44 protein-coding genes and 2 pseudogenes (1 of these 46 running past the window's edge) are annotated in these 57,671 nt (G+C 59.7%); 31 read left to right on the top strand and 15 right to left on the bottom strand.

All coding sequences use genetic code 11. The features are described 5' to 3' along the window. Nucleotides 1-473 precede the first annotated feature (473 nt). Nucleotides 474-614 (bottom strand): hypothetical protein, encoded by a 141-nt coding sequence (locus HV770_RS39115; protein ID WP_246291462.1) that lies wholly within the window; start codon nt 612-614, stop codon nt 474-476. A gap of 1,053 nt (nt 615-1,667) precedes the next feature. Here HV770_RS39115 and HV770_RS34035 point away from each other — a divergent pair. After that, nucleotides 1,668-2,054: a hypothetical protein gene (locus tag HV770_RS34035; RefSeq protein ID WP_175165862.1), complete on the top strand. Its 387-nt coding sequence runs from the start codon at nt 1,668-1,670 to the stop codon at nt 2,052-2,054. Nucleotides 2,055-2,460: 406 nt separating this feature from the next. Here HV770_RS34035 and HV770_RS34040 read toward each other — a convergent pair whose 3' ends face one another. Further along, nucleotides 2,461-3,531, bottom strand: coding sequence for an AraC family transcriptional regulator (locus HV770_RS34040; RefSeq protein WP_175165863.1), 1,071 nt, complete (start codon nt 3,529-3,531; stop codon nt 2,461-2,463). Here HV770_RS34040 and HV770_RS34045 point away from each other — a divergent pair. The 7 genes from HV770_RS34045 (at nt 3,530) to HV770_RS34075 (ending at nt 20,864) form a co-directional block, all read left to right on the top strand. Then, nucleotides 3,530-3,799: an H-NS histone family protein gene (locus tag HV770_RS34045; protein WP_175165864.1), complete on the top strand. Its 270-nt coding sequence runs from the start codon at nt 3,530-3,532 to the stop codon at nt 3,797-3,799. The genes HV770_RS34040 and HV770_RS34045 overlap by 2 nt on opposite strands. A 180-nt stretch (nt 3,800-3,979) precedes the next feature. Beyond that, nucleotides 3,980-4,741, top strand: coding sequence for a transporter (locus HV770_RS34050; protein WP_246291469.1), 762 nt, complete (start codon nt 3,980-3,982; stop codon nt 4,739-4,741). 191 nt (nt 4,742-4,932) lie between these two features. Beyond that, on the top strand, nt 4,933-6,492 hold the full coding sequence (locus HV770_RS34055; RefSeq protein WP_175165865.1) for a DUF1254 domain-containing protein: 1,560 nt from the start codon (nt 4,933-4,935) through the stop codon (nt 6,490-6,492). 32 nt (nt 6,493-6,524) lie between these two features. Further along, complete coding sequence (locus HV770_RS34060; RefSeq protein ID WP_175165916.1) at nt 6,525-8,024, top strand: DUF1254 domain-containing protein; 1,500 nt, start codon at nt 6,525-6,527, stop codon at nt 8,022-8,024. 247 nt (nt 8,025-8,271) lie between these two features. Further along, on the top strand, nt 8,272-9,135 hold the full coding sequence (locus HV770_RS34065; protein ID WP_217468674.1) for a response regulator transcription factor: 864 nt from the start codon (nt 8,272-8,274) through the stop codon (nt 9,133-9,135). Between the two features lie 384 nt (nt 9,136-9,519). Further along, complete coding sequence (locus HV770_RS38295; RefSeq protein WP_217468675.1) at nt 9,520-19,095, top strand: YDG domain-containing protein; 9,576 nt, start codon at nt 9,520-9,522, stop codon at nt 19,093-19,095. Nucleotides 19,096-19,163: 68 nt separating this feature from the next. Further along, nucleotides 19,164-20,864, top strand: a complete 1,701-nt coding sequence (locus tag HV770_RS34075; RefSeq protein ID WP_175165867.1) for a ShlB/FhaC/HecB family hemolysin secretion/activation protein — start codon at nt 19,164-19,166, stop codon at nt 20,862-20,864. Between the two features lie 48 nt (nt 20,865-20,912). Here the strand turns inward: HV770_RS34075 and HV770_RS34080 are convergent, their stop codons facing one another. The 3 genes from HV770_RS34080 to HV770_RS34090 all read right to left on the bottom strand — a co-directional run bounded on the left by HV770_RS34080 (nt 20,913) and on the right by HV770_RS34090 (nt 22,818). Beyond that, entirely contained in the window at nt 20,913-21,431 is a 519-nt protein-coding gene (locus HV770_RS34080) for a hypothetical protein (RefSeq protein WP_175165868.1), read from the bottom strand. A gap of 117 nt (nt 21,432-21,548) precedes the next feature. Further along, complete coding sequence (locus HV770_RS34085) at nt 21,549-21,872, bottom strand: hypothetical protein (protein WP_425497537.1); 324 nt, start codon at nt 21,870-21,872, stop codon at nt 21,549-21,551. Between the two features lie 169 nt (nt 21,873-22,041). Continuing rightward, a complete protein-coding gene (locus HV770_RS34090) occupies nt 22,042-22,818 on the bottom strand; it encodes a DUF2092 domain-containing protein (protein WP_175165870.1) in 777 nt (258 codons plus the stop codon). Between the two features lie 307 nt (nt 22,819-23,125). Here HV770_RS34090 and HV770_RS34095 point away from each other — a divergent pair, with 307 nt between their 5' ends. Next, nucleotides 23,126-23,737 (top strand): response regulator transcription factor, encoded by a 612-nt coding sequence (locus HV770_RS34095; protein WP_175165871.1) that lies wholly within the window; start codon nt 23,126-23,128, stop codon nt 23,735-23,737. 106 nt (nt 23,738-23,843) lie between these two features. On the opposite strand, the gene HV770_RS34100 is transcribed toward HV770_RS34095, so the two are convergent. Further along, complete coding sequence (locus HV770_RS34100; RefSeq protein ID WP_175165872.1) at nt 23,844-24,608, bottom strand: bestrophin-like domain; 765 nt, start codon at nt 24,606-24,608, stop codon at nt 23,844-23,846. 841 nt (nt 24,609-25,449) lie between these two features. Between HV770_RS34100 and HV770_RS34105 the strand changes: the two genes are divergently transcribed. Together HV770_RS34105 and HV770_RS34110 are read left to right on the top strand one after the other, a co-directional pair. Then, nucleotides 25,450-26,037, top strand: coding sequence for a BPSL1445 family SYLF domain-containing lipoprotein (locus HV770_RS34105; RefSeq protein ID WP_175165873.1), 588 nt, complete (start codon nt 25,450-25,452; stop codon nt 26,035-26,037). A gap of 130 nt (nt 26,038-26,167) precedes the next feature. After that, nucleotides 26,168-26,368 carry a hypothetical protein gene (locus HV770_RS34110; protein ID WP_175165874.1) on the top strand — a complete coding sequence of 67 codons (201 nt, stop codon included), beginning with the start codon at nt 26,168-26,170 and terminating at the stop codon, nt 26,366-26,368. 616 nt (nt 26,369-26,984) lie between these two features. Here the strand turns inward: HV770_RS34110 and HV770_RS34115 are convergent. Continuing rightward, nucleotides 26,985-28,166: a BamA/TamA family outer membrane protein gene (locus tag HV770_RS34115; RefSeq protein WP_175165875.1), complete on the bottom strand. Its 1,182-nt coding sequence runs from the start codon at nt 28,164-28,166 to the stop codon at nt 26,985-26,987. A 454-nt stretch (nt 28,167-28,620) separates the two neighbouring features. Between HV770_RS34115 and HV770_RS34120 the strand changes: the two genes are divergently transcribed. Further along, a complete protein-coding gene (locus HV770_RS34120; RefSeq protein ID WP_175165876.1) occupies nt 28,621-29,439 on the top strand; it encodes a hypothetical protein in 819 nt (272 codons plus the stop codon). Nucleotides 29,440-29,956: 517 nt separating this feature from the next. Here the strand turns inward: HV770_RS34120 and HV770_RS34125 are convergent. Together HV770_RS34125 and HV770_RS34130 are read right to left on the bottom strand one after the other, a co-directional pair. Next, nucleotides 29,957-31,369, bottom strand: a complete 1,413-nt coding sequence (locus HV770_RS34125) for a DUF2252 domain-containing protein (RefSeq protein ID WP_175165877.1) — start codon at nt 31,367-31,369, stop codon at nt 29,957-29,959. A 109-nt stretch (nt 31,370-31,478) separates the two neighbouring features. After that, complete coding sequence (locus HV770_RS34130) at nt 31,479-31,868, bottom strand: hypothetical protein (protein ID WP_175165917.1); 390 nt, start codon at nt 31,866-31,868, stop codon at nt 31,479-31,481. A gap of 424 nt (nt 31,869-32,292) precedes the next feature. On the opposite strand from HV770_RS34130, the gene HV770_RS34135 reads away from it, so the two are divergent. Continuing rightward, the gene (locus HV770_RS34135) at nt 32,293-33,297 is read left to right on the top strand and encodes a hypothetical protein (protein WP_425497538.1); all 1,005 of its coding nucleotides are present in this window, start codon (nt 32,293-32,295) and stop codon (nt 33,295-33,297) included. Between the two features lie 134 nt (nt 33,298-33,431). Then, complete coding sequence (locus tag HV770_RS34140; RefSeq protein ID WP_175165878.1) at nt 33,432-34,517, top strand: transporter substrate-binding domain-containing protein; 1,086 nt, start codon at nt 33,432-33,434, stop codon at nt 34,515-34,517. Between the two features lie 246 nt (nt 34,518-34,763). On the opposite strand, the gene HV770_RS34145 is transcribed toward HV770_RS34140, so the two are convergent. Continuing rightward, nucleotides 34,764-35,165 carry a hypothetical protein gene (locus HV770_RS34145; RefSeq protein WP_175165879.1) on the bottom strand — a complete coding sequence of 134 codons (402 nt, stop codon included), beginning with the start codon at nt 35,163-35,165 and terminating at the stop codon, nt 34,764-34,766. A 532-nt stretch (nt 35,166-35,697) separates the two neighbouring features. Between HV770_RS34145 and aspT the strand changes: the two genes are divergently transcribed. Further along, complete coding sequence (gene aspT / locus HV770_RS34150) at nt 35,698-37,395, top strand: aspartate-alanine antiporter (RefSeq protein WP_175165880.1); 1,698 nt, start codon at nt 35,698-35,700, stop codon at nt 37,393-37,395. Between the two features lie 237 nt (nt 37,396-37,632). Here the strand turns inward: aspT and HV770_RS34155 are convergent, their stop codons facing one another. Together HV770_RS34155 and HV770_RS34160 are read right to left on the bottom strand one after the other, a co-directional pair. Continuing rightward, nucleotides 37,633-37,869 (bottom strand): hypothetical protein, encoded by a 237-nt coding sequence (locus HV770_RS34155; protein ID WP_175165881.1) that lies wholly within the window; start codon nt 37,867-37,869, stop codon nt 37,633-37,635. Between the two features lie 1,347 nt (nt 37,870-39,216). Beyond that, complete coding sequence (locus HV770_RS34160; RefSeq protein WP_217468676.1) at nt 39,217-39,546, bottom strand: helix-turn-helix domain-containing protein; 330 nt, start codon at nt 39,544-39,546, stop codon at nt 39,217-39,219. 89 nt (nt 39,547-39,635) lie between these two features. Between HV770_RS34160 and HV770_RS34165 the strand changes: the two genes are divergently transcribed. Beyond that, nucleotides 39,636-39,989 carry a gamma-glutamyltransferase gene (locus tag HV770_RS34165; protein ID WP_343048391.1) on the top strand — a complete coding sequence of 118 codons (354 nt, stop codon included), beginning with the start codon at nt 39,636-39,638 and terminating at the stop codon, nt 39,987-39,989. A 290-nt stretch (nt 39,990-40,279) separates the two neighbouring features. On the opposite strand, the gene HV770_RS34170 is transcribed toward HV770_RS34165, so the two are convergent. Then, the gene (locus HV770_RS34170; protein WP_175165883.1) at nt 40,280-40,567 is read right to left on the bottom strand and encodes a CppA family protein; all 288 of its coding nucleotides are present in this window, start codon (nt 40,565-40,567) and stop codon (nt 40,280-40,282) included. Between the two features lie 609 nt (nt 40,568-41,176). Between HV770_RS34170 and HV770_RS34175 the strand changes: the two are divergent. After that, nucleotides 41,177-42,227: pseudogene (locus HV770_RS34175) on the top strand (PDDEXK nuclease domain-containing protein). A gap of 329 nt (nt 42,228-42,556) precedes the next feature. Here the strand turns inward: HV770_RS34175 and HV770_RS34180 are convergent. Further along, entirely contained in the window at nt 42,557-42,784 is a 228-nt protein-coding gene (locus tag HV770_RS34180) for a hypothetical protein (protein ID WP_217468677.1), read from the bottom strand. A 970-nt stretch (nt 42,785-43,754) separates the two neighbouring features. Here HV770_RS34180 and HV770_RS34185 point away from each other — a divergent pair. The 6 genes from HV770_RS34185 to HV770_RS34210 all read left to right on the top strand — a co-directional run bounded on the left by HV770_RS34185 (nt 43,755) and on the right by HV770_RS34210 (nt 48,729). Next, the gene (locus HV770_RS34185) at nt 43,755-44,039 is read left to right on the top strand and encodes an HU family DNA-binding protein (protein WP_281366304.1); all 285 of its coding nucleotides are present in this window, start codon (nt 43,755-43,757) and stop codon (nt 44,037-44,039) included. 11 nt (nt 44,040-44,050) lie between these two features. Then, on the top strand, nt 44,051-44,281 hold the full coding sequence (locus HV770_RS34190; protein ID WP_175165887.1) for a DUF1016 N-terminal domain-containing protein: 231 nt from the start codon (nt 44,051-44,053) through the stop codon (nt 44,279-44,281). 4 nt (nt 44,282-44,285) lie between these two features. Beyond that, complete coding sequence (locus HV770_RS34195; protein WP_175165888.1) at nt 44,286-45,437, top strand: PDDEXK nuclease domain-containing protein; 1,152 nt, start codon at nt 44,286-44,288, stop codon at nt 45,435-45,437. A gap of 476 nt (nt 45,438-45,913) precedes the next feature. Next, the gene (locus HV770_RS34200) at nt 45,914-46,891 is read left to right on the top strand and encodes a PD-(D/E)XK nuclease domain-containing protein (RefSeq protein ID WP_175165889.1); all 978 of its coding nucleotides are present in this window, start codon (nt 45,914-45,916) and stop codon (nt 46,889-46,891) included. Next, nucleotides 46,884-48,059 (top strand): hypothetical protein, encoded by a 1,176-nt coding sequence (locus HV770_RS34205; RefSeq protein WP_175165890.1) that lies wholly within the window; start codon nt 46,884-46,886, stop codon nt 48,057-48,059. Before HV770_RS34200 ends, HV770_RS34205 begins: the two co-directional genes overlap by 8 nt. Further along, nucleotides 48,046-48,729: a hypothetical protein gene (locus HV770_RS34210; RefSeq protein WP_175165891.1), complete on the top strand. Its 684-nt coding sequence runs from the start codon at nt 48,046-48,048 to the stop codon at nt 48,727-48,729. Before HV770_RS34205 ends, HV770_RS34210 begins: the two co-directional genes overlap by 14 nt. 625 nt (nt 48,730-49,354) lie before the next feature. Here the strand turns inward: HV770_RS34210 and HV770_RS34215 are convergent. Then, entirely contained in the window at nt 49,355-49,564 is a 210-nt protein-coding gene (locus HV770_RS34215) for a hypothetical protein (RefSeq protein WP_175165892.1), read from the bottom strand. Nucleotides 49,565-49,597: 33 nt separating this feature from the next. Here HV770_RS34215 and HV770_RS34220 point away from each other — a divergent pair. From HV770_RS34220 to HV770_RS34255, 8 genes and pseudogenes are all read left to right on the top strand, one after another. Continuing rightward, a pseudogene (locus tag HV770_RS34220) lies at nt 49,598-49,894 on the top strand (altronate dehydratase); the annotation flags it as partial. A gap of 214 nt (nt 49,895-50,108) precedes the next feature. Then, the gene (locus HV770_RS34225; RefSeq protein ID WP_175165894.1) at nt 50,109-50,951 is read left to right on the top strand and encodes an HpcH/HpaI aldolase family protein; all 843 of its coding nucleotides are present in this window, start codon (nt 50,109-50,111) and stop codon (nt 50,949-50,951) included. A gap of 25 nt (nt 50,952-50,976) precedes the next feature. Next, nucleotides 50,977-51,966 (top strand): amidohydrolase family protein, encoded by a 990-nt coding sequence (locus HV770_RS34230; protein ID WP_175165895.1) that lies wholly within the window; start codon nt 50,977-50,979, stop codon nt 51,964-51,966. Between the two features lie 91 nt (nt 51,967-52,057). Beyond that, nucleotides 52,058-52,894: an ABC transporter ATP-binding protein gene (locus tag HV770_RS34235; RefSeq protein WP_175165896.1), complete on the top strand. Its 837-nt coding sequence runs from the start codon at nt 52,058-52,060 to the stop codon at nt 52,892-52,894. Continuing rightward, nucleotides 52,891-53,799: an ABC transporter permease gene (locus tag HV770_RS34240; RefSeq protein ID WP_175165897.1), complete on the top strand. Its 909-nt coding sequence runs from the start codon at nt 52,891-52,893 to the stop codon at nt 53,797-53,799. The genes HV770_RS34235 and HV770_RS34240 overlap by 4 nt, the downstream gene beginning before the upstream one ends. A gap of 50 nt (nt 53,800-53,849) precedes the next feature. Next, nucleotides 53,850-55,022, top strand: a complete 1,173-nt coding sequence (locus HV770_RS34245) for an ABC transporter substrate-binding protein (protein ID WP_175165898.1) — start codon at nt 53,850-53,852, stop codon at nt 55,020-55,022. 12 nt (nt 55,023-55,034) lie between these two features. Beyond that, nucleotides 55,035-55,988 (top strand): HpcH/HpaI aldolase/citrate lyase family protein, encoded by a 954-nt coding sequence (locus tag HV770_RS34250; protein ID WP_175165899.1) that lies wholly within the window; start codon nt 55,035-55,037, stop codon nt 55,986-55,988. Nucleotides 55,989-56,032: 44 nt separating this feature from the next. Continuing rightward, a protein-coding gene (locus tag HV770_RS34255) for an acetate--CoA ligase family protein (RefSeq protein ID WP_175165900.1) crosses the window boundary here: on the top strand, nt 56,033-57,671 show its 5' portion. Its footprint extends 581 nt past the window's final position; only the first 1,639 of its 2,220 coding nucleotides appear in the window; the start codon lies at nt 56,033-56,035; the stop codon falls past the right edge of the window.

The following is a 57,671-nucleotide window of genomic DNA, read 5'->3' on the forward strand; positions in this document are numbered from 1 at the left end:
GGGTCTATCAGCATGCGGTCTCCTGTGCGACAGCTCGTCCAGTAGCCGAACGAGTATGACCGCTTTCCAGGCGCTTATCGGCTTGCGTTAGATTGACTTCCCGCATAGGAAGCGAGCATTTGCGAGAGAGCGTCCGTCATCTCGCTGTCGTCGAGATGCAAGGGCCCGGATCGTTTAGCGCTGCATTGATCATCGTGGCGACCACGACCTGAAAGGCAACACGCAATTGCACCAGCGCCGTAAGCATCTGATTTGTACCGTTCCCCGCCTTGCGTAGAAGATGCAATCATCGGCTGCGACGGACACGAGTGACCGACTGTGTCGACAAACGTTGCGCGCGCCTTGATATCCTTCACCGATCGCCGAAAGAGAGACGCGTCCGCAGTAAGACCGTACCCGTCTATCAAAGGAATCTGGCCGTCGAAGTTTCGCGGTTGACGCATCCGATTTCGCGCGGGTCGAATCAGCCTTCGTCAACCAGCGCCGTTACGTGCGGCAGCAATCGCTTCATCACGAACTTTGGCAGCCGCCGCCTTCTGCCTGTTGTAGACCCTTTTCGCGGCAGCGACTTTCCTGTTGTATTCCTTGTTGGCTGCAGCAATCTGCATGCGCATTTTCACTATCTCATCGGGATGTGCGTTTGATGCTGCGTTCGCTGCCGGCTCCGATGCAGTTGCGCCCAGACCACAGGCGCGAACATATTGGCGCACAGACAAACCGTTGCGATGATTTTTTTCACAGACCCTCCAACAGGATTAAGTTCGCGGCAGACGCCATAGGTATCAAGGACTTTCCCGGCGTGCCGGAAGGCTAACGAGCGAGAAACACACATGACTCGTTCGCCAGACATGCCGACTTTAAATCAGGTTTGGTCAGTTGACTGGTTTCGCTCGCAGACTTTGTCGCGGCAGCGACCTATTAGCTGTCCAGTTAGAGAAGACGCTCGTCAATAAGCAACGTTTCAAACCACGATCTTTCGAAGTTATATGCGACGAAGTTTACGTGTTCAAGAACATTTCTTCACTACATGCGAATGGGATACAAAGGGATGTCGCACGTCGAAGCGGAACTGGAGAAGATTGGAGTTGTGACGCTGCAAGTTTGCACAATCCGAAAGCGCCGGGCCGCGACGAGGCTGGCAGTCAAAGCTGCCCGCAGGGGCAATCATTTGCACCAAGTACCTATTGACTCGCACTACCTCCGATAGCACACTGAGCTGTTAGCCGCACAGTGTCCCACGACAAATTTCGCGACCCGGATGGCTGGTCGGCCGGTGGCGATGCGTCGGCGGCGATCGTGAGGCTTGGTGCGACGCTTCGTTGACACGACTACGATCGTCAAGCCATTCGGTCAGCGAGACGCAGATCCAAACTCCGTGCTGCTCGGTATCTATTACCAGTCTGACGTTCCCGCGAGCCCCGACCCGGAAGCCCGGCCACCCTTGTGCCTGGGCAACGTCAGCGACAACGAGGTTACCCGCGAACTGATGCCAACTTGAAAATTGCGCGGCGCCATCGTCTCAGTTCGCAACTTCGGACGAGTCCCGTCCTCGTCTCTCTGACCGGCTCACCTTACACCGGTTCTCGAAGTTAGCCGCTCGACGACGGGGATATCGCCGCCGACCTCGCAAATTGAGAAAAGGTCGCCCGCGCAGATCGGAGGGAACTATGAATCTGCTTAGGCGTTCACGGGGTTATCACATCGTGGTAGAAGCATTGGTTGCTTTGTTCGTCTATTCGCCGACTTTGGCCAACGCGAGCGAGGACCCCAGCAATGCCAATGCGGAGGTGGCTGGCCAAAGAGCGCATTTTGCACGAGAATTTTGCAGCGTGCCGGCCGAGCAGATAGAGCAATATAAATTGGAGTTCAAGGGGCGTTCAGAGGCCAGTGACTTCGAATTATGGTGGGCACGAGGATGGCATAACGAAGTTAGCCAGGCAGTCCAACTTCGGGCCATGCGAGACAGTAACCCAAAAGAGTACGCATTGCGTGTCAAGGGTAGCTGTGCCCGTCTCAAATGGCAGGCGAAAAACGCGTTGCGTAGAACAAAATAGATTGCGACACCAGATTCGGCTTCCTCAACATATCGTCGTTGGATTGACAGGCATTTCCGTCAGCGATCTGAGCTCGCAGGTGACGGGATGCCAGTAGTTCACCCCAGCGTTGAATGGGACAAGCCGGCTCTATGGGACATCGGGCTGTGGCGCAAGCACCCGCGTACGGTTCAGGTCGCCGGGACGTTGCTGACAGTGAGCATTTTTTGCCCCATGTCCAACACGGCTGCAGCGCAAGCTGCAGCCGTGCCTGGTTTTACGGGATTGGACGTACAACGGCGCGCTAACGTCGTGCTTGCCATGCTGTCCTTTCCCGTCACAGCGGATCTCTCTGCAAGTACACTCGCACGACGCCTCCACTAACCCGATCGGGCCGACCGATTGACCGGTAGTCTAGCCCTAGTCTCTACGGTCGAGCGCGCCTCAGCGTTTCGCTCGGGAGCTCTCCGAACATGGTGCGGTAATGGTACGCAAATCGTGACAGGTGATGAAAGCCCCATTTCCTCGCCACATCGGTGACGGAGCAATCTTCAGTCGGCGTAAGCAGATCGCGTAGTGCACCGTTGAGGCGTATGTTCATGAACCATCGCCCGGGCGTCATGCCCACACTACGCCGGAAAATCAGCTGCAACGAGCGAAGGCTATAGCCGCTGCGTTCAGCCACCTGAACCAGCGCGAGGTCAGTCTCGTCGCTAGACATCGCAAGTCGCTCGCACGCCAGAATCAGGCGATGGTGACGGTCGGCCGTCGATGAGGTCGAGGCCGTGGTCGGAATTTGTGCATCGCACAGGGCGCTCGCGTATGCGTCCACCATGGCATCGGACATTTCTCGTGCGAGATCGGGCGCCATGCCGTCGGGTTCGAGGGAGCGGGCGAGCGACATTGCGTCGTCGACGAGAAGGGCAAGCGCAGCGCGTCCGCCCCGCTTCAACGGTACCGATGCAGCCGACCGCGTGGGTAATTTCAACGGACGGCCGCGGCGCACTGTCGCGACCTTTTGCAGGCGTCCTTCCGGGACATTGAAATTGATCCAGCGTGACGTGCCTGCTGCGTGATAAAGCAGTTCGGCACCACGAGGATAGATCTGTATCTCGTCCGCATGAATAGAGGCCGTGTTGACGCGGGTTATCTCAGCCCCGTCCGCCATCAGGCCAATGCAGACTGAATTGCGAGGCATGCATCCATTCGCTATCACAGGGAAGTCGTAGCACCCCGTTTCTATCACGATGTCGCCCAGCGTTAGGCGCTGGTGAACCATGTTTGCAAGTTTCGACGAGAGCAGGCGATGCTCGAAGCGACCGCCGGAAACCACATCAAATGCCTGGGACGGCCCGAAGCCGGAGTAAGTGTGACGCAGATAAGTTGAGTCAGTCTGCACGCAAAAATTCTCCGCAAGGATTTCGCTTTCTGGATAGCGGCCGTTTGAGCCGTAACCTATTGTAAGACTACAAACGGTCAAGTCGAGACGAGACTGCATGGCACCCACTTACCGCGAGGTCAAGGAGCACATCCGTGAACTGGAGCGCGAGGCGGAAATATTGCGCCGCGAGGAACTGCGGGAGGTTATTGCCGACATGCGCAGAGCGATCCGCAAATATGGGATCACGCCCGATCAGCTCTTTGGCCCTGATCTCTCCGATCTGGTGAGATATCGCGACCCTGAGACGGGCAAGACCTGGAATGGATTTGGTCGGCCGCCCAACTGGATCAGAGGCAAGGACCGTGCGGCATTTCGCGTCGATTAAAGCAGCACTCCAGTGCATCCCCTTGCACGCGTGATGACCGTGAAGCTCCGGCGCGAGTTCACCGAGAGGCGCGCGGCGAATCTGCTTGAAAACTGTGCGTAGAGCCCGATCAACACGAGGGAAAGACAGATGACTGGGAGTCGTTGGCTTGGGTGGATAGCAGGCAGTATTGGCGTGCTGATGCTGGCGTCGGCGCCTGTTTATGCTCAAAGTGATTCGGACTTAGCAAAGCAACTGAGTAATCCGGTTGCCGCATTGATCAGCGTACCGTTCCAGTTCAACTACGACGGCAACATCGGCCCGAACCGGGATGGCGACAAGTACCTGCTGAACTTCCAGCCGGTGATCCCGTTTCACCTGAACGAGAACTGGAACCTCATCTCCCGCACCATTGTGCCGGTCGTATCGCAAAGCAACATCGCGCCGGGCTCGGGATCGCAGACGGGGCTGGGTGATGTCGTCCAGAGCTTTTTCTTTTCGCCATCGAAGCCGACCGAAAACGGACTGATCTGGGGTGTGGGCCCCGCGTTGCTGTTACCGACCGATACCGACCGGCTGCTCGGCGCCGAAAAATGGGGTGCCGGGCCGACAGCCGTTCTGCTCTGGCAGGCTAACGGATGGACCTATGGCGCGCTTGCCAATCATATGTGGTCATTTGCCGGTAACGGCAACCGGTCCGGCGTCAGTTCAACCTTTTTGCAACCTTTTCTTAACTACACCACAAAGGACGCGTGGACGTTCGGTGTGAATACCGAATCGACCTACGACTGGAGCCGTCACCAGTGGTCAACGCCGATCAACGCGACCGTCACCAAGCTGCTCAAATTCGGAAAGCAACCGGTGAGCGTTGGTGGGGGGCTCCGTTACTGGGCAGCCAGTCCAGATTCCGGGCCTCACGGATGGGGCGCACGCCTTGTGGTGACACTGCTTTTCCCGAAATGACTCCAAGAAAGCGCGATGCGTTTTCCTGATTATCGAGAATAACGTACTCGCGAAACGTCCTGCCGATCAGGCAGCGCCCTGTTAGCTGGCATTCCACTCGACGAAGTCATGAATCAGGCAATCGAATGTGCGAGAACAACAGAAACCGACGCCCGATGGTACTGCGACGGCCTTAAATGACGAGGAACGAAATGAAGCTCCGTGCAAGGCAAGTGACTGTAGTGGCAGCCGTGACGATGGCCACGCTGGCTATATCCGCCCAAGGCAAAGCGGCCGCTGGAGCGGGGCCGAACGCGACGTTCGAGGTCCTTGCGCAGCAACCTTTTGAAAGCGGTTATCCAACGCCGCAGGCGATCCGCACGCTAGAAGACGAATTGTTCTTTCAACGCGCGGTGCAGGTGTACCACTGGGCATTGCCGGCCGTGAACATGTTCTCGATGAAAGAGGGTGCGGAAAAGAATTACGGATCGGGATACAACGTTGTCAGCATCTGGAAAGAGCGGCTCAATGCGAAAACCCTGATTACCACGCCGAACTCCGATGTCATTTATGGCATCGGTTTTCTGGATCTAGCCAAAGACGGTCCGATTGTGGTTGAGGCTGCTCCGGGGTTGCAGGCACTGGTCGACGATTTCTGGCATCGACCAATCCAGGGGCCGACCATCGACGGCCACACGTATTTTGCTGATATTGGGCTGCCCGGCCCGGATAAGGGTAAGGGCGGACGCTATCTGGTCGTGCCGCCTGGCTACAAGGGTACGGTGCCAAAGGGATATTACGTCTATCGGAGCGAAACCAACGGCGTCTTTCTGTTCCTGCGCGGTTTCTTCCAGAAACCCAGCGACCTTGCGCCGGCAGTCGGGAACATGGAGCGGATCAAGGTCTACCCACTGGGACAGGAAACGACGGCCAAACCGATGAAGTTTCCCGATGCATCCGGCGTTTCGGCGGATCTGCTACCGCCGTCAGATGGACGCTACTTTGACATCCTGAACCGGTTCATCCAGAGCGAGGTGGTCGATCCATCGGACCACTACATGCGAGGCATGGCGGCCGCCATCGGTATCGTCAAAGGGCAGCCGTTCAACCCGGACGAGCATCAACGAACGCTGCTCAATCTTGCGGCGCAAACGGCGTGGAAGATGGCGAAGGTGGTTGCTTACGACGAGTTTGAGAAGCAGCCCAAGGCCAAATGGTATCCCGATCGCCAGTGGTTGGCCCATGTCCGCAACGGCGGTGACGACTTCCGCAATTCGGTCGACAACTTTTATTTTCAGGTGAACGGCGAGCATTACACGGACCTCGATGCGCAGCTCCACATGTTCATCAACGCCTATTCCATAAGCCCCGGCATGATGACGTCCGTCCCCGGCGTGGGCGCCAAGTATCTGGAAGCGGTTAGGGACTCCAGGGGAGAGTTCCTCGTCGGTGGCTCGACGTACAGGCTAACCCTGCCTGCGAACGTGCCCGCCAAACTGTTCTGGTCGGTCACAGCCTACGACGCAACAACGGCGTCGGGACTGGACAACGGTCAGCCTTTCCCCTCGATCGGTTCTCGCGATGAGGTCAAGCCCAATGCTGACGGCTCGATCACGCTCTATTTCGGACCGACTGCTCCCGCAGGCAAGGAGTCGAACTGGGTCAAGACCGTGCCGGGCAAGGGCTGGTTCAGCCTGCTGCGCTTGTACGGGCCCGAGAAATCGTTCTTCGATCGGTCGTGGATTCCGGGCGACTTCGAGAAAACGCAATGAGCGACTCGCATACCTTCATCAGGGAGAACACCATGAAGCTCGGAATTCTAAGTCTCTTGATGGTGGCGAGCATGGCTGGCATAACCTCGGCGCGTGCGGCGGGTGACCGCGGCGTTCCGTTGGACAAGGCCACACTGCACGGAGATGAAAACATTCAGACATCAATCGGCGTCATCAGGTTACAGGACAGCTACTTTGACGATGACGCTTCCCGACGCCTGTACGACGAGATGGACTATCAGCGGGCCAGCCAGGCGTATATCTGGAGCATGCCACTGGTGAGCATGATCAGCTGGCGCGACAATGAAGGTAAGGCCTATGGCGTGACCAAAGACACCGACTTTGTCGTGCTGGAATCGCTCAGGGAAAAGCGGGGCATCGTCACTGGCAACCTGACGACGCCGTATATCTTCAACTTCATCAATCTCAAATCCGGACCTCTGGAGATCAAATACCCGCCAGGCAAAACCGCCGGCGGCGTGCTTGATTTCTGGCAGCGACCCTTGTTCGACCTAGGCTTGACCGGACCCGACAAGGGGCAAGGTGCGACGTATATCGTCGTCGGCCCCGAGGACGATCCAGCGAAATACAGGAAGGACGGTGTCTACGTCTATCAGAGCGCCACAAACAATATTTTTATCGGACTGCGCATCCTCGAATCGGACCCGGGCTACTTCGACAAATTCACTTCCGAGTATCAGATGGGCCGCGTTGGGCAACCGCTGGGCACGAGCCGGTTCATCAGAGGCAAGGATGTGGAATGGAGCGCCACCGCGCCGCGAGGCCTGCAATACTGGAAGCTGCTTTCCGACATCCTCAGCGATGAGCCTGTGCGCGAGGTCGACAAGGCATGGGTGGCGATGCTGCTGCCGCTAGGAATCGAGAAGGGTAAGCCCTTCCAACCGGATACGCGCCAGAAGGGCATTTTGCTCAAAGGTGCAGCGATGGGCGAACTGATGATCCGCAATCTGCAGGTCAACCCGCGCTTCGCGGAGGTGTACTGGCCCGACACGCATTGGTACAAGAGCTTCGACTTCCACACTGCGCAGGAAACGGCCGATCGCGTTGAACTCGATGAACGCGCAACCTGGTTCTATGAGGCAGTGACGAGCACCGAAGGCATGGTCAATCCGACGCCGGGCGCGGGTCAGGTGTACATGACAACGAAACGCGACAGTCAGGGCCGCATGTTGCGAGCCGACAGGAACTACCGGCTTCACGTTCCGAAGGACGTACCCGTGAAGCAGTTCTGGGCCCTGACGCTTTATAGCGAAAGCACGCGTCGCCCCTACGACAATGGCGGCACCGAGATTCGCAGTGTCAATCTCGACAGTCGAATGAAGGATCTCAAGTACAACCCGGACGGCAGTATCGATCTGTACATTGGGCCCAAGGCTCCGAAGGGATTCGAAACCAATCACATGAAGACTGTCGACCATGACGGCTGGTTCGTGTACTTCCGCCTGTATGCCCCGTCGCAACCATTCTTCGACAAGTCCTTTAAATTGCCCGATTTTGTACGTCTCGACTAGGCAACGAATGGGAGCGATAGCAGTCAAGCCGATCGTCGTAGAGCCGCACCTTCATCCGATGTCTGGTCAGGCGTGAGGGTGCGCTGTAGAAGCTGCATCAACAGTAAAGGTGCCACGGCGCGTCACAGGCGCCTTGTCTCCAGCGAAGTCGCTAGTACTGTATTCGCCTTTTAGATTTAACGACGGGGAGGGGCAAGAATAGGGCTCTTGAGTGGCCTCCCGTATCAACACGAATGAGGAGTCTGCCGTGAGAGAACTTGCCAGAGCGGTAATTCACGTGATCGACGATGACGCACCCCTGAGGAAAGTCTTGACCACGCTGCTGCGAAGCGCGGGCTATGAAGTGTGCGGCTATGTATCGGTAGGAGACTTCCTGGTTCGCGCGCCGCACACTGAGGAAGGCTGCATTCTTCTCAACGTTGTACCAGGCAGTCCAGGTGGTCTTGAGCGTCAGCAGACACAGTTGTGCGAATCTCAGTCCTTGCCGATCGTATTCATGAGCGCGTTTAATGACGTTCCCATAGCCGTGGCCGCGATGAAAGCTGGGGCAGCCGACTTTTTGCTTAAGCCGTTCGGCTCACACACCCTGTTGCGTGCCTTGGGTACCGCGCTTGGTTTGCGCGCAAGGCGACTGGCAGCCGGCGCACAGGCCATCGGCCTCAGTGAGCGCGAACAGATCGTCATGAACGGCATTCTGGAAGGGCTACGAAACAAGGAGATCGCACGCCAGTTGCGGTTGTCTGAACGCACCATCAAAAGCTGCCGCGCTGACCTGATGCGCAAATTCGGCGCGACGTCGCTCGCCGACCTGCTCCGGCGCGCGGCGCCAATCGTCGACGCGAACGCCCTGCCTGGCGCCTTCGGTGGGGTACGCGCGTTGGGTCCAGAGGCGGTCGTGAGCCGATCGGGTCTTCGACGTCTCTCAGCATGCGGGCACCATGATGTAGTCCAGTCGCAGCCAGTGTCCGGTTTGGGAACGAGTGAACAGTGGCATGAGCCTGTTGCTTCGCGCGCGGAAGCCGGTCATCGACCAATGGCAGATCGGCCGAACTCTGTTAGTAGCGCGATGCTGTGCGATGGCCCCCGGATCGACACGTATCCGTCCTGGTAGTACAGCAAGCTCACGCAATGCGCGGCGCAGTTACGACGGACGCTAGCCGGCCAGGCATTACGTAATGCGAGAGCACTGCCCCAAACCCTGACTGTGCTCATCTGCGGTGCCCCTTATGGTGAGCGCTAGGCCTTGATGCGGCTGATACACACTGCAAGGTCAGAACTTTGCCGAACGGGCAATGGAATTGCCCTCACTACCTATGGCGGATCTCGGGAAAACTACCAAAACTTACGAAGCGACATGACGGGCTGTGCGGCCAGGCCGCAACGTATGGGTCGGATCGGCACGACCTTGACAGCGTGGCGCCCGGCGACACGTTGTTCGTGCGGTAGTAACGCCGTGTCGACGTTGTTCGTTCTCCTGCTGATGATAGGTGCTGCCATGAACCACATCTACCGCTTGTGCTGGAACCAGTCTCTCAGGCAATGGGTCGTCGCATCGGAGCTTTCGAGACGGCATTCGGGTAGAGGCGCGTGCCGGATTCGGAAAGGTGTGCGACGCGCTGTGGCAATCGTCCTCGCAGGCGTGCCATTTCTATTGGTCGTCCCGGCATTTGGTGCGGGCGGACCCAGCGGCGGTCAGATCGTGTCGGGCGTTGGCTCGATCAGCCAGTCGGGCGCGGTCACCACGATTCGGCAGGGCAGTCCCACGCTGCAACTGAACTGGCAGAGCTTCAACGTCGGCGCGGGTCAATCGGTGAACTTTATCCAGCCCGGCAGCAATGCGCTTGCAGTCAACCGCATACTCGGCAGCACGCCTAGCGCCATCCTAGGTCGCCTCAGCGCCAACGGCCAGGTCTGGCTGATCAACCCCAACGGCGTGCTGTTCGGCCCGTCGGCGCAGGTGAATGTGGGCGGCATCGTGGCGTCCACGCTCGACATCGATCCGGGCAGCCTCGGCAGCAGCACGCGCCGGTTCAGCGGGAACGGCAAGGGCAGCGTCGTCAACCAGGGCATGATTACGGTGGCAGACGGTGGCTATGCCGTCCTGCTCGGCAACAAGCTCTCCAATCAGGGCTTGATTTCAGCGCGGCTCGGCACAATTGCGCTGGCGGGTGGCAGCGCCGCCACGCTGACGTTCGACGGCTCCCGGCTCGTGCACGTTCAGGTGGATGCCAGCACGCTGAACAACCTCGCGGAGAACCGGCAATTGCTGGTGGCCGATGGCGGCCAGGTCATCATGACGGCGGGCGCCAGGGATGCGCTGCTCGCGAGTGCAGTGAACAATACCGGCATGGTGCGCGCGCAGACCGTCGAAGACCGCCAGGGCAAGATTGTGCTGCTCGGCGGCATGGAGGCCGGGCAGGTCAATGTCGGCGGCACGCTGGATGCGAGCGCGCCGAAGGGCGGTAGCGGCGGATCGATCGAGACCTCGGCGGCGAAGTTCAACCTCGCACCCAATACGCATATCACGGCGGCCGCGCCGTTCGGGCGGGCCGGCACCTGGCTCGTCGATCCTACCGACCTGACCATCGACGCCAACGCGGCCAGCACGATTTCGAGCACGCTCAACGGCGGCACTAACGTCACAGAGCAGACGACGGTATCGGGGACGTCGGGTGCCGGCGTGCAGTCGCCCGGCGCGGGCGACATCACCGTCGCCTCATCGATTAGCTGGACCAATGCGGCGGCCACCCTGACGCTCGATGCGTACAACGCCATCAACGTGAACGCAGGCGTGAATGGCGCGGGCGGGGTAGTCATGCTTGCGCGCGGCGCGAACCTGTCGATCGGGGCGGGCGCGGCGATCACGGGGGGCACGGGCGTGACGCTGGCCACGAGCGGCAACTTCGTGAACAACGCGGGCAGCGCGGCCGTGAGCACGGGCACCTCGGCGCCGTGGCTGATCTACTCGACCAATCCGGCGAACGACACCGCCGGCGGGCTCGCGCCCTCGTACGTCCAGTACAACGCGCCGTACGGCACGAGCCCGGCGGCCTCTGGCAATGGCTTTCTCTACAGTCTCGCGCCCACGATCACGCTCACGGCTCTGACCGGCAGCGTGACCAAGGTCTATGACGGCACGGCCACGGCGAATCTGACAAGCGCGAACCTGCAGATGACCGGGCTCGTGAACGGCGACGTGATTGCGAGCGCAACGGGTTCCTATGCCACGTCCAACGCGGGCTCGAACATCACGGTCAACTCGCCCACGACGTTCGCGGGCGTCGTCATCAACACTGCGACCGGCATTCCCGTCTACGGCTACCAGGCGAAGGGCATGGCGTCGGCTAGCATCGGCACCATCACGCCGGCGCCGCTTACAGCCACCATCGTCAATGACCCGACCAAGGTGTACGACGGCACCACTTCGGCGCCGCTCACAGCCAGCAACTACGGCTTCACGGGCTTCGTGGCCGGACAGGGCGCGAGCGTGAACCAGGCCAGTTCCGTTTCGTACGCGAGCGCGAACGCCGGCACGGGCATCGCTGTCAACGCGACCTTCACGTCGACCAACTTCGTCGCGAACAGCGGCACGAACCTCGCGAACTACACGCTGCCGACCTCGGCGACGGGCACTGGCACCATCACGCCTGCGCCGCTCATCATCAGCGGGCTCGTTGCCAGCAACAAGGTCTACGACAGCACGCGCGCCGCTACGCTCAACACGAGCGGCGCATCGCTGTTCGGCGTCATCAGCACGGACAGCGGGCAGGTCTCGCTCGATTCGAGCGGCGCGGCCGGCAATTTCGTCACGCCCAACGTGGGGAACAACATCTCGGTGGTGCCCACGGGCTTCACGCTGACGGGCGCCAAGGCAGGCAACTATCAGATCTCGTTGCCGACCTACCTTGCCGCCAACATCACGCCGAAGTCCGTGACGATCACGGGCGTGACGGCGAACGACAAGGTGTACGACGCCACCACCACGGCGTCGCTCAACCTCGGCAGCGCCACGATCACGGGCCTCGTGCCGTCCGACGCAGGCAATGTCTCGCTTTCGACAGGCGGCGCTACCGGCACGTTCAGCCAGTCCGACGTGGGCAATAACCTGCCCGTTTCGGCCAATGGCTTCACGCTGGGAGGTTCGGCGGCCGGCAACTACTCGGTGACCGGGATCTCGGGGCTCACCGCGAACATCACGCCCGCGCCGCTCACGATTACTTTCGTGGGCTCGCCCACCAAGGTCTACGACGGCAGCGCCAATGCCACGCTGACCCAGGCGAACTACACGATCTCCGGGTTCGTGGGCGGGCAGGGCGCCACCATCGGACAAACGTCGGCTTCCTACGCAACGCCCAATGCGGGCACCGGTATCCCTGTCACGGCGGTGCTCAGGCCTTCGGATTTTGTGCCGGCGGCCGGCACGTCGATGTCGAACTACACTTTCTCGGCAAATGTGACCTCGGCGACGGGCATCATCACGCCACAGCCGGTGCAGGTCAGCATCATCAACAACCCGACCAAGACATACGACGGCAACGACGTTGCCTCGCTCGGCGCCAACAACTATCAGGTGAGCGGCGCGATCCCCGGCGAGTCCATCACCCTGAATCCGTATCCGACGTCCGGCACCTATGCGTCGTCCAACGTCGGTTACTGGGTGGTAACCACGAGCCTGCCGGCAGGCGACTTTCAGGCGGGTCCGAACACGCTGCTGTCCAACTACCTCTTGCCGGCTGCGGCGACAGGCATGGGGACGATCGTGAAGCGGCAGATCAACCCCAATACCTTGACGGCGGCGATCACGGACAACCCGTCGAAGACGTACGACGGCAACACGATCGCCACGATTCCGGCCGGCGATTTCACCTTCAGCGGATTCGTCGCCGGTCAGAGCGCGACGGTGAACCATACGATCACCGGGAACTACGCGACGAAGGACGTCGGGACGCAGCCGGTGACGGCAAGCCTCGCGCAGTCCGACCTCACGGCGGGGGCGGGCACCGACCTGAACAACTATTCGTTCCCGGTCGCGGCTTCGGGGATGGGCTCGATTCTGCCGGCCCAGCTCCTCGTCTCGATCATCGGCAATCCGACCAAGGTCTACAACGGCGACACGATCGCGCGCGTGAACGGCCCCAACTTGCTGATCAGCGGCTTCGTGAGCGGCGAGGGCGCCAGCATCACACCCACGGCGCAATTCAACTACGGCCAGGCGAACGCGGGCACGCGTATCATCAGCGGCTCGCTCGTGCCGGGGAACTATACGGCCAACAGCGGCACTCTGCTGAGCAACTATCTGTTGCCCGCCTCGGCGACGGGCCCCGGCACGATCACGCCGGCGCCGCTTTATATCATCAACGCCAACGCGACCAACAAGGTCTACGACACGACCACGGCCGACGCGCTCGACGTGAGCAGCGCGCAACTCGCGGGCGTGGTCTCGACCGACGCCGGCAACGTCACGCTCAACAAGTCCACGACCGGCACGTTTGCTTCGCCCAACGTGGGCAACAACATCGTCGTGACGGCCAGTGGCTTCAGCATCTCGGGCAGCGCGGCGGCCAACTATACGCTGCAGCCGCTCACCGGGCTCACCGCGAACATCACACCCGCGCAACTGCTCGTGAACGGCGCCGTGGCCAACAACAAGGTATACGACAGCACGACCGCTGCGACCATCAACAGCAGCAACGCGACGCTTTCGGGCGTGCTTGGCAACGACAACGTCGCGCTATCCTCGGGCGGCTCGACGGGCCAGTTCATCACGGCGAACGTGGGCAACAACCTGCAGGTCACGGCAAGCGGCTTTACCCTGAGTGGCGCGCAGGCAAGCAACTACACTGTGTCGCAGCCGTCGGGGCTGTTCGCCAACATCACGCCCGCGCCGCTCACGGTCATGATCACCGGTAACCCAATCAAGCAGTATGACGGCACGACGTCCGTGGCGCTGGGCGCGTCCGATTTCACCATCTCCGGCTTTGTCGGCAACCAGAGCGCCACGGTCACGCAGACCGCGTCGTCCGGCTACCACTCGCCCAATGTGGGCACCAACGTCGGCATTGGCGCGACGCTCGAGCCCTCGGACTACTCGGCGGCGCTTGGCACGAACCTCTCGAACTACGCGTTGCCGACCCAGGCCACCGGCACGCTTGGCGAGATCACGGCGAAGATCATCAACCTGACCGGCACGCGCGTCTACGATGCCACGACCAGCGCGGATGCGAGCCTGTTCTCGAGCGGCGGCGTGGTCAACGGCGTCAATGGCGAGACGCTGAGCCTGACTGGCTCCGGCGTGCTGAGCACCAGGAACGTGGGCAAGCAGCAGCCGTTTGCGAATTTCGGCACGCTGGCGCTCGGCAACGGCAGCAACGGCGGCCTTGCGAGCAACTACACGCTCGTGGGCGGCGTCGACTGGGTGACCATCACGCCCGCGATGCTCACGGTGCTCAACACGACCGCGGACAACAAGGTGTACGACGGCAACCGGAACGCAGCGTTGCACAATGCCCTGCTCAGCGGTGTGTTGGGCAGCGACACCGTCGCGCTCGGCAACGACACGAGCGGCCTGTTCGACACCAAGAACGTGGGCACTGACAAGCCGGTGTCCACCAGCATGACGATCTCGGGCACGGATGCCGGCAACTACACGCTGGTGCAGCCCACGGGCATTAAGGCGAACATCACGCCGCTTGGCGCGGTTATCACAGCCACCGGCATCGACAAGCAATACGACGGCACGACCACGGCGCAGGTCAATATGGGCAGCGCTGCCGTGGTGGCGGGCGACCAGGTGAGCTTCAGCGATACGGCGGCCAACTTCTCGCAGTCGGATGTGGGCAACAACCTCGCGGTGCACGTGAGCGGCATTGCCGCGAGCGGCGCCGACGCGGCCAACTACACGTTCTCCAACACGACGGCGGACACCACCGCCAACATCACGCAACGCGTGCTGAATCTGCAGGGCTCGCGTGTGTACGACACCACGACCAATGCCGCCGCGACACTGTTCGGCACCAACGGTACGCTCCAGGGGCAGAACGGCGAGACGCTGACACTCAGCGGGACCGGGCAACTGACAGACAAGAACGTGGGCAACCAGAAGCCGTTCGCGGCGAGCGGCCTGGCCGGCTACACACTGACCGGCGATGGCACGGCCAAGGCGAGCAACTACACGCTCGTGGGCGGCACCGATTGGGTCACCATTACGCCCGCGCAGTTGGACGTCCTAAACACGGTAGCCCAGAACAAGGTCTACGATGGCAGCACCAATGCAGTGTTGCAAGGTGCCACGCTCAACGGTGTGCTGGGTTCGGATGTCGTGGCTCTGGGTAACGATACCCAGGGTCAGTTCAACGACAAGAACGTAGGCGACGGCAAGCCGGTGACCGCCAATATGTCGATCTCGGGCACGGATGCCGGCAACTACACGCTGGTCCAGCCAACCGGTCTCGCCGCAAACATCACGCCGCTCGGCGTCACGGTAGAGGCGAGCGCCAGCAACAAGGTCTACGACGGCACAACGACGGCAACCGTGCAACTTGGCAGCGCGGGCATCGTGGCGGGCGACCAGGTGGCCTTCAGCAAGCAATCTGCCGATTTCGACACGAAGGACGTCGGCACAGGCAAGCTGGTGACGGTTCTGGGCATCACCGAGTCCGGCGCGGATGGCGGCAATTACACGTTCACGAATACGACCGCGACGACCACGGCCGACATCACGCCGTTCGTGCTGAACCTCACGGGCTCGCGCGTCTACGACGCGACCACGGGCGCGAACGCGAACGTGTTCACGCAAGGCGGCACGGTCGCCGGCGTCAATGGCGAGACGGTCGCGCTGACCGGTTCAGGCGTGCTGTCGGACAAGAACGTGGGCAACCAGAAGCCGTTTACGCTCGGCACGCTCGCGCTCGGTGACGGCACCAGTGGCGGCATCGCCAGCAACTATACGCTCGCGGGCGGCACTGACTGGCTCACGGTCACGCCCGCGCAACTCACGGTCAACGGCACCACGGTCAACACGAAGGTCTACGATGCCACGACGAACGCCACGCTGAGTGGCGCGACGCTCAGCGGTGTTCTTCTCAACGACGTCGTGGTACTCGGTAACAACACCATGGGCACGTTCTCGGACAAGAACGTGGGCACCGGCAAGTCCGTGGCGACCGCGCCGATGACCATCGGCGGCGCCGACGCTGGTAATTATGTGCTGACTCAGCCCACCGGTCTCACGGGCGATATCGTGCCGCGTCCGGTCGTTGTGGACGCAACCACGCCCAACAAGGTCTATGACGGTACGACTGCCGCCCCCGGGACTGCTGTTGCCACCACGGGCGTGCTGTCGGGTGACACGGTGAATTTCGGCTATAGCGGCGCGGCCTTCGCCTCGCCGAACGCGGGCGCCGCCGTTCCGGTATCGGTGACCGGCATCGCCGGGACCGGCGCGGACGCGGGCAACTACGTCTACAACACCACGGCGACCACCGCGGCGAATATCCTGCAGTACACGCTGAATCTCACCGGCACGCGCACCTACGACGGCACCACGAACGCCGCCGCAGCTCTCTTCGGGAGCAACGGCGTGCTCACAGGCACGAACGGCGAGACGCTCACGCTCACCGGCTCGGGCACGCTCTCCACGAAGAACGCGGGCAACCAGCAGCCATTCGCGCCCAACGGCCTCACCGGCTTCACGCTCACGGGCAACAACGGCGCGCTGGCCAGCAACTACACCTTCGTGGGCGGCACGGACTGGGTGACGATCAACCCGTTCGCGATCGGGATCACCGCAACGGCCGAGAACCGCTATTACAACAGCAACGCCACGGCTACGGCCACGATCACACCTTCGGGCGTGCTGGCGGGCGATAACGTGAGCTTCGGCTTCGGCAGCGCGAGCTTCGACACGCCGAACGCAGGCAACGGCAAGACGGTCACCGTGAGCGGCATCACCGCGATCGGCGCGGATGCGGGCAACTACACGTTCGCCACCACTGCGACCACCCTGGCGGACATCTACCGATACGTGCTGGGGCTACAGGGCACGCGTGTCTACGACGGCACCACCAATGCCGCCGCGAGCCTGTTCGGCAACGACGGCGTACTGACCGGCGTGAACGGCGAAACGCTCACGCTCTCCGGCACCGGCGCGCTTGCGAGCAGGAACGTGAACCCGCAGCAGGCGTTCACCGCGAACGGCATCGCGGGCTTCACGCTCACGGGCAACAACGGCGCGCTGGCGAGCAACTACGCGCTCGGCAACGGCGTGGGCGATTGGGTCAACATCACGCCGAAGCCGCTGACGATCTCGGCCGTGGGGCAGAACAAGGTCTACGACGGCACGACGGCCGCGCAGTTGAGCAACTTCACCGTGAACGGCCTCGTGGCGGGCGACAACGCATCGGTCGGCTATAACTCGGCGGATTTCGCCACGGCTAACGTCGGGCAGAACATCCCGATCCTGGTCGGCCTCTACGGCAACGGCACAGATATCAACAACTATTCTTTCGGCAGCAAGGTGGTAACGACGAGTGCGGACATCACGCCGCGCGCGCTGACGATCGCGGCCGGCGCGCAGAACAAGATCTACGACAGCACCACGGCGGCAACGCTCACAGGCCTGACCGTGACCGGCTTCGTGGCGGGCGACACCGGGACTTTCACGGCCGGTAGCGCGAACTTCGCCTCGCCGAACGTGGGCAATGGCATCCAGGTCAACGTGGCGGGCATCACGGGCACGGGCGCCAACCTCGGCAACTACACGTACAACACCACGGCGATGACCTCGGCCGACATCTACCCGTTCGTGCTGAACCTCACGGGCAACCGCGTCTACGATGGCACGAACCTGGCCCAGGCGAATCTGTTTGGCAACGGCGGCCAACTCGCGGGCGTGAATGGCGAATTGCTGACGCTTTCGGGCACTGGCACGCTCACGGACAAGAACGTGGGCAACCAGAAGTCGTTCGCGGCCGGCGGCCTCTCGGGCTACACGCTGACCGGCAACGGCGCGACGCTCGCGAGCAACTACACGCTCGCGGGCGGCGTCGACTCGGTCAGCATCACGCCGCTGGCCGTGACCGTGGGCGCGACGGCCGCGAACAAGGTCTACGACGGCACGCGCGCGGCTTCGGTCGGCCTCGCGAGCAACGGGATCCTGAGCGGCGACAGCGTGAGCTTCAGCGCCCAGTCGGCCAACTTCGTCACGCCCAACGCGGGCTACGGCATTCCCATTCTCGTGACGGGCATCGCGGGCAGCGGCGCGGACGCCGGCAACTACACCTTCGATTCGGTGGCATCGACGTCCGCCGACATCACGCCGGTCGTGCTCAACCTCACCGGGGGGCGCGTGTACGACGCCACCACCGGCGCGGCGGCGGGCCTGTTCGGCATCAATGGCGTGCTCCAGGGCGTGAACGGCGAATCGCTCACGCTCTCGGGCACCGGCACGCTCACGGACAAGAACGTGGGCAGCCAGAAGTCGTTCGCGGCGGGCGGTCTCTCGGGTTACACGGTGACCGGCAACGGGGCGGCGCTTGGCAGCAACTACACGCTTGCGGGTGGCGTGGACTGGGTGACGGTCACACCGGCGCCGCTCACCGCAGTAGGCACGCAAACGACCAACCGGGCCTACGACGGCACGGTGTTCGACGCGCTCTCGGGCGCGCGGCTCTCGGGCGTGCTCGGCAACGACACTGTGACGCTCGGCAACGCCAGCGTGGGCTATTTCAACGATCCGGCGGTGGGCTTCTCCAAGCCGGTGAGCACGGCGATGACGACGGGCGGCGCGGACGCGGGCAACTACGTGTTCGTGCAGCCGAGCGGACTGACCGCCGACATCATCTCGCCTGTTCCGCCAGTGCCTCCGGGCACGCTGGCGAGCCTGCACGCGCGGATGGGACCGGAAGCACCGGTGACGCCGTATGGCACCGCGTCGGACGCCGCGCAGGGTAGCTACGCGGGCAACCAGAAGCAGGAGGAGCATCCCAATGAGCGCAATGTGGCGCGCTCGGACTTCCATCCGGGGTTGGCGCTCACGGTGCTCAACGGAGGCGTTCGCTTGCCCGCGAACTGAGTCCTCTAGGTGGAGGAAAAGACAACGCACGCGCGGCAGCGCGCCCCACGAGAACTTCAAACCCTGACATGATCGAGACTCGCCCGAACCGCTTGCGCAAAACACGAACCTGTCTCGCCGTCACGCTCGCCGCGACGGCCCTTGCCGCGCACGGACAAGTGCGCGTGCCGACGCCGCCGAATGGCGGCCAGTTGCTTCAGCAGGCGCCGCAGCCCTCATTGCAGCCGCCGCCCTCTAACCTGGACCTCACGATCCAGCAGCCGAAGGAAGCGCCCGCCGACAATACGAAAACCTTTCCGGTCCGCAACATCGAGATCGCGGGCAACACGGAGTTGCCCACCGGGATGCTGCATGACGTAGTGGCCTCGAGCGAGGGCAAGAATCTTACGCTCGCCGATCTGAACGCGCTCGCCGACCGCATCAGCGACGTGTATCACGAGCATGGCTACCCGCTCGCCACCGCCTATGTGCCGGCGCAGACGATCGAGAACGGCGTCGTGCGGATCGATATTGCCGAGGCGCGCTACGGTGCCGTCACGCTGAACAACCAGAGCCAGGTGTCGGACCGCGTGCTGAACAACACGCTCGCGGCGCTGCAGGCGGGCCAGCCGGTCAGCGAATTCCAGCTCGAGCGCACGCTGCTGCTGATGCAGGACATTCCGGGCGCGGAGGTGAGTTCGACGATCCGGCCCGGGCAGCAGGTGGGCACGTCTGATCTGCTCGTCGGCGTGACCCCGCAGCAGCGCGTCACGGGCGACGCCGGCGTGGACAACTTCGGCGACCCTTATAGTGGTCGCGTGCGCGGCAGCGGCAACCTGAACATCAACGGCCCGTTCAATCAGGGCGACCTGCTGGACTTCAGCGCACTGACGTCGGGCCCCGGCATGACCTATGGGCGCATGGACTACCGGTATCTGCTCAACGGCCAGGGCACGACGCTGGGCGCCACGGTGTCGGGGCTGAACTACCATCTGCGCAACGACCTCTCCGACCTGGATGCGCACGGTTCTGCATTCGTCGGCGGCGTGGTTCTGTCCCAGCCGCTGATCCGTAATACGCGGGGTAATCTCTACGGCCAGGTCGAGTACGACTTTCACAGGCTCAACGACAATATCGACGTGATCGGCCTCCAGAACGACCGCCACACGAACAGCTTTACCACGACGCTGGCGGGCGACCAACTCGACGCCAATGGCGTGACCAATGCTCGCCTCGCGATGACCTATGGCGTGCTTTCCGCGAATAACCTCCAGACCGATATCATCGACCAGCTCGGCGCGGACACGGCGGGTCATTACGTGAAGCTCGCACTGTCGCTGTCGAGACTGCAGCAGATCACCCGCAACGACGCCCTTTACCTGGCTTTTTCCGGGCAGACGTCGAGCAAGAACCTGGACACCTCCGAACAGTTTTACCTTGGCGGCCCCAATAGCGTGCGAGGTTACGACGTGGGCGTGCTGTCGGGCTCGCGCGGCTATCTGGCGACGGTCGAATACCGGCACGACACCATGTTCCAGAACATCCCCGGCATCTGGGAGTTCTCTGCGTTCGTCGACACCGGTTGGGCGCAGCTTTACAAGGATTCGTTCGTGCCCGGGCCCAACACGGGCCAGCTGAGCAGCGCGGGCTTCGGCGTGCAGTGGAATGGACCGCACAAGCTTCTCGTCACGGCGAGCGTTGCGTTCCCGTTCGGGCGGCAGCCGGAGATACTCAGCGTGAACAGCAATACCTCGCCGCACTGCTGGTTGCAACTGCGCAAGGCGTTCTAGTTTCGGGCGCTGGAAGAAGAGGGCACCGCCTTGCGCGGCGCCCGAGTACTACGACTGCTTCGAGGCCTTGGGAAGCGGGCCGAAGAACATCGTCTTGAGCCGTTTTTTGCCGAGCGCCCGCGCCAGTTCCGCAATCACGCAGTAGTTGAAAATCAAGGTCAGCAGAAGAATCTGTACCGCCCAGAAGCGCGGCCAGCTGACATGAGTGAGCAGCTCGTGGTTTGCGGCGGCGAAATTGTGGGTTTCCTTCCAGAAGTCATAGAGCCGCTCGAGATAATGGATCACGAGGGCGACCAGCGTGTACATCAACGTCTTCCACGAGACGTTCCAGACGAGGGGCTTGTCGGGAAAGCGGTTGATGAAGGGCAGCATGTCCGCGATCAGCACGGATTTGCCGAGGATCAGCGAGGAAATCAGCACCGACGCAGTGGTAGTCGGCGTAATGCCGGTCTCCCTGACCATCAGCGTGCGGATCAGCGCGACGATGTGAAGAATCACAAAGAAGAAAATCGTGGGCGGAAGCACCTTCAGGAATTCTTCCTTGATCTTTTCCGTCACCGAACTCATGGATGTCCTCCCATCATGACTGATACCCCTCCAGCGAGCCGCCTGCCGGCGGCCGCCTTGAGGGGCGTGCGGAACTCACGGGGTGTCCAGTCTTGCAACCGGGGACGGGACCGGGTCTCAATACGGCGCTTGGACGACGATGTATTGCGAGCCCTGCGGCTGATACCAGGTGCTGCCGCATTGCTGGTAGATCATGCCGCCATAGTTCACGGGTACGCAGTTCGACGGCACCGAGTGCACGATGGAGCCCACCACCGCGGACGTCACGGCCACGGTGGCCGTGACGGCGGCGGCCGTGGCGACGGGGTGATAGTCGTTGTCCCAGCCGCCGTGGTGGTAATCGCCGTGCGCTTCCACATTGACGTTGCGGTTCACGTTCACATTGTTCACGCTCGTGTTGCGCACATTACGGGTACGCGCATCGGCGTGCACGTTATTCATCTGCGGGCGATTGGCGTGCGCGCGCCCACCCCCGGCAGGTCGCTCTCTCGCCGCGCCTGCGCCGCGCCCCACGGCGTTCGCGGGAGACGGTGCCGAGCAGGCAATGCTGGCAGCGAGCATGAGCGTGAGAAGACGTGCGGGATTTCGCATGAGTCTGGTCTTCATCGGTCTACCCCTTGTTCTTGACAGGAACGATTTCGATCTTCTTCGCGCCCGCCGGCGGATGGAACGCGAAGTCGGAATCCTTGAAGCGGGGGGGGATCGTCCAGTCGAGGATCGAGACCGACTGTGGACGTGCATCGTCGTCGCGCCGTGTGATGACGATCTTGCGCGGCATCGGACTCGCGCCCGCGCTGATCCAGATCTGCCAGTCGATCGCTTTCTGGCGAAACGCGTAATGATTGCAAAGGTCGTCGTTGATATAGTCCTGCCCCGCGTACATCGCGGATTCGAACTGGCCGGTGGGCGCCTCGGGCGTGCCCCAGACGAACAGGTCAGCAAGCGGGATTTCCACGCCGTAGTTATCGCGCAGCCTGTCGATCAACCCGCCGATCGTGCCGTCGAACGCAACCGTCGAAAAGTACTTCTGGGCAGGCGTGTAGAGCGTCACGGCCTTGCCGTCGAAGAAGATCTCCCGTTTGCCGCGTGCAGTGGTCAGGACTGCGCGAATGCGGTGCGGCCGGTCCACGTCGAGCTCGGCGTTCGCACTGTGCTGAAGCTTCTGCCCGTCTTCCAGCACGCGCTCGCCGGTGAGGTCGGTCGATACGCTGAAGCGCTTGAGTGACTGGAGCCAGGTGCCCATCTTCTGCAGCGCCTCGACTGCGGCAGGATCGACCGGATTGGTGGCGTTCTGCGCCGCAGCCGGTGCTGATGCCTGTGCGAAAACAGGTGGCGCGGCGAGGGTCGTCGCGGCCAGCATGAGTATGCATGAAACCCTTTTCTTCATCGTATTCTCCCGGCGTGCGAGCGAGAAGCCGCAAAAACGTGGAAGCAACGTCGTGGCAGGCGTTTTCCGGCATGACACAGTACGCCTGCTGTGGGTAATGTAATAGCCACCGACGGGAAAGGGAAGATCGCTGCCCGATATTGCCCAATGGGGAAATCCGACTGCCCCGAGTCCCTATTGCTGGACAGGGTAATTGGGGCGATGCTGCAAGGTGATTCACCGACTGGTGCATGTGGGCCGGCTAGGCGAGCGACCACGCCCTAATCCGCCTCCGCGCATAGCTTCCCCTTCGAGGGAGGATTTCCGCATGAATGAAACGGATTACCTGGGATTGCGATGTAATCGCATGAAACCAAGCCGGTGGCGCGGCCCTTTGTGTGCAGGCTCACCCGAAAGTCAACGGGGCCTGCCCCAGCTCTCTCACGCGCCGCGCGCGTGTTTGTACAAGACTCCGAGACTGTTTCCATTGGCGGCGTATGGACGTAAAACGACAGACGATCCTGATAGTCGAGGACGATGCAAGCTTGCGTCTAGCGGTCGAGCGGTCGAGCGGTTGCAGCGGTTATCAGGGTTTCACACGCGACCGTTTCGCAGCGCGGAAGATGCCGACGTGTTCGAATTCGCCAGCACGGCGCGTTGTCTCGTCATCGACGTCAACCTGCCGGGGACGTCAGAGCCTGCGTTTTACGCGATGCTGGATCTGCCACGACCGCCCGCGGTGTTCATGACGGCTTTCAACGGCGCGCGCACGCGACGCGCCGTTGAAAGCGCGGGCGCACATACGCTCCTGACGAAGCCGTTCCCTGGCGAGCCGCTGGTCGACGCGGTTGCAAAGCGACCGGTGGCTCATCTTGAAGGTCGCTGCCTCACACAGATGCGTGGTCCGTTCCGCGTCGAAGCGGAGATTCAGCGAGTTTGAGGTTGATCGAAACCAAAAGAAAATGCATGGAACCTGATTCACACGTTGGGGTGGCGCACGCCCGTGATGCGCGCATCGTGCTTACTCGCGAGGGCGGGGACACGTATCAATGTTCCAGTGATTGAGCCAGCCTCAACAGATTCTGGGGCTGAACATGAATGATGCCGCCACGCGGGCTGTCTATATCTGCAATGAGTGCAAGGGACAGTGAAACCGTAACGGGCAAAATGATGATCAGAAGGCCAACGCTGAGTTTTCCCTTTGCCCCGTACCCCTGGATCACGCAGCCGAAGATTGCAATGGCGATCATGAGAATCCAGGACCCGAGAGGCACACGGTTGATTCGGGCGGCCTCCGAATAGTCCTGGGAGTTGAGCACGTCGTTCATGCCAGCCACGACCAGGGCGCCGACAGGCGTGGGTTTGCCTTCGGCCACCGCGGTCGCGAGCTTCCACAGTTCGGACTGGACGGTGGTCGTGTCTCGCCCGATGCGTGCCAGCTCGCCGGGGTCTCGCGTCAGGTAATCCTCGATGCGGAGATGAGCATAGCGGACCAGGGCTGCCTTCATTGGAGGCCGGACTTCCGGAGATGCGAGATCCGCACGTGCATATTCGGTGCCTATGGCATTGGCCTCCGCCTCCTCAAGATTCTTGCGCTGATCGTAGCGATTCACCGCCATCGAAAGACTGAAGCCGATGAGCAATGCGAGCAGTGTGAGCGTCGAGGTAAGCACGACACTGAAGTCGTCCCGCTCTTCCCCTGGGAGCACGATCAGACGTCGCAGGACGAACGTGCCGAAGGCGATTGCGCCAAGGAATACGAGGAAAAGGACCACGAGCATAACGGCTGGATGATCGACGAATGCTGCCATGTAATGCCTCCGTGAGCGCGTCGTGTGCCAGCGGGAAGTCGATATTCCGCGCCTGGACAGTTGATATTTTGATAAGCCAATATGGAAAAAGCACCCCATCATCGTGCCAGAAACATGGGCTCTTCTGCGTTATTTTGGTCTTTGAATCTCCCGCGACGTGTTATTGGTCCGGCAATAACCGGGGCTCGCCGTGAACGGCCGTCCGCCTGCACGCACAGTCACGACGACGTAACGACAAGTTCTTCGGCTCCTGATCGATGTACCCGCTGACATGGGTCGCAATGATGTCGTGACGATTTCCGGAGCCACGACTGCTCCATTCGGTTGTTTGGCTATCGCTCCTGTGTTCAGGACCGCACGGTGGCGGCAAGTGCATCGATGTCTTTCTCGGCGGGGTGAGAGTTATCGGCGCTCCGCCCGGAAAGCCGGCTTCGCTGGCCATGCCAGCGCGCGAGCAGCAGAACGCCACGGATGCGTCCGCACGCAGGGCTTCCGATTGAATCGTGGTACGACATGAGCGATTCCAGTGCCCCGAACAGCGCCATAGCGGAAAGGAACGTTTGGGTTTTGGCGCATATCTGTGTCCTCCCAGATTGTTTCCCTGATTCAGCGGGTTCGCCAGTAGGACTTCGGGAAGCGCCATTGCCCCCTCGGGCAATTCATATTGCCCCGTGTCCCTATGGCAACGCACGGCGGCAAGCCCGAAACTTCCAGCTGAAGGACTTGCGCCCGGCACTGCCGGGACTGCAGTCCCACACGGCGACCGATGCGGTCGTTATCTCGCCTGCTTTCTGGTTTACGGTTCCTGCGGCGATTCGAATACAAAAAAACGGAGAGTGAAATGCAACCACGTCTTTTCATGCTTAAGGCTTCTGTGGCTCTCGGCGTTCTGGGCACAGTCCTGGCGGGATGTACGACGACGGCAAACGAGCCCGCCACCCAGCAGTCCAACGCGGATCGGCGCCAGTCCATCGACGCCAGTGTTGATGGCACGCTGTCGCGTCTTTACCAGACTACGCCTGGCTCGCGCGAACTTGTCGCGAAGGCTCGGGGAGTGCTGGTCTTTCCGTCCGTGATCCAGGCTGGGGTACTGGTAGGCGGAGCGCATGGCGACGGTGCGTTGCGTGTGGATGGTGGCACCGTGGGCCATTACAGCCTCACCTCGGCATCGTTTGGTGCCGAACTCGGCTTACAGTCGAAGGCCGTGGTTTATCTTTTCATGACGCAGGATGCACTCGACAGATTCCGTAATTCGAACGGCTGGTCAGCGGGTGGTGACGCGTCGGTCGCTATCGTGAAAGTGGGCGCCAACGGGCAGATCGATACCACGACCACGACCAGGCCGGTGGAGGTTTTTGTACTCACGAACAGTGGCCTGATGGGTGACCTTTCGCTGTCGGGGACCAAGATCAGCCGTCTGAGTCTGTAAGGCAGCCGGGGCGGTCCGGATAGCCGCGAAGGAGTGGACACGCCCCGTCCGTGGCGGCAGAAGAAGTCTGTGCAGGGGCGTTGTCACACCGGACCCTCAGTGTTCCTGCGGAACCCGGCCCGGAGACTGCGTGAGGCTGCGCCTGCAAGGATCCAACCGCGGTGGGGAAACGATCAGGATGGTCAAACGAAACATCCTGAACATCGCGTTGATGGCGGTGGCGCTGCCGCTGGTGTGCAGACCAGTATTTCCGCAGAGCGACGAAGATCTAGCGAAGCAGCCGAGCAATTCCGTGGCTGCATTAATCAGCGTGTCGTTCCAGTTCAATTAACGAACCTCGTCTCACGGACCGTTCTTCCGATTGCATTGCCGGACGACGTTGCGCCAGGAACGGCTTCACAGACGGGCTTGGGCGACAATCCTTCAGAGCTTCTTCTCCCGACAAAAGTCGACCGCAAACGACCTGATATGGGGTGTCGGTCCCGCGCTGCAGTTGCCCTCGGCTACCGATTCCCTGCTGGGCAGCGGATAAGTGGGGGCCGGTCCGGCGGCCGTTCTCCTGTGACAGTCCAACGCGTGGACGTATGGCGCACGGGCGAATCCTCTCTGGTCGTTTGCGGGCGATGGCGACCGGCCCGGCGTCAGTGCAACCTATTTCCAGTCATTCCTGACGTACATGACGAAGGACGCGTGGACTTCGGCGTCAATCAATAGGAATCGACGTATCATCGGGAATATCACCGGTGGTCTACGCCGATCAATGCGAAGTGACCAGATCGTTGAAAGTGGGCGGGCAACCCCTTAGCATCGGCGAAGGTGTGCGCAACCGGGCCGCGAGCCCTGAAACGGGACCGCACGATTGGGGCGCGCGTGTGATTGCCACGTTCCAGTTCCCCGAAGGAAAGCCGCAGCACGGATTCCCTTGCACGTGTTCGCGCCTGATCCGTTCACCGCCATGCGCTGCCGACCTGGATATAGAACGCGTTCTGCCCGGGGCCGTGTGCGATGTCGACACCCATCGTCATACCCAGCTTGCGGGCGATCAGGTAGCGAAAGCCTGTACCGAAGCCGAAGGCGGTCGGCGCTTCGGAAAAGGTGTGCAGCTGTCCATAGGCCCGTCCAACGCCGCCGAAGCCGAGCACCGACCAGCGTGGTGTGACGTAGTAGCGCAACTCCAGTTCGCCGGTAATCTGGCGCCGGTCCTGGAACTTCGCCTGCGACACGCCGCGCAGATCGACATAGGGTTGCGCGAAGAACGGAATATCGCCCTGCGAGAAGCCCAGATCGGCGCGCAGCCCCAACACCCATTTCGATGACAGTTCAATCCAGCGATAAGCCTTTGCCGCCTGCATTTCGAAGGAACGGTCACTGCCCAGCCCTCCCCGGGCCAGTTCGGCCTCGAGTTCGGCATAGGTGCCACTGCGCGGATAGAAGAAATTGTCGCGCGTGTCGTAATCGATAACGATACCGCCTTTGCCGACTTTCAGGTCACGCTGGAAGTTGTGAATCCCTTCAGGAATTGCGGGGCCGAGGCGCGTTGTCGAGTCGAGAAAGGTATAACGCGGGCCGACGTACCATGGGCTATCGCTCAGCCGGAAGAGCAGTTGCTGAATGGTGCCGATGCCGCTCAGCTGGTAGGCGTTAGCGTTGCCGCGGGGGCCATAGTAGTTCAGGTTTAGATCCAGCTTGCCGAGCACTCCGAGATAGCGGATATGGTCGTCGTCCCAGGTGTGGAAGTGCAGAAGGCCCGCTGCCCAGCTGTGCGTGTTCGTTACGAATCCGCCGACGCCCGTGATATTCGGCGGCTTGATCTTGTGTGGCTGTGTGTCGTCGTTTGTTCCGTCGCTCGTGTTATCCGGTTTGGCTGCGGGCGGTACGGTGAAGTAGAGCAGCGCGAGTCCGAACCCGTACCCGATCGCTGGCTCCGTGATGATGTCCGGTACCGGCAGCACGCCCTTATGCTGCAGCAGCATGTTGCTCATGTCGAACTGCCCGTCCGTGGCGTCGAAGAACGAGGGACGGGCGTTATTGTCGGCGCCGTGTGCGAGCGCGGCGATCGTGACTAGCAGCGGCGAGAACAACCGCAATTTGCGGGAGAATTTCGGGATGCTGGCCGACAGTGTCTGCATGTTTGACTGGGTGTTTTCAGTACATGTGGCATCGCCACGGTTGGGTTTTCTGTGTCTGGATGGAGGCGTGCCAGCTTGGGGGCGTGATGATGGCAGCACAGGGTGATATGCCCTACGACGAGTCGCCCATCCGCGCCTCCAGGACGCACGTCGTTCCTGAGTGTCGGACAGATCTACCTCGATACGCCATAGGTATTCGGGGCAGGACGGTTTCCCTTTTCGGGAAAAACGTCGCTGCATCGCCCGCGTGACAAGCCTCTATGCTGTCAGCCCCGTACTGGAGGGTGTTGCAGAAGTGCCTCGCCGCGCTGCCCGGAACGTGGCGCTTATGCTAGCTTCCGGATAAATGGCATAGTTCGGCCCGGCCTTTAAAGGGGCCAGCGCGTTAGGCCTGAAGCTGCATCCGCTGGCACAGGATGTGACTTTGGCCGCATATAACCAGGTGACTCGCATCATGAATCGCAGTGCTAATGGACTAGCAGCGCTCCTCATCGCAGTCTGCAGTACGCCGTCGCTCGCGGACGATCCGGGCTCCGCCGAAACGGACGCGCACTGGCAGTTCGCACTCGCGCCTTATCTATGGCTGCCGAGCGTGAGCGGAACATTGCGCTTTACGCTTCCGCGGGGAGGGGCCGATGCGTCCACCGGGCCCTACAACTATCTGCAAAACCTGCGGTTCGCGCTGATGCTGCAGGGCGAAGCACGAAAGGGCGACTGGAGTATTTTCGGCGACACAATCTATCTGAACTTCGGGCGCCATGAGGGCTCGGTCAACGCATTCAACGGCGCCCTCGGATCGGGTGAGACCCAGCGCAGCGTCGAGACGAGCCTGAGCGGTGGACTCGTCGAGGTAGGCGGCGGACGTACCGTGCTGCGACAGCCCTGGGGCAATGTCGACGCGATAGTGGGTATGCGGTACCTCGGTATAAAGGCGACGCTGGACGTCTTGTATTCTGCGAGCGTCGAAGGCGGTCCGTCGGTGAACCCGAATGTTCACGCATCGGAAGTCCAGAACATATTCAACGGCTTCGCTGGCGTGCGTGGACGTCTGCTGCTTAGCGGGGACGGGCGCTGGTATGTCCCGTACTATCTCGACGTCGGGACCGGAAGCTCGAGGTTCACCTGGCAGGCGCTGGCCGGGGTGGGCTACGCCGCGAGGTGGGGGGATGTCAGTCTGACGTACCGATACCTCGCGTTTTACGGCTCGGGCGATCAACTTGTACAGACACTGCGCTTCAGCGGTCCGAGTGCGAACATCACGTTCAGATTTTAGGGGTGGCGGTACCCACGCCCGCAGGACGCCTGTGGACAGGTCAATGCAGCTCGATATCGGTGGATTGCTGGAAGCCCTGGAAGACGTGAGGCGTGTAACGCGACGCACTGCGCACCAACTGGGTCGTCCGATATGGACACATTAGCCGAGCTATTGGCTGTGCGGCGCGAACTCTTCGTCATGGCGCAGCGGATTGTGGAGCTGGCTAATTCGTGGTTGAGACCAGCTGCAGTTTTTCAGTCGTTTTCGGGGCGCAGAACGTCGAAACAACTTACGCCGCCAAACTGCCCGGAATGAGTTCCAAGCTAGTGGTCGTTCACCCGCGTGTCAAAGTTCGTCCGTGGGAGCATGACGACATGACGCTCGCAAGGTTTGCGGTATATGCGTGAACCATCTTCGCTCGCGCATCCGCAGTCAGTACGCTTTGCTTCGCACGGCGCCAGCGGATGTGGCGCAGCGCAGAAGGTCTTCCGGATCGGCCGCGCTCCTGCGTAGCCCGTCGGTTTCGTGTGGTGCGTCAAATACGGAAATCCGCCGCCATGTCTTCGTCGCTACGAGCCTGGATCTTCCCGGATCGGCATGCACGTACGAACACCCCATAGTCCTTCTCATTCTGCTCGGCATAGGCAAACGCGTATTCGGTGAGCGCGTCGGCAAACCGGTTTCCGCTACCCAGATAGGCCGCAATCTCGATGGCCTTTCCGCTTGCCTTGGCGTGAGATCGGGCGAGCGCCCAGCCGCAGATGCGAGCGTAGCCTTGCATGATCGTGTTGTTCATGCGCTCGACTTCGGCCGACACTTTCATGTCGCGCAACTGACGGAAGTAGAACTCGCGGCCCGCGGGGCCGGTGGTCCAGCCGAGAAAGGCATCGCTTGCGGCCTGCAGCAGCCGCTGCCCGGAGACCACGCGCTGCCCCTGGCGTTGCACGGCCTCAGTGGGGAAATAACGCGCGATGACTGACTCACGCGCCTCCTTGACCTGGAGGAAAAGCGGAGCGCCGTGGCCGTCAACGAGCAGCAGCACGAGGCAGAAGGTGCCGACGCTGCCGACGCCCACGACCTTGAACGCCACGTCCTGAAGCTCGAACTGTTCGATCAGCGCCCGACGCTCGGTCGAGAGAGTGCCGAGATAGTCGTCAAAGGCGCTGGCGAGTTTGCCGTCCCACGCCGTCGTGTTGGACCACGCCTCGTCCTTACCGAGCAGGGTGTTGGGTCCGGCCGGATGAAACAGCGCGGGTGGCGCGTCCAGGAGCGACCACCGACCGTTATCCTGCGTCGCCATCCTGGCCAGCATGCTTTCATTGGTCCGCCCGACGGCCTTTTCCTTCGTCTTGAGCAGCAGGCGCCGACCTTCCTCGGTGGCAGCCGTGTCCATCATGTGTTCGAACGTTACGATCTCGTGCCAGAGATCCAGCGTGCTGTACGCTGAGTACTCGCGCATGCGGTCGCGATACTCGTGCGCGACGGTCGCCACGAAATCGCCGATCGGCCCATTGCTCACGCCCATATGCTGCCCCGCGATCACGAAGCTGGCCGCAAGGCGTTTGACGTCCCATTCCCACGGTCCGGTCGCGACTTCGTCGAAATCGTTGAGGTCGAAGACCAGTTGCCTCTCGGGCGTGGCAAAGCCGCCGAAATTCGAAAGATGGGCGTCGCCGCAAATCGGAAACGTGATTCCGGTGTTCACCGTTGCCGCGAGATCGTGCGCCTGGAGTACCGCACTTCCGCGAAAAAACGTGAAAGGCGAGACGGACATGCGTCCATATCGCAGCGGCACGAGTGCTTTTACACGCCCGGCACTGTTTTGCCTGAGCAGTTCGATCGGATCGCGGTCGGTGTCGCCGATTTGCGCGTGCAGGGATCGCTTCGCGCGTTCCCGTGCCTCGCGCCCAATTTCCTGCCGCCGCGCCAAGGTTTGAATTTCTGCCATGATGCACTCCACCATGTGGAACCGAACATCGACGGTTGCCCAGGCGCTGCACGTCGGGCGCCAAGGAAAAGGGAAACGGAGTATCGGCCTGGCATCCAGATTCCAGGCTTCAGTTCTTTCGCTGCAGTTGCCATGGGCCGCTGGCGGAGCGGCAATACTGCGGGTGCAAACTCATCGACTGCCCTTTCGCGTTCAGCACGACGGCGACGAACCGGCATGTCATGTCGCCGTGCTTCTCCGTGTCGCCAGGCGTGAGCGTGGCATCGATCTTCACGCTGTTGCCCGTGCCTTCATTCCTCCACTGCGCCGACTCGCCGTCGCTCTTCGTATTCAGGGCGAGCTCGGCGGCTTTCTTGATTGAGTCGATGTCGGGCTGCTTCATGTAGCTCATCGGCGTGTCGTTCAAAAAGCCGAGGTTCGCGCACGACGCCGCGTGCGCGCCGAAGAGGAGCGCGACACCCAATATTGCGCGGGGTGTAACGCGCAGGATTCGAATCATCCGGATGTGTGGACGCATGTGTTTCTCCATCAAATTCCATAACGCTGTTCCGCGCGCCCAATTTCGGCAGGCCAAGGGGCCGCCGCATGCATCCAGGCGTCGTGGTGCCAAAACGCAAAAAACGGGGAACTGGTGCACCTGACCGTTCTTGCACGCTTACGGTGTTCAGTCAGTACGAGAGTGTGATCCACGCCACGGCGGTTATCGATAGGGAGTTGGGGCAGTTCGATTGCACCTTCGGGCAATTTGGGGCAGTCGCCTTCCAATCCGCCGATGCGATTGATACATTACGCAGTTGGAAACTGCGCGAGCGTCGACGCCACCCGACGTCTGGCAATGCGTATGAGCGCCATTACCCCGGCGTAGACGTCGCCGAAATGACGACCCAACTGGCTAAGCTCTGCACTCACCACCGGAAGAAAGGATGAGCATGCTGAAGATATCCGTCGATGTCTTTCGATGCCACCACTGCCAGAGGACTCGCCTTTACGCATGCGCACTGCTGCTCGCAGTAGTTCAGTCGTTCGCGCCAATCGGTGCTTGTGCGCAAAGTGTTCCTGCCTGGACCGGACCAGATGTTCAGCGACGCGCGAATGGCGTGCTGGCGCTTCTATCGTTTTCAGTCACGCCGGATCTTTCGGCGAGTTCGCTTGGCATCCGCAACGGCGCAACCGGGAATCCGTCCCTGAACATGACCCAGGTTGGGGGCGGCTTCACGCTGAGCCCGAACTTTCCGCTCTATCTGGAAGGCGCAATCGGCGGGTCGCGCTACGATCCCACGTTCGTTGTCTCGGACGGCCAGCAGCAGCGTGCGTTGCCGACCCGATGGACCAACGTCGCCGCGACTGGCGGCATCGGCTGGGACTTTCCGCTAAACGAGAAAAAGGATCTGGTCATTCGCCCGATCTTCAACTTTTCGCTTGGCGAGGTGCTGAGCGACGCCAGCGCAGCGCAATTTCTCGTCAACCGGAAGGTGGACAAGAACATTGATTTCATCCGCGACGGTTCGCTCAGCGCCTATGGCCTGGGAGGTTCGTTGATGCTGGGCTGGTATCCCCGCAAGGAACCCTATGAATTCGATCTGGAGCTTCGTTTCACCGACATTTATCTGCAAAGTTTCGGTTCCTCTGGCGCGGTCCGCGGGTCGGCCAACGCGCAGTCCACGAACCTGTATGCGCGCTGGCGCGCGCCGACCGGCCTGCTCGTGCTGCACCGGCCGCTGCGGTACGTCCTGGAACTGTCGCATTCGACCTACCTCGGCAGCCAGGCCGACGTCCTCGGCTTTAATCAGCTGACATCGCTCGGCGCCGGCCTGGAAATCGACACGGGCGCCGTGACGAAGCTCTTCTCTCGTGTGCGCATTGTCGCGCGGTATGCTTTCGGCAAGGACGTGACGGGCGCGTCGCTGGGCCTTGCGCTCAGCTTCTGACCGTTGATGCGACGCGGCCCCGGATTGGCAGGCGAGCCTGATACTGGCTCTGCTGCTGCAACCAATGAAAATGGTTTCGGCAAGACACAATGAAAAGATCGGCCCATTGGCTCGTCATACTCAGTTTCCTCATATTGGCGTCGCCCATGAACGGGGCCGCGGCTGAGGCGATCCGAGCAGTGGACGGTGCTGGAAGCGTCTCGGCGTCGGCCGGTGGCGCGAGCGGCCCGGTGAGGGTCGCGATTGCTCCCATCGCGCCCTTTGTGCTGCCGCAAGAGGGGACGCCGGAGGGCTTCAGCATAGACATCTGGAACGAAGTCGCACGCCGCATGAGTGTCGACTTCATCTGGCATCGGGTTCCGACGCAGTCGGATCTGCTGTCCGCTGTTCAGCGTGGTGAAGCGGATGTCGCCATTGCGGCGATCACCATGACACCGGAGCGCGAAAAAACAGTCGACTTCTCTTTGCCTTATTACGACTCCGGCCTGCAGATCATGGTGCGCGCGCAAAACGACAACCCGTTCGTTGCATCGTTCTGGTCGGTTCCGTGGCTCGCCATCGGTCAACTCCTGCTCGCAGCGGCTCTCATCGTCTTTCTGCTTGCCAATCTGGTATGGCTGATGGAGCGCAAGCACCACGTCAACTTTCAGAAGCCGTGGCTGCGTGCAGTGGGCGAGGGCCTATGGGTGACCATGCTCATCATCGCGACGGGCGAGCACGGCGAGCGCGAAACGGCGGGCATATGCAAGCGGGTACTCGTGCCTGCAATGTGGTTGATCGGCGTCGTGCTGATTGCCCAACTGACGGCCACCGTCACCTCGTCGCAGACGGTCGCGCGCCTGCAGTCGAACATTCGGGGACCGGAAGATCTGCCTGGCAAGACGATCGGCACGGTGCCGGGAACTGTCGCCGCGGATTACCTCACCGGTCGCGGCCTGCCGTTCCAGAACGTGAACAATGCGGGCGAAGGGTTCCGGATGCTGATGCAAGGCGACGTGCAAGCCATTGTCTACGATGCACCAACGCTTCAATACTGGGCTGGCAGGCTCGGCAACGGCGCACTTGTCGTGGTCGGTCCGATATTCAGGCCCGAGAGGTATGGCATTGCCGTCAGCAACGGCAGTGCGTTACGCAAGTCCATCAATGAAACGCTGCTCGCCATGTACGAGGATGGAACCTACGAGAAGATCTACGGGAAGTGGTTTTCCCAAGCCAGATAGGCGTCCGGATCATGGATGATTTGAGGGCTGCTGTTGAATTGATCCAGCGAAGGCCAGGCGGGCGAGAGGACTCGCGTGAAGTGGATGAATGGCTATCGCTGACCATCCTGGTCATCGCGGCGGGAGCTGGCAATCGGTGGATCTCATCCTACCTATGGCCTGATACGGCGTGAGTCCTGATTGACGTTACTCGTTGTCAGAGCACTGGACGCGGTTGCATCCTGTACTGTTAGCCGCGTACGGGCTTCAGCAGACAGATTTGCTGCGCGGCGTCCGCAAGGCTTTCGTTGACCGGGCCCGGGTCGGGCAATGCCGCATGGTTCTTCGGGTTCGACGACTGCTTGCCGCTCGCGGCGTTCGGAGAATTGCCGAAGTTGACGCGACGATCATGTAGACCTGGGCTTCGGAAATCCTCGGCAAATTCGGCGTTAGGCCGACGTCGAACTGGACGGGCGCGAGCGTCTTTACGGTCGTCGCATCGTCGAGTTCCGCGGTCAGCCTGGCGAACATCTCCGCTTGCAGGTTCGCGTCGGAGATCACGGTCGGCAGGATGAGGCTGCTCCCACCGTATCCGGCGTGCGTGGCTGTCGTCGGGGGTGCCGTGGCGGTCCTGGGTGCGGATATGAGGAAGTTGCTGCGGGTCGTCATTGGCGGCAGGTGTTGAAAAGGAAGTCTACGGGCGTGCGCCCGGCCGTCAGGACAGGAGTGGATTTGCCCGACGTCGCGTGATAACGCGAGTCGACCGCGGTGATCTGAAACTGTCTCGAGTGGAAAGGCAGACGCGCCGCAGCGCTCATGAACTAGAAGCGCCTGCTCCGGATCAAGGTCAGTCCAACTGGCCGCATCTGCGAGGCTGCGCAGTCCCGCGCGATCGAGAACCGCCGGGCCCTGCGAACCGGGCGTTCTCGTGGAGGTGTGTTCGTACGCCGCCCGTTCCAATCGGGGGAACTTGCAATAACGCCAGATAGCACTGCCGTTTATGAAGCCAAATCCTGTTTCGTTAAAGGGCAAGCTGCTTGCCCCAACACCCTATGGCGCCGTATTGGCATCTGTCGCAAACTGTCCTGGAGAGCGAATGTTGTCTTGAAATAAAAAATGCGCACAGTTCGGTCACTGCGGGTGTCGCTTCCTTGCGTTTGCCGGGCACTGTCTGGTAAGTCGGACTATAAAACACAATACAATGAAATGCTCTATCGGATTCATCGCTGATGTGCCCATGGCCGTGCTTTTCATTACGGTGGGATTGGGCTACCTCATCGGGAAGCTGCGTGTCGGACCGATCCAGCTCGGAGGCATCTGTGGAACGCTGATCGTCGCTCTCGCGCTCGGACAGACCGGCTGTCAGTTGCATGGTGAATTGAAGGATGTCGCCTTCGCGCTTTTTATCTTTGCCATGGGTTATTCAGGGGGGCCGCAATTTTTTGCGAACCTCAACCGTTCCAGTGTTCGATACATGATGCTGCCGCTGCTTGAGGCAGTCGTCGTATTGACCGTCGTGCTCACTGCCGTGCCGATGTTCGGACTTGACGCCGGCACGGCCGCCGGGCTTGCCGCTGGCGCCGCGACTGAGTCGGCTGTAGTCGGGACAGCCGCCGAAGCGCTGAGGCATCTGGGTCTGGATGCCGCCGGGGTCACTCGCATGGAAGCGAACATCGCCACGGCGTATACGCTGACATATCTGGTGGGGCTGATCAGTATTGTTTTCTTTACAAGCCAGATAGCGCCTGCATTGCTACGGATCAACCTGCGGACTGCGTCAAAGGAGTTGGCCGCCAGGATGGAAGCCGCCTCCGACGAGGACGTGGCAAGCCAGCCCGCATTGCCGCGGCTGGTAGGTCGGGCCTATTGCGTCGAACGTGCTGCCGGCATGACGGTGCAGGCACTGGAGCGTGCGGTCGGCATGCGCACGCTTGTAATCGGTCTGTTCCGGCAGGGCGCCAGGATCGAAGCGGGACCAGACGCAACGCTCGTCGAAGGAGACATCGTTGCGCTAATCGGCGTACGGGACCGTATTCTTAAGGCCGGAGAACTGACCGGTTCGGAGGTACTGCTGCCCGAAGGGCACTCCGACGCGCTCCAGTTAAACGAGCATCAGGTGATCATTAGCGGGTCATTCATCAATGGACGTACGCTCGCGGAACTTGCACGGGCCGCAACGCAGAAGCACCTTCGCGAGGTGTGGATCCAGCAGGTCATACGCTCCGGTCACAGCCTTCCGATTACGCCCGCCACGCGCCTGCAGCACGGCGACAAGGTAACGATCGTAGGCGTGGAGCCTGCCTTGAGTGCTGCGACGCGGGAACTCGGTGCGCTGGCCCGTACAAGCGAAGTCACCGATCTCGTATTCCTATGCATCGGTATATTGGTCGGCCTTGCTGTCGGCAGTCTGACACTGAAAGTGGGGCCCATTCCACTTTCCCTTGGCAGTGGCGGCGGCGCATTGCTCAGCGGGCTGGTGTTTGGATGGATCAATTTCAAGAAGCCCGAAATGGGTGCGATACCGGGCGCGTCCGTCCAACTGCTGAAAGATCTGGGACTGGCGATCTTCGTCGCGTGCGTCGGATTGTCTGCTGGTCCCGATGCGATCGTGCTGATCCGCAAACATGGTGCGGTGCTGCCGCTGATCGGGCTAGCTGTCTCGCTGGGGCCTGCGTGCATGTCTCTGTGGATCGGTCACAAGCTTCTCAAAATCGAAGGGCCGTTGCTCATCGGTGCCATTGCTGGCCAGCACGTCAGCACGCCGGCCATCAGCGCTATCACGGCAGCCAGCGAGAGCTCGTTGCCGCTTCTGGGCTATACGGTTACCTACGCGATCGCCAACGTTCTGCTTCCGGTGCTTGGCCCAATCATCATCGCGCTGGCCTACGCCATGCGGTAAGCGAGACGCTGCGCTGACCGAGAGCTTGCGCTGAGTCCACTGTTGATTTATTTGCGGATGTAGCAGCCTGGCGGCACGGGGCAACGATTTCATATAGTAGGCGTCGACATGTCGCTCCCTTTCGCTCGACGACGGAAAGCCCGTCGCCCGCGACGTTGAACGGGGTGGGCAAGTGATGATCTGGGAAAATTGCAATCACAAACTGCGTCGAAGTGATCTTGACTACGATGCCGCGATCTACGCGGTATCAATGACACGGCTTTCGTGGGCAATCGATGGACTACCAGCAGAAGCCATGGGATTGGAAACATAGGGCGTGATATGCGTGATGGTAATTCGTTTCGTTACCGTGCATATGCCGACAGCAGAGTCGGCCTTCTCGACGCCCGGCGGATAGATCTGGAGTTCGTCCTCGCGATTCAATGCGGTGTTGTAGCGGGTCGCATTGGCGCCGCTAGCGACGACCCGATGCAAAGGCCGTCGCGAGGCAGGTTGCCCTGGGCTACCACCGAGAAATCGTAACTGCCGGTCTCAAGCCGTACGTCGTCCACCGCTAGCCGCTCGTGCCGCATCACGGCATGGCTAGAACGCAGAAGCCGATGCTCAAAATATCCCCCGGACACGACATGAAACGCGTCCAGTGGCTCGAACCCGGTGTAGATGTGCTCCAAATACATTCGACGCTTTCTTTTCAGAAAGATTTCGTTTCTTGGATAACATCTTCCGCAACCACCGTCTACTATTACACACGTTTGAAGCGGCACCACTGCTCCCCGGACATGAAAGCCAACCATCGCAATGAGGCGCGCGAGGAAGGATTTCAGATGGACCGATTGCGCCGGGAAGAGCTAGGGCGATAATCGAAGGGATGCATTTCAAAATCAGCGAATTGGGAATTGCGTCCGAACAGCTTTTCGCACCGGACCTGTCCGATACGGTGCGATTCCGGGACCCTTTGACCGCAGACCTGGAACGGATTCGGACGTCTCCACTCCTCGTGTTGCTGACTCAAGCTGGGGAACGCGAGGTATCTATTGCGGTTCTCGTGGGCACCGGTTGCTCATGGCCTGTTTGCCCGGCCACCTCCGTGGTATGGAGATCTACCCTGCCAAAGAATCCGATAAGCCGGCCAAACTGGCCATCGGGGTCAGGGGCAATGTCATTGCCCTTCAGGGCAGTGACATTGATGCCCTCTCTGTTGGAGCGCAGAAACCGTTCTTCATCCGTCGCGAACGAGCGTTGCGGGAATGGCCACGCTACCCGAATCGCGTCCTTTACTAGCATCAATATTGCAGCTAGTTCCTATGAATCGGCAAGTTCTGCGTTGCGAACCTTTTCCTCGGCATATTCCGGTACTCAAAGCGTTGGGCGGTGACCGCCCGGTGCGGTCATCAGGCGTCGTTCGCGAAGCTTACCTTTCGTCGTTCCGTCTCCGGACATTCCTGCGGTCGCGAAGTGAATCATTCAACCTACATGAAAAGGGCGCGATCTTTGTCACTGATCCAGTTCGGGGGAGCCGGGGCAATGCACTTTATTTTGCAGTGGAAAAGTGGTAGCAGGGGCGGACGAATTCCGATAGTGTTTTACACCGGCGACGGCGAACATGTATCTAAATCGCTTTTGGCCGATATGTCGTTGAACCACGTCCCAATCCCGTTGAGCTTGGTTGAGCCGGCTACCAATGAATCGAATGCCGCAGGGCAATTTTTTATCCCCGAAGCTATGCAATTGGGCTCCCGAACAACGTCCCTGCGGGCGATGGAACCGGCAGGGACGAACCTAATCCGGGCAAATGCAGCTACGGGTCCTCCAGCGCACGAGTCACTCAGATTTCCTCGCCCGCGGCTTACTGGCCGGCTGCCGAGGCACGGCCATGCGCGTCAGCATGGTGGGATTGATAGTTGGAACCGGGGCAATAGTGTCCAGCCATGTCTCACGGCCGAGGGCACGAAGCACGAGGATGAGGGTACGCATCGACGATCCATTGCCAGTTTCAAGGTTTCTCAGCGAGCGTACGCTGATGCCGGCGCGTGCCGCCACCGTAACCTGGTCTAGGTTCTTGTGCACTCGAAGAGTCTTCAAATGGTGCCCGACATCGGCTTCCAACTCTTCGGGTGTCCGAGCCCGCCAAGTGTTGTTCCGGATTTCCATGTGATCAACCAGAACGACCTAAAATGTGCCTGCAACAACCAGCAATCTTTTGCCTGACGTAGCGGACAACGCGCACAAGGGGAATGATTTTGCCTCTTTTGCTGCGCCATCCCAACGAAGTGGCGCCTCGCAAGCGCCCATTTCACACCATCATCCCGGGCTTCGTGACGCACAATGGCCAACCGCTAATGAGCTTTGGACTGATGGGCGGATCGATGCAGGCCCACGGCCATATGCAGATGGTCACCCGCATTGTCGACCAGGGGCTGAATCCGCAGGCAGCGAGCGACGCGCCGCGCTTTCGGGTGCTCGACGACAACCACGGCGTTGCCGTCGAATGGAACATGCCGCAGTCTACGATCGAGGGACTGGCCTCACGCGGGCATCCGGTCTCCGTCTCACCGCGCTTCGATGTCGAGTTTGGCTGCGCGCAGGCAGCATAGCGTCTTGACTACGGCGCCTATGTGGCCGCGTCCGATCATCGCAAGGACGGATATCCGGTTGGATTCTGACGCAACGCCAGCAGATCCCCTGACTCTCCCCGTCCGCCGGCACCGTCCGGCGTGCATTGGCTGTCGCACTGATGAGGAGACGCTGGCGCCGCACATCAGCGACGACAGCCAGGCGACTGACTGGCATGAGCGCCTGCCGCCCGCACCGAACTTGTCCCTCCGCTACGCGGCTACGAGCTGAACTGACTCAATTGAAACCTCATTGCATTGATCTTTCAACGCTAACGCATGCCGCCGAGGCTCGAATTCGCCGTTGCTGCCCGCGACGCGAGGATCAATCGGATCGCCGCCAGAGAGTGTTCGGCCACTGGACTTGGCGCTGCCTGGTGTGCGGTCGAAAATTCAGGGGGCTGGACTCCCAGGCGCCTGCAAACGGCGGAGAGATAAGGCTTGTCGGACTTTGCGCAGCCTTCGACAGCCAGAGCAATCGCGGCATTACCGACATGGCGGCGCAGCCACTCGAGCGTCCGCCGATCCCTCTCGTTGTAGATTCTCACCAGGTGCTCCATTTTTCGCCTCCGGCAATACTGTGCAAATACACAGTACTGTTAATATATACAGACTCGTCGGAAACGGCAAGGCCAGCTATTAGAATCAGCAGCGCGTCCCCGAGTCCTCTCCGCACCGCGGAGAAAATCCGGCCGGGCGATAGAGGCGCAGGTTTCCACGGATCCGTGGTTTCCAGGGAGGTGCCCCTTTGTGCATCGACGCCGCCGATGCCGCGGGTTCGACGCCGGGTCGACGGTCACCGGCACTTGCGGGAAGTTAACGCGGTCGACGTCAATCCGAAGCTGCGGCAGTGAAGCAACCGGTAGATTCGCGCAGAGCCGGCAACGGGTCAGGCACGTGCAAAGAGTCCCGACGTAAGAGGAGCGGCTTTCCCAGGCGTCGACCCACCTCACCTGGCGGGCACCGGCGCTGCGGGTTGCAACCGGCATTGATATCAGCACTGTCGCATGCAGGTCAGAAGAGCTTTGGGAAGCGTATGGATTTGAATGACGGTACGCCGGGATATCAAGCTGGGAGCGGCTCCTCGCGAGGAATTGCCGCTTCGGGGGCGACCGTTGATAATCGATGCAGTTCGCCAGCAGTTGCGGCGCCATGTTTCACAGGACAGTATGACTGAAGTGTCTTTTACCGCCGCTGACTATCACGCCTGGCTAAGCGACCTTAAAGTCCCGCGTCGAGCACGCGCGGCAGCGCGCCGCGTTGTCGGTCAACCGGGAGCTGGTATCGCTATATTGGCAGATAGGCCGCGAGATCCTCGAGCGGCAGCGGCGACAAGGGTGGGGCGCAAAGGTCGTCGATCAGCTGGCGCGCGATCTGCGCGCGGCGTTTCCCGACATGCGCGGGTTTTCGCCGCGGAACCTGAAGTACATGCGTACGCTGGCCGAAGCCTGGCCGGGCGAGGAATTTGTGCAATACCCTGTTGCACAATTGCCCTGGTCTCATGTGGTCACGTTGCTGGATAAGCTTAAGACATCAGAGGCGAGCGAGTGGTACGCCGCCAAATCGATCGAACACGGCTGGTCCCGGAACGTGCTCGTGATGCAGATCGAAAGTCGCCTGCAGGAGCGCCAGGGCAGTGCCGTCACCAATTTTCCCGACCGTCTGCCTCCGCCTCAGTCCGACCTTGCCCGCGACACACTCAAGGATCCGTATATCTTCGATTTTCTGGGCCTGACCGAAAGCGCCCAGGAACGGGACATCGAGCACGCGCTCACGCGGCACATCACGCGTTTCCTTCTCGAACTGGGCGCCGGCTTCGCATTCGTCGCACGGCAATACCGGCTTGAAGTGGCCGGCGACGAGTTCTTCATCGACCTGCTGTTTTACCATTTGAAGCTCAGATGCTACGTGGTTGTCGAACTGAAGGCGACGCCATTCAAGCCCGAATATGCCGGTCAGTTGAACTTCTACCTGTCAGCCATTGATGCACAGGTCAAGGGATCGCACGACCAGCCCACGATTGGCTTGTTGCTCTGTAAGGAAAACAATCGGCTGGTCGCCGAATATGCGTTGCGTGGCATCGCCAACCCGATGGGCGTCGCCGAATATCAGTTGCTGCGCGACATCCCGGCGCCGCTCATGCCGGACCTGCCGTCAATCGAGCAGATCGAGGCGGAGCTTGGACCGGATGAAGGACCTGAACTATCTGGGCATCCCTAAGATGGACTATCGGATCAGCTATGAGCACAGTCTCGGAGCTGCGCCGAACGATTTCATCGTGCACGTGTCCCATCGCAGATGATCTGCGATGCACCGGTCACGGTGCGTTGCCTGTGTGCCGCGCCAACTGCAGTGTCGCGCTGCGGGAGCATTTCCGTGTGCAAGACTATCCCATTGAGGCGACTCCTGGATTTTCGCTCGCAGGACAACGATCCGGATACGCGAATGCGCGTACAACAGACGCTCGACCGTGATATCCAGTCGGTTATGAGAAGTCTTGTTTCGGCTCGCAGCAACGACGAATTCAGATTAGCCGAGTTTCCAATTGGCTAAAGTTTCAGTTCTTTCGTTCGGAGTTTCGCGGGACTGCCCGGCGTCATCGGACCGCCCTGCACTGCCCCCATCATCGAGCGACACGCATGGAAGTGATGAGAGACGCCGAAGCCTTTACCGATGGCGCTTCCGGCCCTGTCCGCAATAATGTTTCCCGCGATGATGTTATTCAAAGCCATTGCTATTTGCACATCCATCGAGCTTGGTGGATTGACAACCCACAAAATTGTGACTCCATATGCGCCTAGCCCGCATTATATTCATTTAACCCATTCCTGATAATACGACTTATCAGGATTGAACGCGGCATACGACGCGTTCCTGACCAGCTGAAACGGGTCCCGCGGGCGGGGCGATGCGCTCAGTGGCGCGGCTGCCGGGGGCGCCCTCGCGAACGAAGGGGTAGTTGTGGCTATGTACCCCTTCATTTCGGGACAAACCGGCCATGCGGCGCGGTCAATGACGTCCCGCCGAGGCCCGCTTCGCCGAGACGCGGTTTACTGGCTCGCTACGCTTCCTGTTGGATGCGGGGCAAAGACTGTGACGACTGCGTCAGACCCATTACGCCGGAGTTCCGGCACGCGGCCTTGCCGTGACGATAGGTGAGTGTCTTCGGGAGGTCGCTTGCTGGATCGGGACACAGGCGGCGAAAGGGCGGGGCGACATGAACTGGTGGTGCAATAAGGCTTATCACCATCGAGCGCCGTGAGAGGGCGTGCCCGTGACCACCGGCACCGGGTTGAGCGATGGATCGCAACGCTCAGCGTCGCGCGGCTACTTGAGGGCGCCCTGGGGGAAAGGTAGAGGGGGTAGGGGAGTCCGTTCTCTTAACTGCGGCTCAGGCTTGACACCGGGTGACGGGTACCCTAACGGTGACCTGTCGCAAAGGAGTTCCGAGACTCGATGCATTAAATGCAGTTTTGCTAGTAGCAGTTATCAAAACTAGGGCGACGAGAATCGTCGGGCCGTTCTTCGCTTGTTGTCGCCGTGCGCTCGAGGGGACAGGCGGACGAACGGGAGCGCTGGCGCCGTCTGGGAAGCGGGTCGCCCGACAAAAGGTGACCTTTGACGGCAGTGCCACCGGTGGGCAACATTGGCCGCATTGAGGCCAGCTCGGTGGCGCCGCTCCGAAGTCGGTTGCGCACCGGCCAGGGGATCAGGTACGGTGGCGGCATTCAACCCATCGTGAAGGACATCACCATGAACAAGCAGGACCTCGTCGACGCCGTCGCCGCAAAAGCCGGCACCAGCAAGGCGCTGGCCGCTGAAACGCTCGACGCGCTGCTCGGCACCATCACAGCGGCCGTCGCGAAGGGCGACTCCGTGCAGCTGATCGGGTTCGGCGCGTTTTCGACAGGCGCGCGCGCCGCGCGTGTTGGCCGCAACCCGGCGACCGGCGCCGAGATCCAGATTCCGGCCGCGAAGACGGTCAAGTTCACGGCGGGCAAGGCGTTCAAGGATGCCGTCAACGCGTCATGACGGAGGATGCGATGATGCCCGGCGATTACGCCGGGCTGCCCGAGGAAGTGGTCAATGTCGTCGAGTCGGCGCGACGCACGGCGGGACGCAGCTTCAATGCCATGATGATCCCCGCCTACCGCGAGATAGGACGGCGGATTGTGGCCACTGAGCAGGGCGGGCAGACGCCGATCGCGCGACTCGCCGACGACCTGACACACCGGTTCGGCCGCGGGTTCCCTCGATATCAACCTGGAAACTGAGAAGATGAGCGGCAGCAATTTGGCGGAGGACGACTACGGCGCAACCCTGAGCGACGTGATCGCACTGCTTGAAGAGGCGCGGCGGGCCGCGGCGCGCAGCATCAATGCCCTGATGACGGCAACCTATTGGCTGGTGGGCCGGCGGATCGTGGAACTCGAGCAGGGTGGGCACGAGCGTGCAGCGTACGGGCAGGGGGTCCTGCAGCGCTTGTCGAGCGACCTTACCGAGCGGTTCGGGCGAGGCTTCGGAGCCGACAATCTTGAATTAATGCGCCTGTTCTACCTGAGTTATCCGCCTAGCGAAATTTCCGAATCGGTGATTCGGAAATCCGGCGCTCCCGCGGTCGAGCCGAAATCCGAATCACCGATTCGGGATTTCGCGCTCCAGCAGCTCGGCGAACGTTTCCCGCTTTCGTGGACGCACTACGTCAGGTTGATGCGACGGACGCGTTCTCCCGAAGAACGGATGTTCTACGAGGCGGAAGCCCTGCGCGGAGGCTGGAGCGTCCGGCAACTCGAACGGCAGATTGGCAGTCAGTTTTATACGCGCACGCTGATGTCGAGAAACAAGCGCGCAATGCTTGAAAAGGGTGCGGCCGCGAGGCCGGGTGAGACCGTGAGCCCAGACGAAGCGATCAAGGATCCTTACGTACTCGAGTTCCTCGACCTGAAAGACGAATACTCCGAGAGTGACCTTGAGGAAGCGTTGATCCACCGTCTCGAGGACTTTCTGCTTGAACTTGGTGGAGATTTTACGTTCGTCGGACGGCAACGCAGACTACGGATCGGTGACAGCTGGTTTCGCGTGGACCTGCTGTTCTTCCACAGGCGCCTGCGATGCCTTGTAATCATCGATCTAAAACTTACCGAGCTTCATCATGCCGATGTCGGGCAAATGCATATGTATTGCAATTATGCAAAAGAGCACTGGACGCTACCCGGCGAAAACCCGCCGGTCGGCCTGATTCTGTGTGCTAGAACCAACGCGGCAATTGCGCGTTATGCGCTTGACGGTCTGCCCAACAAGGTGCTTGCCGCTGAATACCACACCGTACTTCCGGACGAGCAGTTGCTTGCTGAAGAATTGGCGAAGACCCGCCGCGAGTGGGAGGCGCAGCATCCGGTCCTCCCTGAGAGCAAACATTCCGGTAGCTGACAGCCCTAATGGGCCCGGTCGCTAACGCCGGTTACCGCGCTACAGATCCTTCAGTTCATCCTGCGTTGCCTAAGAACGCAGCGCAGCGTGTCCCCCAGATTCTCTCTCACCCAACACCAAATGGTGTGACTCCCGTTCCGGTTTGTTCCGAACTTGCCGAAACGCTGACATCGATCGCAGCATCGGTGTCAAGAAAGTTAAATTTCACGAACCTCTGCATTGCATGCAGTCTAGGTGCTGGCAAGTCAGTTGCACTTGCCATCCCTATCCCGCTATGCGAGACCGAGGCCAAAGCTCGTACCCTGAAGGGAACTCAGCCGCCGCGAACGGCTAATCGTTATGCATAGATGGCGGCCAGCCAAAAACTTTATCGTGTACCAGCCAGCGGTGCCTACCGTGCGATTATGAGTTCGGTTATGATCGTCATTTCTGATAACACAAATTAAGACCGAAGTGAAGGTCAACCCGGGGCTAGGATGGCTGAGAGAGTAAATATCGCGCGTATCGCCGAGATCGTGTCGGCCGATATTTTTAGCAAGCTTGGATGGGAAGCGCATGGCGTACCTAACGAGTCGTGGGAATGCAACGAGCCAACCCACGAAAAGCGAGATCATCCTACTGACGTAACTTTTGTGTATCAGGATCCGTACTCGGCGCGGAATGTGCATCTCATTACCGACCTGAAGAGCTATGCGGCGGGAAGCATCAAGGAATTTTCCCTCCGGGAAACGATCGAATCCCTAGCGCTTGCGGTCGATTGTGCAAAAGACAATCCGAAGTGGAAAGAGCTGTACTTGAAGGCCGGGGCCGAATACGAAATCCAAGGCTTGGTCTTCATCTATAACCACGACAGCGAATACGACAAATCGTTTCCGGAGCAGTTACACGTCGTGTTCCAGGACGATCTGACTATTCCGCGTGGCGTTAAACTTTCGATCATCGGGCCAGATGAAGTCTGGTACCTGAATGAGATGCTGACGGATATCGCCAGCCTTGCGCGAGATGAGGTCATACCGACCGATAAGAAAGCATTGAAATTCTTCTATCACAGTCATTCCCGAAGCAAAGTTGTTTCGCAAGACCACAGCATGGTCGCGACTATTGACATGCTGAAAGGGAAATATCAGATGCTCGCGTATTCGCATGCGAACCAGTACGGCGGATTTCGAGGTATGTTGGTCTACTACCGGGGATACGGTGAAAGTGAAAGGGAATTCATTGTACTTATCGATATGCTCAGAAGCTTCGGTGTGCTGGATAACTACGATAGAATCCTTGTTCGATCGGCGCGTGGCTGTTCAAGGGCTGCAAATAACTTCAACAAAGCAGTTTCTCAGTACGCTACGTATGGCAACCATGAAATGCTGCTAAAAAAGCTTGATTACGGATCGATCGCTTCCGTGCGGCCAAGGCTGACCCAATTTGAGGTAGCACTGAGGGGTGGTCATGCTTAACGTTCGTCCAGTCTTTTATGCAACCTATCGCGATATTTACGATGCGTTGATCTCTTCAAAACAAAGGGTGAGCGTGGAGTTCATGCACGACTTCCTGCGCGTTCGAGGTATCGTCTTCGGAAATCAAGCCAGCCGTGGCGAGCTCGTGGAAGCGATTGCGACGTATGCTTACGACAGCCCCGATCTTGATGAGTTGTGCGATCAGCTTGAGATACATTCGAAGGCGGACCGCGTCACCCACATGTCCCTAAGCGAGAAAATTTCTTCCGAGGTGCTGAAAGCAGCTTTGGCAGAAGTGAAAGCTGAGCGTTCAGGACATACTGAGGTTGTCGAGTTCAATAAGAATGAGGGTGGAAGACTGGAAGTTTCGATTGATTACTACGAACTCGACGAGGGACGAACGTTATTGCGACAGCAACGCCCGAAGCACGGAAAGATCGAGTTCATGACGGCTGGGGACGGCATGCGTGTTCGATTCCCCGGCGCGGAGCGAGTTGCGGATTTCGCGACTGCCTTATTAGAGAAAATTCAGGCATCAGCGCCAAATATCACCCAGAAGACCATCGACCTGAGTGCGTTCAATAAGTTGCAGCGAACACAGTTTTTCCAGTTGATGATTCAAAAGCTGGAGAGCTATCGCATGGCGGACGTGAAGAAAGTCAACGTCAACCAAGATATTTCGGAGCCGGTATTCACCGTGGACGAGAGTACTACCGCGGATGACGCAGACGACGAGGCCGATAGTGCGCCGCATTCAGGAGGATCCTTAAAGCGTGAGGTCGAGCGTGAGGTAAAGTCGTATTTGAAACGCTGCACTCTAGATGGGTCCGGAATTCTCCATGCAAGCGAGCTCCGGCGATTTCTGGACTCGGGATTTTTCATCAGCCGAATTGTTTGGGAAGCTCAACCTCGATCGAAGAAGGCCGGGAAGCCGAAGGCTGAGCTCGAGGCTTTGATAGAGCGACCGGCTGAAGGGATCGGTTTCAAGTATACGGTCCGTGGCGTGTATTCGCAGAGACGAGACAAGCGTTACGCCGTCACTAAGCGAAAACCGAAGGACATAGAACGCGAAGAATTACTGGACGCCCTTGAACTGGCTGCGCAGGCCGCTTACGTCGAGGTGGTGGAAAGCATTTCTTCCGAGCTAGAGTACGATGAAAAAGTATAAATGGGCAAATGCCACATTCGGTGTTGCTTTGACTACCCTCGGGGATCGGCTTCGTAAAGTTGAACTTGACCTATCGGAAGATGATACGGAAGGGTTTCGAATCGAGGAGCGAAGCGCGACGCGTATACGAGGAGTGTTCATCGAGCGAGAAACGTCTCTAGAACATATCTCGTTACCGACAGGTCATGAATATGAAGAAAAGCGCTCACGTATTACGGTCACGGAATTTCTTGTGACCGACGGGAGCTCGTTGAATTTGCTCTTGATGAATCCTCCGCGAAGGACGCTGCCATTCTTCAATGCTGTATCGCTCGCGACGAACTATCGATTTTCGGTCGAGATGTTAGATGTCGATGTTTTGAAATGGGTGCAGTTTTTAGAGCGCCAAGTCGGCGATGTTTCGGTAACCTATCTCGATTGCAACAGCATCCAATTGTCGCCGGAGGTGACGGGGAGATTTGCTTTCCGGGGGACTCGAGACGTTAGGCAAGAAGCTAAGCGAACAACGAAGACTTCGGACGTTGCAGTCGAGTGTGCGCGCTGTGAACTAACGGCAGGGGGGTATAGGACGACGATCGAACTATTGCGGTCGGGCGCCGTGAAGCTGGCGTCGCCTGCTAGCGAAGAATTATTAGCCGTAATTCATGGTTCCTTGGCGAGGGCATGCTAACAGAGTTTGCGGACTCGCTGTTGGTTTGCACGGAAACCTGATCCCAACTCCCCTGTTTCTCACAATGGACGGCTATGCTGGCGACGTTGCTGAACTTACTGGCGCCTCTGTGGACATGGCTAGGATCAATTTCGAACGCGAACACTTGGGAGCAGGGGCGGAACGAGGTGGAGCGGGTACGTGACGCGTTTTCATAGCCGCAAGTCCGGCGCAAAAATCCGCTCCTTTGATAAGAAAACTTATCTTGATAGCCCGATTGGGTCGCACGTTTCTTGGGCAAATTCCGTTTACCTAATTAAAGTGTACCTAGATTTCAACTAAAGTTGTGGCTACCGCCCTAGTCCCCCCGAATGCCCAGTCGAGCTGCCGTGCGCATGCCGGGTAGAGTGATGTTGTAGCGATAGACGCGTGGCGCAGGTGGTCGGGCAGCGTGGCCAGTTCCATGCCACGCGCGGGCACGTGGGAGGCGTGGGTATCGCGGATCCAGTGCGGACTCGCCCGGCGCACCTCCAGCTTTTCACCTTGGCATTCGGGTGTTTGGTAAGACCGTGATTTCTTATCGCGAAATGAGGGCGATCGGCGGCCATGAAGACACGGGTATACCTTATATTCTGGTAAGGCCAATTCACATAAACTTGTCGCGCAGCCGCGATTTCGCGGCAGGTTGAAATGTTCCGGCCTGACCAGCTGAGAACCGAACGAGGCACTTATAGACATGCAAGCCATTGTTTACGAAACTCCCCATTCGCTTCAAGTCGCTGAACGATCGGTGGCTGAACTCGTCGCTGCCGTTGCTCCCATAAGCATTCGTCGGGTTGGTTTCTACTGTTTTCATGAACAGCCTCGGCTGTGACTTGTCTCGGCCACTGGCCAGGTCGCGGGCGAAGCAAACCTCATGTGCTTCATCACCGGACGCGGTTCGACTTACGGCTGCAAGCCTTGTCCTTGCATCAAGTCCGCCACTTACATGTCGCTGTTCGCCAAAATGAGTCTCCATTGGACTTCAACGCTGGGGCGCTCTCGATGGAATCACAGCCTGTTACAGGCGGCAGAAGCGCTATTCGATCTGATGCTCAATGCAGAGTCAGGACGATGCATTGCCGGCGAGGAAAACCAGGCGGGAACAGCGGATTTGTTCCCCGGTAGATCGGCGCGGGTGCTATGACCAGGCGCATCTGTCTAAGCGAAAGGTCAACGACAGTACGTTTGTAGTACTAACAGCATGCTCATCTCGAAGGCTTTGCCGCAAATCTGAGCGAAAAATACTTCGCAGTGCATGTTTCGGATTGACGGGTCAGGCCAATTGCAACGATAATGGCAAAAATAGCATGTTTGGCCTGACCAAATGTGGCGGCTAATGTTCCAATGGAGGAGAGACGATGATCCAGCTTTCTTCGCAAGCGAAGGCTGCGACGGAGCCCTTGAATGGCGAAAAGGCACTTGATAGCAACCGCGTCAGAGATAGGCTCGACGCGGGCGTGATCTGCTACGGCACCTACATACGCTTTCCCGGTCCAGCTCCGATCGAAATCGCCGCGCAGGCGGGGTTCGAATTCGTGCGTATCGACGCATATCACGTTGCATTTGATCCACAGACACTAGACGACATGATCCGGGCGGCGCACGCGCATCAGGTCACTCCTTGGATCCGTTGCCGCAATGATGCCTACGAGATCACGAAGGTGCTCGATATGGGCGCCCACGCGATCAGCGCTCCAAACGTAGGAACCGTGCGGGAAGCCCAAGCGTTGGTATCCGCCGTGAGGTTCGCTCCCAAAGGGCAACGTGAGTCTTCCAGACCGGTCCGTTACCACGGTATGGGCCTCGCCGAATACGTCGAGTGGGCTGAGCGCGAAATTTTGGTCTCTTGCCAGATCGAGGGAGCCGAGGGATTGGAGAATTACAAGGATATCGTTAAGGTGGAAGGACTGGATGTGATTCAGACAGGTCGCAACGATATCGCTCTCGCTCTCGGTTTACCAGGTCAGCAGTTTCATAAGGATGTCCTCGATGCTGAGGCGCGCATTGTTGATGCCGCTCTGACCGCAGGAAAACAGGTCTCACTCGCGCATCCGTTAAACGAGGACGGCATCGAACGTAGTCTTCGGTGGGCAGAGAAGGGCGTGCGTATTCTGACAATGGGCTCGGATATCGACTCACTCTTCCTGGCATTTAAGAGCGGGGTCCGCCAACTCCGCTCTGGCCAGACTAGGTCGCTATAGCGTGTTGCGAATCTGAGGAACTGTAATGACTGACACCGCAGTTACTAGTGCGATGAGCCCAGAGACACCTCTCGAACCTGAACTCGAGATACTGGACCCTCATCATCATTTGCTAGAGAAAAAAGGAGTGCACGCTTACCTTCTCGACGAGTTCAAGGCCGATACGTCCTCTCACAAGGTCGTTGAGAGCATTTTCGTGGAATGCGCATGGCCGGCCCTGGACTCTATCTCTGAGGTTCGCAAGGCTTTCGAATGGAGTCGCGACAGCGCGACTACGAGTGGCACGAAAATCACGGGTGTCATCGGCTTTGCCGACCTTCGCCAGGGGGCCGCGGTTGGCGAGTTACTGGACGAAATGAGCTCCATTGCCGAGTCCGGAGGCGGCTCGGGATTGTTCAAAGGCATCCGACACGGTGCCACATGGGATGCTTCTCCTGAGATTCGCAATCACCGCACTGGGCCAAGCGCCGATCTTTACGAAGAGCGCGCATTTCGCGAAGGCTTTGCCCAGCTCGCGAGGCGCCACCTTACGTTCGACGCATGGGTTTATCACCCCAAACTTCCGACCGTGGCAAGCCTCGCGGACGAATTCCCGGACACGCGAATCATTCTTGATCATCTTGGAGGGCCGTTGGCGGCTGGGCGCTTCGCGGGGCACGCTGACCAGGTCGATGAACACTGGAAGCATGGGATGAAGCTCGTTGCCGAACGCCAGAATGTCTTCCTCAAGATCGGTGGTATTGGATTTGACCTGATGGTGGATTCGACCGTTGTTCCACTCCGACCCTCGTCCAAGCAGTTGGCGGACCATTGGCGCTCACGCATTCTGTGGGCAATCGAGGTTTTTGGAACCGATCGATGCATGTTCGAGAGCAACTTCCCCGCTGACCGGGGCGTGTGCGACTACTTGACGATTTGGAACGCATTCAAATTGATCACCGGTGACTTTAGCGATGCTGAGAAGGCTGACCTATTTCGGTTGAGCGCGCGCAAGGCCTATTACGGCATCGCCTGACCGCACCGTATTTGCATCATCGCCGCGACTTTGTCCGTTCAATCTTCGGATTTGCATGCCTGGTACTACCAGGCAGCAAATCGGAACGCTTATGAAAATGACAGAAATTTCCCAGGAGCATGTTGGGTCCGTGAGTCAGCCGGATGCGTTTGTCCAGTTTAAGGACGTTTGCTATAGCTACCCCGGCGGTACGCCGGCACTTAAAGATGCCAACTTTTCGATCGGACGCGGAGAGGTGGTCGCAATGGTTGGCCCAAGCGGTTGCGGTAAATCTACGTTGCTAAGCCTACTGGCCGGCTTACGCAGACCGGACTCGGGCACGCTAAAAATCAATTTCTCGGACGAAGAGCGACGATTTCTTGCCAAGGCGAGCACGCCGCCACTGACGATGGTGTTCCAGACAAACACCGTGTTTCCGTGGATGTCGGTCGAAAAGAATATCCGCTTCGGCTTGCGCACGGCGAAGCTTTCGACAGCGGAGAAGGACGAGCGAGTTTCGACCATGCTTCAGATGGGTGGCCTTGAACAGTTTCGCAATTCATTGCCCCATCAACTCTCAGGGGGGATGCTTCGACGGGTCGCGCTCCTTGCGGGTATCGCTCCGATGCCAAAGATTCTCCTTCTGGACGAACCGTTTTCCGCGCTAGACGAGCCGACCCGCGTGATCCTTCATCAGGATTTGTTGGAGATTATTCGGAAGTTCGGGATCACTTGTCTGTTTGTCACCCATGACATCGCGGAAGCGGTTTCGCTCTCAGATCGGGTGCTTGTATTCGGAAAGCGTCCAACAAGCGTGCGCAATGTTCATGATATCCGGTTTGAACGACCGCGAGATCTCATCAGCATGCGAACTTCGAGTGAATTTGACGATGCGTATGGGGCTGTGTGGCGTGATCTGTGGGCAGCGATTGAGGAGGCTAAGGCATGACCATGCAGCAGCTTGCGAAACAAAAAGAGGCACTCGTCGCGGCATCACGATCAAGAAATGCGCCCCCCATGAAAAAGGATATTGTCAAGCCTGCATCTCTCGGACCCAGTCGAGCCTCGGTGTTCGTATGGCAATGCCTGATCGTCGTAGGCTTCCTTGCAGCGTGGCAATGGACGCCTGAGATTCCTTGGGTGCATTCACACATCAAGTTTGCCTCACCATTCTTCATCAGTTCGCCATCTCTTGCGTTTGAAACCAGCTGGCGCTTGATGTCCGGAAGTGCGGGAACTGGGACAATCTGGAATGCGTTCGGGCTCACGATGGGTGCTGCGCTGATTGGAACACTGATATCCGTTGTTGCAGGCGCCGTTCTGGGCCTTCTGCTAAGTCACTGGGATTTCGCAAACGCGGTGGCGAAGCCCCTTGTCATCATCATCAATGCGATTCCTCGTATTGCGATTATCCCGATCATCGTGCTGATCGCAGGCGCCTCGACACAGACCGATATATGGACCGTCGTCACCGTGAACCTGTTTGTAGTCTTTTACAACGCGTTGGCAGGCGGCCAGCACGTCAAACCGGAGATGCTTCAGAATGCCCGGATTCTGGGCGCAAGCAATCTTGATATCCTGCTTCACGTTCGAGGGCCGTACGCGCTCGCCTGGACCTTTTCAGCGCTGCCGAACGCGGTTGCATTCGGGATCATCGGCGCGGTGACCGCGGAACTCTTCTCTGGTGGAGACGGGATGGGGCGACTGTTGATGACAGCCGTCGACACGACCAATGCCGATCTGACTTTTGGCGTCATCATCATCCTCTCGATTACTGGTGTTGTCCTCGTCTCGCTAGTTGAGAGCCTTCGCAAGGTGCTGATTCCCTGGTGGGGAAAGGCAGGTGGCCTGTGAACGCGGTCCATCTTTTTCCTCTGCGAGGAATCCTCGGTCTGCACCGCACGATGGCTCTCGATCAGTCAACTGCGGGATCGTCAGGTGTTCCAGTCGATGGTCCAACGAAGCTCAGTGCGATCAATCGATATTGGCCGATGTGGTTAGCGACGCTGGTCACCGCTGCAATCATTAGCCTGTGGGCCTGGTCGGTCTATGGTGACCAAAGAGCCTCGCGTGCAGCAGGTTTGCCTCACGTGACGATTGCGCTCACGGGGGTGTCGACGAATGTGCAGGAGTGGCTGATGGCTGATGCCCTCGGATATTTCGAGAAAGCCGGGGTCGACGTCACGATTGAGAACTACAACGGGTCCGGCAATGCCCTCGCGGTTAGCGGTCAGGTTCCGCTGGTCATTCAGGGTGTTGGAGGAGCTATGAAGCCCGCGATAAGGGGGATACCGATCAGAATCGTGTACTCGCAGCAGACGGGGGATCCAGCAGGCGCAGTGACGGTTGCCACGTATTCGCCGTTTCACGATCTAATGGACCTCTCGGGCCGTAGGGTCGGGACGATCAGCGCCGCGGGTAGTTGCTGGGGAAGTGCCGCACTCTATTCGGACTACATTGTTCGCCATGGCGGAAAGCCGCTCCAAGTGACGCCGTATTCATCTCCGTTCGCGCTAAGCAGCGCATTGAATAGCGGTCAAATTGATGCGGCGATCTGCACGGCAGATACCCTGGCCAAGAATATTGATGCCGGCAACATGCGCAATCTTCTATCGCCGTCTAATCCCGTTTTGACGAACCTGGCGGGTGATGCCGTTCAGGTTGCAATGTGGGGAACTCGAGATGCTGTCGAGAAGAATCGCGAAGCGATCGTACGCGCCGTCGGCGCAGCGCAGGCGGCTGCGCAGCAGATTCCAGGGTGGTCAATCGACTTCATGGCGAAGCAGATGTCCAAGCTCCCTATCTTTCTCGGTTACTCAGAACAAGACATCCGACTTCAGCTTGAACAGGACAAGCCATACGCCTCGACGCTTGGCGGCTACATATCGCGTGATCAATGGCAGCGAACACTCGATGTTTATAAAAGCTACGCCTTGCGCATCAACCTCAAGGACGACGCACTCCAGTACGACAAGCTGGTTGACGCTTCAATCAGTGAGGATGCTGGACGCTATCGCGACCTCGTGTTGAAGAAGATCAAGGCGCAGAGCGCAATCAATCCAGCAACGAAACCATAAAGGTGACATTACATGTCAAAAGACTCCTGGGGGATCTATCAGCGGCCTGAGGGTACGGAGCCCTGGTACACCCGGCTGCGCCGCTCGACACTGATTGTGCCAGCCAATGTCCCGCGCTTTGTCGAGTCGGCAAAAAGGTCGAAAGCTGACGTGATCATGCTCGACCTCGAGGACAGCATTCCGGTTGCACAGAAGGCGGCGGCACGAGAGACACTCGCAAAGAGTATCGATGCGCTGAAGAAGGTCATCCCGGAAGTTGTCGTGCGAGTCAATCGCGAATTCGATGTGTGTCTTGCGGACATTGAGGCGGCTGTCTCGGCGGGCTGTGACGGTATCCGGTTTCCCAAGGTGCAGAACGGCGGCGAACTCCTGTTTCTCGACAGATTCCTTACTCACCTGGAGGGCCGCTATGGTCGCGCGATCGGATCCACGGAGCTGGGAACGTCAATCGAAACGCCGGGCGCTCTCTTCAAGCTGGAGGAGATCGTCAATTCGACAGACCGGCTCGGAAACCTTTCGTTCAGCACGGAGGACATGTGCGCGGAACTCGGCGTATCTCCGACTCATGAAGGTTTCGAGCGACTCATAGGCAATGCACTTGTTGTCCTTGCTGCAGCGGATCGCAAGATTCTCGCCACTGGCGTTCTCGGGTACATCAGCAACTACAAAGACCTTGAAACATATGAGATCGCCGCCAGGCGTGGTGCAGCGTTTGGGTTTCAGGGCGCAGGGGCAATTCATCCTAGTCAGGTTGAAATTCTCAACCGGGTGTTCATGCCTTCGGAAGATCAAGTGGCCGAGGCTTGGAAGGTTATCGCGGCTCTTGAGGTTGACCCCACACGAGGTAGCGCGAGCGTCGACGGTGTGATGGTTGACGTCGCTAGCGTCAAGCGGGCTCGCCGGGTTCTTACTCGCAGTGAGATGGCCGCCGCCCGGGAGGCGGCGGTCAAGTCCGATGGCATTTGATTTACCTCACCTCACCTGCAATCTCAATTCAATTTGATGAGTCAATGAAGATGGAAAATCTGGAAAATCGCGTCAACGCGGTTGAAAAGCTGCTCAACGCCCGATCGATCGCTGTCATCGGCGCGTCGGACCGTCTCGACTACGGTGGGCGCCTGCTACAGAATCTTCGAAACGAAGGCTACGAAGGGAAGATATTCCCGGTCAATCATCGCCGGAATGTCGTTCAGGGGCTTAAGGCGTATGCGGACGTCAGAGACATCCCCGAAGTGCCCGATATGGCGATTATTGCGATACCGGCTGATGCAGTCTGCGCAGCGGTGGAAGCATGCGGTATCAAGGGAATCAAGGCAGCTGCGATCATTAGCGCTGGCTTTGCCGAGAAAGGAGACGACGGCGTTGCCCGTCAACGGCAGCTAGACGAGGTTGCTAAACGGTACGGGATCTACTACACGGGGCCAAACTCGCTAGGTGTCACGAACGTCCACACCAAAATGATTGCTCATGCGTCGAGACAGTGGAATTGCGGTGGCCTGGTTGCCGGCGGCCTGTCGATCATTTCTCAAAGTGGCGCATTGGGGATGGGCACGATCTTTGACCGCGCCGCAGGTGCAGGTATTGGCCTGAGCAAGCTGGTAACTATTGGCAATCAGGCAAGCCTGTCCATGCTCGATGTACTTGAGTACTTTATCGAGCACGATGATGAAACGCGTGCTGTAGGAATCTACCTGGAAGGTCTGCCGGCCGGCTCCGGACAGCGACTGATCGAGCTGGGCAAACGGGCCGCAGCCGTGGAGAAAGGCATCGCGATCTTGAAGGTCGGGCGTTCTCCTGAGGGGCGCGCTGCAACGGCAGCACATACCGCGGCCCTCGGCGGTGACGATCGCTCCTACGACGCGGCTTTTCGTCAGGCGGCCATCATCCGTGCGAACGAGATCGACGATATCTGGCTGATCGGCGATACTTTGGCGGCCTTTCCCGTCGTGGAGTTGCGCGAAGGCGTAGCGGTTATGACGAACTCCGGTGGCCTTAACTCTCACGCGGTAGATCTTTGCGCCCTGGAAGGTGTGCCAGTCGCGCCGCTTCGGTCTGAAACAATTGACGCCATCTCGCAACGGCTTGCCGGTCGGGGAGCGGCAGGTAATCCGTCGGATCTGTCGGGGCAACTTACACGCTCGAATGACGAAGGTGTTGCGTGTGGAAATCCTGCCATCGGTGACTATGTGACGTACATGGCGAACGACACAGGCGTCGATTTCACGATTCTTGGGATAACCGCACCTTCTACGGGACGCGCCTCGGTCGAAGCTGCCGAATTCATCATAAAGGCGTGGGAAGTGAAGAAGCAACCGCTGGCCGTTGTCTGGGCAGGGGGCAATCTGGTTGATCAATTCCCGAGTGTCACCAACGCTGGCTATCGACGCCTTCGCGCTGCCGGCATCCCCGTGTTTGAAGATGCTTCGACCTGCGTCAGGACCGTAGCAGCGCTACGCCGAAAGTCCGCTCTGAGCCGTGGCAAAGGCGCATCTACGGACACGCGTCTGGCGGGGCAAAATGCACTCGCCTGGAGAATGGAAATGCGGCCGGCTGAAGAGCTTGAACTCGTCGCACAACTCGGCATTCCGATCGTCTCCACACAAGTCGTTCCGGATGCCGTGTCGGCAACAACTGCAGCCGATGCCTTTG

Source organism: Paraburkholderia fynbosensis, from assembly GCF_902859935.1.
GTDB lineage: Bacteria > Pseudomonadota > Gammaproteobacteria > Burkholderiales > Burkholderiaceae > Paraburkholderia > Paraburkholderia fynbosensis.

Bases quoted from the DNA above. Each gene is read 5' to 3' on its own strand.
- HV770_RS34085 (WP_425497537.1), bottom strand. From the start codon at position 21,872: ATGAATAACGTGCACGCCGATGCGCGTACCCGTAATGTGCGCAACACG.
- HV770_RS34145 (WP_175165879.1), bottom strand. From the start codon at position 35,165: ATGACGACCCGCAGCAACTTCCTCATATCCGCACCCAGGACCGCCACG.
- HV770_RS34035 (WP_175165862.1), top strand. From the start codon at position 1,668: ATGAATCTGCTTAGGCGTTCACGGGGTTATCACATCGTGGTAGAAGCA.
- HV770_RS34040 (WP_175165863.1), bottom strand. From the start codon at position 3,531: ATGCAGTCTCGTCTCGACTTGACCGTTTGTAGTCTTACAATAGGTTAC.
- HV770_RS34120 (WP_175165876.1), top strand. From the start codon at position 28,621: ATGAATCGCAGTGCTAATGGACTAGCAGCGCTCCTCATCGCAGTCTGC.
- HV770_RS34215 (WP_175165892.1), bottom strand. From the start codon at position 49,564: ATGAAAACAGTAGAAACCAACCCGACGAATGCTTATGGGAGCAACGGC.
- HV770_RS34105 (WP_175165873.1), top strand. From the start codon at position 25,450: ATGCAACCACGTCTTTTCATGCTTAAGGCTTCTGTGGCTCTCGGCGTT.
- HV770_RS38295 (WP_217468675.1), top strand. From the start codon at position 9,520: ATGAACCACATCTACCGCTTGTGCTGGAACCAGTCTCTCAGGCAATGG.
- HV770_RS34200 (WP_175165889.1), top strand. From the start codon at position 45,914: ATGGCTGAGAGAGTAAATATCGCGCGTATCGCCGAGATCGTGTCGGCC.
- HV770_RS34250 (WP_175165899.1), top strand. From the start codon at position 55,035: ATGTCAAAAGACTCCTGGGGGATCTATCAGCGGCCTGAGGGTACGGAG.
- HV770_RS34045 (WP_175165864.1), top strand. From the start codon at position 3,530: ATGGCACCCACTTACCGCGAGGTCAAGGAGCACATCCGTGAACTGGAG.
- HV770_RS34060 (WP_175165916.1), top strand. From the start codon at position 6,525: ATGAAGCTCGGAATTCTAAGTCTCTTGATGGTGGCGAGCATGGCTGGC.
- HV770_RS34230 (WP_175165895.1), top strand. From the start codon at position 50,977: ATGACTGACACCGCAGTTACTAGTGCGATGAGCCCAGAGACACCTCTC.
- HV770_RS34210 (WP_175165891.1), top strand. From the start codon at position 48,046: ATGAAAAAGTATAAATGGGCAAATGCCACATTCGGTGTTGCTTTGACT.
- HV770_RS34075 (WP_175165867.1), top strand. From the start codon at position 19,164: ATGATCGAGACTCGCCCGAACCGCTTGCGCAAAACACGAACCTGTCTC.
- HV770_RS34195 (WP_175165888.1), top strand. From the start codon at position 44,286: ATGAGCGGCAGCAATTTGGCGGAGGACGACTACGGCGCAACCCTGAGC.
- HV770_RS34190 (WP_175165887.1), top strand. From the start codon at position 44,051: ATGATGCCCGGCGATTACGCCGGGCTGCCCGAGGAAGTGGTCAATGTC.
- aspT (WP_175165880.1), top strand. From the start codon at position 35,698: ATGAAATGCTCTATCGGATTCATCGCTGATGTGCCCATGGCCGTGCTT.
- HV770_RS34240 (WP_175165897.1), top strand. From the start codon at position 52,891: ATGACCATGCAGCAGCTTGCGAAACAAAAAGAGGCACTCGTCGCGGCA.
- HV770_RS34115 (WP_175165875.1), bottom strand. From the start codon at position 28,166: ATGCAGACACTGTCGGCCAGCATCCCGAAATTCTCCCGCAAATTGCGG.
- HV770_RS34135 (WP_425497538.1), top strand. From the start codon at position 32,293: ATGAGCATGCTGAAGATATCCGTCGATGTCTTTCGATGCCACCACTGC.
- HV770_RS34125 (WP_175165877.1), bottom strand. From the start codon at position 31,369: ATGGCAGAAATTCAAACCTTGGCGCGGCGGCAGGAAATTGGGCGCGAG.
- HV770_RS34245 (WP_175165898.1), top strand. From the start codon at position 53,850: ATGGCTCTCGATCAGTCAACTGCGGGATCGTCAGGTGTTCCAGTCGAT.
- HV770_RS34050 (WP_246291469.1), top strand. From the start codon at position 3,980: ATGCTGGCGTCGGCGCCTGTTTATGCTCAAAGTGATTCGGACTTAGCA.
- HV770_RS34130 (WP_175165917.1), bottom strand. From the start codon at position 31,868: ATGATTCGAATCCTGCGCGTTACACCCCGCGCAATATTGGGTGTCGCG.
- HV770_RS34090 (WP_175165870.1), bottom strand. From the start codon at position 22,818: ATGAAGAAAAGGGTTTCATGCATACTCATGCTGGCCGCGACGACCCTC.
- HV770_RS34170 (WP_175165883.1), bottom strand. From the start codon at position 40,567: ATGGAGCACCTGGTGAGAATCTACAACGAGAGGGATCGGCGGACGCTC.
- HV770_RS34100 (WP_175165872.1), bottom strand. From the start codon at position 24,608: ATGGCAGCATTCGTCGATCATCCAGCCGTTATGCTCGTGGTCCTTTTC.
- HV770_RS34205 (WP_175165890.1), top strand. From the start codon at position 46,884: ATGCTTAACGTTCGTCCAGTCTTTTATGCAACCTATCGCGATATTTAC.
- HV770_RS34235 (WP_175165896.1), top strand. From the start codon at position 52,058: ATGAAAATGACAGAAATTTCCCAGGAGCATGTTGGGTCCGTGAGTCAG.
- HV770_RS34080 (WP_175165868.1), bottom strand. From the start codon at position 21,431: ATGAGTTCGGTGACGGAAAAGATCAAGGAAGAATTCCTGAAGGTGCTT.
- HV770_RS34160 (WP_217468676.1), bottom strand. From the start codon at position 39,546: ATGGAAATCCGGAACAACACTTGGCGGGCTCGGACACCCGAAGAGTTG.
- HV770_RS39115 (WP_246291462.1), bottom strand. From the start codon at position 614: ATGCGCATGCAGATTGCTGCAGCCAACAAGGAATACAACAGGAAAGTC.
- HV770_RS34055 (WP_175165865.1), top strand. From the start codon at position 4,933: ATGAAGCTCCGTGCAAGGCAAGTGACTGTAGTGGCAGCCGTGACGATG.
- HV770_RS34095 (WP_175165871.1), top strand. From the start codon at position 23,126: ATGAATGAAACGGATTACCTGGGATTGCGATGTAATCGCATGAAACCA.
- HV770_RS34225 (WP_175165894.1), top strand. From the start codon at position 50,109: ATGATCCAGCTTTCTTCGCAAGCGAAGGCTGCGACGGAGCCCTTGAAT.